At 66.5% G+C, this 55712-nt stretch carries 60 protein-coding genes and 1 tRNA gene (1 of these 61 running past the window's edge); 23 read left to right on the forward strand and 38 right to left on the reverse strand.

Annotated features, from left to right (window positions below; translation table 11 throughout):
- Together A9W96_RS24370 and A9W96_RS24375 are read right to left on the reverse strand one after the other, a co-directional pair.
- The coding region (locus A9W96_RS24370; protein ID WP_156765393.1) for a DUF222 domain-containing protein at nucleotides 1-483 on the reverse strand (483 nt) is incomplete at its 3' end.
- 58 nt (nucleotides 484-541) lie between these two features.
- Complete coding sequence (locus tag A9W96_RS24375) at nucleotides 542-829, reverse strand: hypothetical protein (RefSeq protein WP_066868849.1); 288 nt, start codon at nucleotides 827-829, stop codon at nucleotides 542-544.
- An 84-nt stretch (nucleotides 830-913) separates the two neighbouring features.
- On the opposite strand from A9W96_RS24375, the gene A9W96_RS24380 reads away from it, so the two are divergent.
- Nucleotides 914-1282, forward strand: a complete 369-nt coding sequence (locus A9W96_RS24380) for a hypothetical protein (protein WP_066868847.1) — start codon at nucleotides 914-916, stop codon at nucleotides 1280-1282.
- On the opposite strand, the gene A9W96_RS24385 is transcribed toward A9W96_RS24380, so the two are convergent.
- The 6 genes from A9W96_RS24385 to A9W96_RS24410 all read right to left on the reverse strand — a co-directional run bounded on the left by A9W96_RS24385 (nucleotide 1279) and on the right by A9W96_RS24410 (nucleotide 6678).
- A complete protein-coding gene (locus A9W96_RS24385) occupies nucleotides 1279-2538 on the reverse strand; it encodes a cytochrome P450 (RefSeq protein ID WP_067143741.1) in 1260 nt (419 codons plus the stop codon). The genes A9W96_RS24380 and A9W96_RS24385 overlap by 4 nt on opposite strands.
- Nucleotides 2539-2573: 35 nt before the next feature.
- Nucleotides 2574-3479 (reverse strand): haloalkane dehalogenase, encoded by a 906-nt coding sequence (locus tag A9W96_RS24390; RefSeq protein WP_067143743.1) that lies wholly within the window; start codon nucleotides 3477-3479, stop codon nucleotides 2574-2576.
- 1 nt (nucleotide 3480) lies between these two features.
- Nucleotides 3481-3966, reverse strand: a complete 486-nt coding sequence (locus A9W96_RS24395; RefSeq protein WP_066868836.1) for an NUDIX domain-containing protein — start codon at nucleotides 3964-3966, stop codon at nucleotides 3481-3483.
- A 6-nt stretch (nucleotides 3967-3972) separates the two neighbouring features.
- A complete protein-coding gene (locus A9W96_RS24400) occupies nucleotides 3973-5328 on the reverse strand; it encodes a wax ester/triacylglycerol synthase family O-acyltransferase (RefSeq protein ID WP_067143745.1) in 1356 nt (451 codons plus the stop codon).
- A 61-nt stretch (nucleotides 5329-5389) separates the two neighbouring features.
- Nucleotides 5390-5773 carry a DUF1330 domain-containing protein gene (locus tag A9W96_RS24405; protein ID WP_067143747.1) on the reverse strand — a complete coding sequence of 128 codons (384 nt, stop codon included), beginning with the start codon at nucleotides 5771-5773 and terminating at the stop codon, nucleotides 5390-5392.
- A gap of 47 nt (nucleotides 5774-5820) precedes the next feature.
- A complete protein-coding gene (locus A9W96_RS24410) occupies nucleotides 5821-6678 on the reverse strand; it encodes an SDR family oxidoreductase (RefSeq protein ID WP_066868827.1) in 858 nt (285 codons plus the stop codon).
- A 115-nt stretch (nucleotides 6679-6793) separates the two neighbouring features.
- Between A9W96_RS24410 and A9W96_RS24415 the strand changes: the two genes are divergently transcribed.
- The 4 genes from A9W96_RS24415 to A9W96_RS24430 are packed head-to-tail and all read left to right on the forward strand — an operon-like array spanning nucleotide 6794 to nucleotide 9745.
- Nucleotides 6794-7879: a dihydrodipicolinate reductase gene (locus A9W96_RS24415; RefSeq protein WP_066868861.1), complete on the forward strand. Its 1086-nt coding sequence runs from the start codon at nucleotides 6794-6796 to the stop codon at nucleotides 7877-7879.
- Complete coding sequence (locus A9W96_RS24420; RefSeq protein WP_082972580.1) at nucleotides 7876-8382, forward strand: VOC family protein; 507 nt, start codon at nucleotides 7876-7878, stop codon at nucleotides 8380-8382. The genes A9W96_RS24415 and A9W96_RS24420 overlap by 4 nt, the downstream gene beginning before the upstream one ends.
- The gene (locus tag A9W96_RS24425; protein ID WP_067143749.1) at nucleotides 8379-9152 is read left to right on the forward strand and encodes an SDR family NAD(P)-dependent oxidoreductase; all 774 of its coding nucleotides are present in this window, start codon (nucleotides 8379-8381) and stop codon (nucleotides 9150-9152) included. Before A9W96_RS24420 ends, A9W96_RS24425 begins: the two co-directional genes overlap by 4 nt.
- Nucleotides 9149-9745 carry a TetR/AcrR family transcriptional regulator gene (locus tag A9W96_RS24430; protein WP_067143751.1) on the forward strand — a complete coding sequence of 199 codons (597 nt, stop codon included), beginning with the start codon at nucleotides 9149-9151 and terminating at the stop codon, nucleotides 9743-9745. Before A9W96_RS24425 ends, A9W96_RS24430 begins: the two co-directional genes overlap by 4 nt.
- Nucleotides 9746-9750: 5 nt before the next feature.
- Here A9W96_RS24430 and A9W96_RS24435 read toward each other — a convergent pair whose 3' ends face one another.
- The 3 genes from A9W96_RS24435 to A9W96_RS24445 all read right to left on the reverse strand — a co-directional run bounded on the left by A9W96_RS24435 (nucleotide 9751) and on the right by A9W96_RS24445 (nucleotide 13132).
- Nucleotides 9751-10734 (reverse strand): D-2-hydroxyacid dehydrogenase family protein, encoded by a 984-nt coding sequence (locus tag A9W96_RS24435; protein ID WP_067143753.1) that lies wholly within the window; start codon nucleotides 10732-10734, stop codon nucleotides 9751-9753.
- Between the two features lie 37 nt (nucleotides 10735-10771).
- Entirely contained in the window at nucleotides 10772-11569 is a 798-nt protein-coding gene (locus A9W96_RS24440; protein WP_231999840.1) for a DUF4239 domain-containing protein, read from the reverse strand.
- A gap of 138 nt (nucleotides 11570-11707) precedes the next feature.
- The gene (locus A9W96_RS24445) at nucleotides 11708-13132 is read right to left on the reverse strand and encodes a short-chain fatty acyl-CoA regulator family protein (RefSeq protein WP_156765394.1); all 1425 of its coding nucleotides are present in this window, start codon (nucleotides 13130-13132) and stop codon (nucleotides 11708-11710) included.
- A gap of 109 nt (nucleotides 13133-13241) precedes the next feature.
- On the opposite strand from A9W96_RS24445, the gene prpD reads away from it, so the two are divergent.
- From prpD to A9W96_RS24465, 4 genes are read left to right on the forward strand one after another with little or no spacing between them, the layout of a single operon-like run.
- Nucleotides 13242-14747: a 2-methylcitrate dehydratase PrpD gene (gene prpD, locus A9W96_RS24450; RefSeq protein ID WP_067143754.1), complete on the forward strand. Its 1506-nt coding sequence runs from the start codon at nucleotides 13242-13244 to the stop codon at nucleotides 14745-14747.
- A complete protein-coding gene (gene prpB, locus A9W96_RS24455) occupies nucleotides 14747-15649 on the forward strand; it encodes a methylisocitrate lyase (protein ID WP_067143756.1) in 903 nt (300 codons plus the stop codon). Before prpD ends, prpB begins: the two co-directional genes overlap by 1 nt.
- A gap of 26 nt (nucleotides 15650-15675) precedes the next feature.
- Complete coding sequence (locus tag A9W96_RS24460) at nucleotides 15676-16803, forward strand: bifunctional 2-methylcitrate synthase/citrate synthase (protein ID WP_067143758.1); 1128 nt, start codon at nucleotides 15676-15678, stop codon at nucleotides 16801-16803.
- A gap of 5 nt (nucleotides 16804-16808) precedes the next feature.
- On the forward strand, nucleotides 16809-20192 hold the full coding sequence (locus A9W96_RS24465) for a pyruvate carboxylase (RefSeq protein WP_067143760.1): 3384 nt from the start codon (nucleotides 16809-16811) through the stop codon (nucleotides 20190-20192).
- On the opposite strand, the gene A9W96_RS24470 is transcribed toward A9W96_RS24465, so the two are convergent.
- From A9W96_RS24470 to A9W96_RS24480, 3 genes are read right to left on the reverse strand one after another with little or no spacing between them, the layout of a single operon-like run.
- Entirely contained in the window at nucleotides 20189-21106 is a 918-nt protein-coding gene (locus A9W96_RS24470) for a CoA ester lyase (protein WP_067143762.1), read from the reverse strand. The genes A9W96_RS24465 and A9W96_RS24470 overlap by 4 nt on opposite strands.
- A 16-nt stretch (nucleotides 21107-21122) precedes the next feature.
- Entirely contained in the window at nucleotides 21123-22307 is a 1185-nt protein-coding gene (locus tag A9W96_RS24475) for a CaiB/BaiF CoA-transferase family protein (RefSeq protein ID WP_067143825.1), read from the reverse strand.
- Nucleotides 22300-23664, reverse strand: coding sequence for an LLM class flavin-dependent oxidoreductase (locus A9W96_RS24480; protein WP_067143764.1), 1365 nt, complete (start codon nucleotides 23662-23664; stop codon nucleotides 22300-22302). The genes A9W96_RS24475 and A9W96_RS24480 overlap by 8 nt, the downstream gene beginning before the upstream one ends.
- 67 nt (nucleotides 23665-23731) lie before the next feature.
- Here A9W96_RS24480 and A9W96_RS24485 point away from each other — a divergent pair, with 67 nt between their 5' ends.
- On the forward strand, nucleotides 23732-24382 hold the full coding sequence (locus A9W96_RS24485) for a GntR family transcriptional regulator (protein WP_067143766.1): 651 nt from the start codon (nucleotides 23732-23734) through the stop codon (nucleotides 24380-24382).
- Nucleotides 24383-24743: 361 nt separating this feature from the next.
- Here A9W96_RS24485 and A9W96_RS24490 read toward each other — a convergent pair whose 3' ends face one another.
- The 5 genes from A9W96_RS24490 to A9W96_RS24510 all read right to left on the reverse strand — a co-directional run bounded on the left by A9W96_RS24490 (nucleotide 24744) and on the right by A9W96_RS24510 (nucleotide 29225).
- Nucleotides 24744-25715 (reverse strand): LLM class flavin-dependent oxidoreductase, encoded by a 972-nt coding sequence (locus tag A9W96_RS24490; protein ID WP_067020218.1) that lies wholly within the window; start codon nucleotides 25713-25715, stop codon nucleotides 24744-24746.
- Nucleotides 25716-25727: 12 nt separating this feature from the next.
- Entirely contained in the window at nucleotides 25728-26219 is a 492-nt protein-coding gene (locus A9W96_RS24495; RefSeq protein ID WP_067143768.1) for a VOC family protein, read from the reverse strand.
- On the reverse strand, nucleotides 26216-27454 hold the full coding sequence (locus A9W96_RS24500) for an MBL fold metallo-hydrolase (RefSeq protein ID WP_067143770.1): 1239 nt from the start codon (nucleotides 27452-27454) through the stop codon (nucleotides 26216-26218). The genes A9W96_RS24495 and A9W96_RS24500 overlap by 4 nt, the downstream gene beginning before the upstream one ends.
- 15 nt (nucleotides 27455-27469) lie before the next feature.
- Nucleotides 27470-28741 carry a sulfotransferase gene (locus A9W96_RS24505; RefSeq protein ID WP_066868784.1) on the reverse strand — a complete coding sequence of 424 codons (1272 nt, stop codon included), beginning with the start codon at nucleotides 28739-28741 and terminating at the stop codon, nucleotides 27470-27472.
- A gap of 97 nt (nucleotides 28742-28838) precedes the next feature.
- A complete protein-coding gene (locus A9W96_RS24510; protein WP_064953898.1) occupies nucleotides 28839-29225 on the reverse strand; it encodes a DUF2237 family protein in 387 nt (128 codons plus the stop codon).
- 130 nt (nucleotides 29226-29355) lie between these two features.
- On the opposite strand from A9W96_RS24510, the gene A9W96_RS24515 reads away from it, so the two are divergent.
- The 4 genes from A9W96_RS24515 to A9W96_RS24530 all read left to right on the forward strand — a co-directional run bounded on the left by A9W96_RS24515 (nucleotide 29356) and on the right by A9W96_RS24530 (nucleotide 33471).
- Complete coding sequence (locus A9W96_RS24515; protein WP_066868781.1) at nucleotides 29356-29787, forward strand: TM2 domain-containing protein; 432 nt, start codon at nucleotides 29356-29358, stop codon at nucleotides 29785-29787.
- 230 nt (nucleotides 29788-30017) lie between these two features.
- Nucleotides 30018-31151, forward strand: coding sequence for a cellulase family glycosylhydrolase (locus tag A9W96_RS24520; protein ID WP_067143772.1), 1134 nt, complete (start codon nucleotides 30018-30020; stop codon nucleotides 31149-31151).
- Nucleotides 31152-31287: 136 nt separating this feature from the next.
- Nucleotides 31288-32925 carry a DUF4185 domain-containing protein gene (locus A9W96_RS24525; RefSeq protein ID WP_067143774.1) on the forward strand — a complete coding sequence of 546 codons (1638 nt, stop codon included), beginning with the start codon at nucleotides 31288-31290 and terminating at the stop codon, nucleotides 32923-32925.
- Nucleotides 32926-32949: 24 nt separating this feature from the next.
- On the forward strand, nucleotides 32950-33471 hold the full coding sequence (locus A9W96_RS24530) for a hypothetical protein (protein WP_156749067.1): 522 nt from the start codon (nucleotides 32950-32952) through the stop codon (nucleotides 33469-33471).
- A gap of 81 nt (nucleotides 33472-33552) precedes the next feature.
- Here A9W96_RS24530 and A9W96_RS24535 read toward each other — a convergent pair whose 3' ends face one another.
- The 6 genes from A9W96_RS24535 to A9W96_RS24560 form a co-directional block, all read right to left on the reverse strand.
- Nucleotides 33553-34029 (reverse strand): CAP domain-containing protein, encoded by a 477-nt coding sequence (locus A9W96_RS24535; protein ID WP_197498215.1) that lies wholly within the window; start codon nucleotides 34027-34029, stop codon nucleotides 33553-33555.
- A 99-nt stretch (nucleotides 34030-34128) separates the two neighbouring features.
- Entirely contained in the window at nucleotides 34129-35133 is a 1005-nt protein-coding gene (locus A9W96_RS24540) for a glycoside hydrolase family 6 protein (protein WP_067143776.1), read from the reverse strand.
- A 78-nt stretch (nucleotides 35134-35211) separates the two neighbouring features.
- Nucleotides 35212-35928, reverse strand: coding sequence for a cutinase family protein (locus A9W96_RS24545; RefSeq protein ID WP_067143778.1), 717 nt, complete (start codon nucleotides 35926-35928; stop codon nucleotides 35212-35214).
- Between the two features lie 144 nt (nucleotides 35929-36072).
- Nucleotides 36073-36162: transfer RNA gene (locus tag A9W96_RS24550), tRNA-Ser, on the reverse strand.
- Between the two features lie 29 nt (nucleotides 36163-36191).
- Nucleotides 36192-36650 (reverse strand): nucleoside deaminase, encoded by a 459-nt coding sequence (locus A9W96_RS24555; protein WP_156749207.1) that lies wholly within the window; start codon nucleotides 36648-36650, stop codon nucleotides 36192-36194.
- 38 nt (nucleotides 36651-36688) lie between these two features.
- Nucleotides 36689-37210: a tRNA adenosine deaminase-associated protein gene (locus A9W96_RS24560; RefSeq protein WP_066872937.1), complete on the reverse strand. Its 522-nt coding sequence runs from the start codon at nucleotides 37208-37210 to the stop codon at nucleotides 36689-36691.
- A gap of 129 nt (nucleotides 37211-37339) precedes the next feature.
- On the opposite strand from A9W96_RS24560, the gene A9W96_RS24565 reads away from it, so the two are divergent.
- Complete coding sequence (locus A9W96_RS24565) at nucleotides 37340-38284, forward strand: prephenate dehydrogenase (protein WP_197499632.1); 945 nt, start codon at nucleotides 37340-37342, stop codon at nucleotides 38282-38284.
- On the opposite strand, the gene A9W96_RS24570 is transcribed toward A9W96_RS24565, so the two are convergent.
- From A9W96_RS24570 to A9W96_RS24590, 5 genes are read right to left on the reverse strand one after another with little or no spacing between them, the layout of a single operon-like run.
- Nucleotides 38247-38846 carry a putative glycolipid-binding domain-containing protein gene (locus A9W96_RS24570; RefSeq protein WP_067143783.1) on the reverse strand — a complete coding sequence of 200 codons (600 nt, stop codon included), beginning with the start codon at nucleotides 38844-38846 and terminating at the stop codon, nucleotides 38247-38249. The two genes, A9W96_RS24565 and A9W96_RS24570, sit on opposite strands and share 38 nt — an antisense overlap.
- Entirely contained in the window at nucleotides 38847-39563 is a 717-nt protein-coding gene (locus tag A9W96_RS24575; protein WP_066872945.1) for an ABC transporter permease, read from the reverse strand.
- Nucleotides 39560-40246, reverse strand: a complete 687-nt coding sequence (locus A9W96_RS24580; RefSeq protein ID WP_067143785.1) for an ABC transporter permease — start codon at nucleotides 40244-40246, stop codon at nucleotides 39560-39562. The genes A9W96_RS24575 and A9W96_RS24580 overlap by 4 nt, the downstream gene beginning before the upstream one ends.
- 3 nt (nucleotides 40247-40249) lie before the next feature.
- Entirely contained in the window at nucleotides 40250-41362 is a 1113-nt protein-coding gene (locus A9W96_RS24585; protein ID WP_067143787.1) for an ABC transporter ATP-binding protein, read from the reverse strand.
- Between the two features lies 1 nt (nucleotide 41363).
- Nucleotides 41364-42311, reverse strand: a complete 948-nt coding sequence (locus tag A9W96_RS24590; RefSeq protein WP_066872954.1) for an ABC transporter substrate-binding protein — start codon at nucleotides 42309-42311, stop codon at nucleotides 41364-41366.
- Nucleotides 42312-42410: 99 nt separating this feature from the next.
- Between A9W96_RS24590 and A9W96_RS24595 the strand changes: the two genes are divergently transcribed.
- Nucleotides 42411-42761 (forward strand): lipopolysaccharide assembly LapA domain-containing protein, encoded by a 351-nt coding sequence (locus A9W96_RS24595; RefSeq protein ID WP_066872956.1) that lies wholly within the window; start codon nucleotides 42411-42413, stop codon nucleotides 42759-42761.
- On the opposite strand, the gene A9W96_RS24600 is transcribed toward A9W96_RS24595, so the two are convergent.
- Both A9W96_RS24600 and A9W96_RS24605 read right to left on the reverse strand, forming a co-directional pair.
- On the reverse strand, nucleotides 42758-43804 hold the full coding sequence (locus tag A9W96_RS24600) for a phosphotransferase family protein (protein WP_066872959.1): 1047 nt from the start codon (nucleotides 43802-43804) through the stop codon (nucleotides 42758-42760). The two genes, A9W96_RS24595 and A9W96_RS24600, sit on opposite strands and share 4 nt — an antisense overlap.
- Before the next feature lie 63 nt (nucleotides 43805-43867).
- Nucleotides 43868-44506 (reverse strand): histidine phosphatase family protein, encoded by a 639-nt coding sequence (locus A9W96_RS24605; RefSeq protein WP_067143789.1) that lies wholly within the window; start codon nucleotides 44504-44506, stop codon nucleotides 43868-43870.
- A 76-nt stretch (nucleotides 44507-44582) separates the two neighbouring features.
- Here A9W96_RS24605 and A9W96_RS24610 point away from each other — a divergent pair, with 76 nt between their 5' ends.
- From A9W96_RS24610 to A9W96_RS24635, 6 genes are all read left to right on the forward strand, one after another.
- Nucleotides 44583-45266, forward strand: coding sequence for a class I SAM-dependent methyltransferase (locus A9W96_RS24610; RefSeq protein ID WP_067143791.1), 684 nt, complete (start codon nucleotides 44583-44585; stop codon nucleotides 45264-45266).
- 66 nt (nucleotides 45267-45332) lie between these two features.
- Nucleotides 45333-46397, forward strand: a complete 1065-nt coding sequence (locus A9W96_RS24615; RefSeq protein ID WP_067143793.1) for a phosphotransferase family protein — start codon at nucleotides 45333-45335, stop codon at nucleotides 46395-46397.
- Between the two features lies 1 nt (nucleotide 46398).
- Nucleotides 46399-47163, forward strand: coding sequence for an SDR family NAD(P)-dependent oxidoreductase (locus tag A9W96_RS24620; RefSeq protein ID WP_067143795.1), 765 nt, complete (start codon nucleotides 46399-46401; stop codon nucleotides 47161-47163).
- An 18-nt stretch (nucleotides 47164-47181) separates the two neighbouring features.
- On the forward strand, nucleotides 47182-48465 hold the full coding sequence (locus tag A9W96_RS24625; protein ID WP_067143797.1) for an acyl-CoA dehydrogenase family protein: 1284 nt from the start codon (nucleotides 47182-47184) through the stop codon (nucleotides 48463-48465).
- Complete coding sequence (locus tag A9W96_RS24630) at nucleotides 48446-49069, forward strand: TetR/AcrR family transcriptional regulator (protein ID WP_066872974.1); 624 nt, start codon at nucleotides 48446-48448, stop codon at nucleotides 49067-49069. Before A9W96_RS24625 ends, A9W96_RS24630 begins: the two co-directional genes overlap by 20 nt.
- Nucleotides 49069-50037 (forward strand): NADPH:quinone oxidoreductase family protein, encoded by a 969-nt coding sequence (locus A9W96_RS24635; RefSeq protein ID WP_067143800.1) that lies wholly within the window; start codon nucleotides 49069-49071, stop codon nucleotides 50035-50037. The genes A9W96_RS24630 and A9W96_RS24635 overlap by 1 nt, the downstream gene beginning before the upstream one ends.
- A 7-nt stretch (nucleotides 50038-50044) precedes the next feature.
- Here the strand turns inward: A9W96_RS24635 and A9W96_RS24640 are convergent, their stop codons facing one another.
- A complete protein-coding gene (locus A9W96_RS24640; RefSeq protein WP_067143802.1) occupies nucleotides 50045-51919 on the reverse strand; it encodes an alkyl/aryl-sulfatase in 1875 nt (624 codons plus the stop codon).
- Between the two features lie 177 nt (nucleotides 51920-52096).
- On the opposite strand from A9W96_RS24640, the gene A9W96_RS24645 reads away from it, so the two are divergent.
- Nucleotides 52097-52564 carry a lipoprotein LpqH gene (locus A9W96_RS24645; RefSeq protein ID WP_067143803.1) on the forward strand — a complete coding sequence of 156 codons (468 nt, stop codon included), beginning with the start codon at nucleotides 52097-52099 and terminating at the stop codon, nucleotides 52562-52564.
- A 1-nt stretch (nucleotide 52565) separates the two neighbouring features.
- Here the strand turns inward: A9W96_RS24645 and A9W96_RS24650 are convergent, their stop codons facing one another.
- The 5 genes from A9W96_RS24650 to A9W96_RS24665 all read right to left on the reverse strand — a co-directional run.
- The gene (locus A9W96_RS24650) at nucleotides 52566-54077 is read right to left on the reverse strand and encodes a cell wall metabolism sensor histidine kinase WalK (RefSeq protein WP_066872985.1); all 1512 of its coding nucleotides are present in this window, start codon (nucleotides 54075-54077) and stop codon (nucleotides 52566-52568) included.
- On the reverse strand, nucleotides 54055-54759 hold the full coding sequence (locus A9W96_RS24655; protein WP_067143804.1) for a response regulator transcription factor: 705 nt from the start codon (nucleotides 54757-54759) through the stop codon (nucleotides 54055-54057). Before A9W96_RS24655 ends, A9W96_RS24650 begins: the two co-directional genes overlap by 23 nt.
- A 150-nt stretch (nucleotides 54760-54909) precedes the next feature.
- On the reverse strand, nucleotides 54910-55065 hold the full coding sequence (locus A9W96_RS31750; protein WP_007771976.1) for a DUF6131 family protein: 156 nt from the start codon (nucleotides 55063-55065) through the stop codon (nucleotides 54910-54912).
- Between the two features lie 24 nt (nucleotides 55066-55089).
- Nucleotides 55090-55329, reverse strand: coding sequence for a hypothetical protein (locus tag A9W96_RS24660; protein ID WP_066873162.1), 240 nt, complete (start codon nucleotides 55327-55329; stop codon nucleotides 55090-55092).
- A gap of 104 nt (nucleotides 55330-55433) precedes the next feature.
- Nucleotides 55434-55712, reverse strand: the 3' portion of a protein-coding gene (locus tag A9W96_RS24665) for an MmcQ/YjbR family DNA-binding protein (protein WP_067143805.1). 132 nt of this gene lie beyond the right edge of the window; only the last 279 of its 411 coding nucleotides appear in the window; its start codon lies off the right edge, out of view; it ends in the stop codon at nucleotides 55434-55436.

The following is a 55712-nucleotide window of genomic DNA, read 5'->3' on the forward strand; positions in this document are numbered from 1 at the left end:
GGAGGTCTTAGTGATCGAGGCCAACGGCCCCCGCCACTCCGGCCGGGGCTCGGGGTCGGGCCGCGGTTCCAGCTTGATCGCGGTACGCAACTGGTTCACCGTGGCCACCGCGGCAAGCTCGGCGTAATGCTCATCAGACCCTGTACCGGCCCGCGCCGCGATCACCCCAACCTGGTCCAGCGACAGCCGACCTTCTCGCATGCCCGCCGCGCAGCGCGGGAACTCCTCCAGCCGGCTCGCGATGGTGGCGATCGTGCGCGCATTTGCCGGCGAACACCCCGTCTTCCAGGCCACCAACGCCGGCACCGACCGCGCCCCGGTCATCCCGCACAACTCGTCGCGATCGATCTCGGCCACGATCTCCACAACGCGCCCATCAATCGCATTGCGCTGACCGGTCAACTCCGCCAGTTCGTCGAAGAGCTCCCCGAGACGTTCCTTCGGGGACGCTTCGACGCCGGCTGCAGTCGCGGTCGCGGACATGACGCCATCATCACAGCCACCACCGACAAATCCGGGCCGCCCACACCACGTTCCCGGCTCAGTCGATGTGCGTCGGTGGATCGGCGAAGGTGAAATCCGAGGGCTGCTGGCCGGGACCCATCAGGCCGCAGTGATTGTCGGGCACGAGGTAGGAACTGGCGCCATTGGGAACCAGGCGGGTGACCGCGACGCAACGTTGCCAGGTGCCGTCGGGCTGGACGGGGCCGTCGCACTTGCTGAGAACGGGTCCCCCGTACTGGCAGCCGGCGCCGGCGGGCGGCGCCGAGGCAATCAGCCCTGCGGCCGTCAGCAGGGCAGCCGTTCCACCAACGATGCTGCGCTTCATGGTTGCCTCCCGTCACGACGCTACCGCTTGGGTAAGCGGTTTTGGTCTCGTTTAAGCCCCGACTACAGCGGGCACGCGGCCACCATGTCAGTCACAGCCTTTCAAGATCTGCCGTTGGCCGATCGTGACCGCAAGTGGGACGGTGACGCGGCCGAGAAGCGGGTGCGTAAGTGGGCCGATGCCCAGGACGGTCCGAACCAGAAGTACCGCGACGCCCACGTCTGGTACGACGGCGACAAAAAGGACAATTTCACCGCCTACAAGCTGCTGATCGCCGACGTCATCGACGGCGACCTCAAAGCCGTGCCACGCGGCGTGATGGCGGCCGGCGCCATCATGGACGGCGCGCGGGGCGGTATCGACGTGCCCACGGCCGATGTCGATCGGATCAAGAGCCACTTGGCGAAGTACTACAAGAAGATGGACGAAAGCCCGCCGTGGGAGCGGGATTAGACCGCGACCATCAGCTGCGACAGCCCGCGCAACGTGACGTTGGTCTTGTACCGCGGCTCGCCGTCCAACCGGGCGTTCGGGAAACGCGCCGTCACCGCCGACAGCGCCACACCGGCTTCCAGCCGGGCCAGCGGCGCGCCCAGGCAGTAATGTGCCCCACGACCGAACCCCAAGTGCCGCATGGCTTTTCGATCCGGGTCGAAGACGTCGGGACGGTCGTATTCGGCGGGGTCGCGCTGGGCGGCGGCGGTCAGCAGCATCATGATGTCGCCGGCGGGCACCTCGATGCCCCCAATTGCCATGTCGTCGGCCGCAGTTCGGGCGATCATCTGCACCGGCGGGTCGTAGCGCAGCGTCTCCTCGATGACCGCCGGGGCGCGGTTGGCGTCGGCGCCGAGGGCGATCCATTGCGGCGGTTGGCGCAGCATCGCCAGGACGGCGTTGCCGATCAGGTTCACGGTGGTCTCGTGACCGGCGACCAGCAATAGGACGCAGGTGGACACGATCTCCTCCTCGGTCAGCTGGTCGCCCGACTCTTCCACGGCGATCAGACCCGACATCAGGTCGTCACCGGGGCGCGAGCGTCGCCGGTCGATCAGGCCGTGCAGGTAGGCGCGCAACCACATTCCGGCGTCCATCCGCTCCTTGAGGTTGTCCGACGGCGTTCCGGTGAAGGCGACGAACGGGTCCAGCGATTGGGCCAGTAGCGCGGACACCCGGCTGAAATGCGGTTCGTCCTCGAGCGGCACGCCGAGCAATCGGCAGATGACCGCCACCGGCAGCGGGTAGGCGAGGTCCTCGACCACCTCGAACCGCCCCTTTTCGGCGATCCGGTCCAGCAAGCCGTCTATCAGCGTGCTGATGTCGGGTTGCAGCGCGCTCACCACCTTCGGCGCGAAGGCCTTGCTGACCAGTTTGCGCAGCCGCGTGTGGTCCGGCGGGTCCAGGAACAAGAACCCCGGCGGCGTCTGCGGCGGCGCCTCGGCACCCGCTTCGAGCAGCTGCTGGGTCTGCGCCTCGATCTGTGCGCGGGCGGCGGTCGACTTGAGCCGGTCGTTGCTCGATGACGGGTGGCGCAACGCGTCGTCGCAGTCGCGGTAGTTCGCGAACACCGCGAGGTTGCCCTCCGGCAAGGCGAACGCTCCCCGTTCGCGAAACTGCGCGAACAGCGGGTAGGGGTCGGCCCGGACCGCCGGGTCCAGCAGCCGCACCAACAATTCGTCGGGTCTGGTGGACTCTGTCGGCGCGGTCGTCATGCTGACATTGTGCCCGCCGCCCGGCAGCGCCCAACTCAGCGGCGCAAGAACTCCGCGATGTGGCCGGCCAGTTCCTCTCCGGCGTCCTCCTGCAAGAAATGCCCGGCGCCCCGGATCACCGGGTGATCGATTCCCTGCGCGCCGCACATCTCTCGCTGAAAGATCGCGGCCATCGGCCCGGTGATCGGGTCGCTGTCGCTGAAGGCGACCAGCATGGGTGTCGCGCTCGCCGACAGCCTGGCCCACGCGGACTTGTTCGCCGCCGCGGCGGGATCGTCCGGCGACGTTGGTACCAGGCCGGGCATGGCGCGTGGCCCCGCGCAGTAGTCGTCAGTGGGGAACGGCGCGTCATAACCGGCCCGCACCCGCTCGCTCAGCCGCGTGCGGCAACCGCCCGCGACGAACGCGCCGACATCCAGCGTCGGAGCCGAGGTGATGGCTTCGCGGAAGCGCCACCAAACATCGGCCATGGGCTGCTCGCCGTTGGGCAGCCCGGTGTTGGCGACGACCACCCGGGCAAAACGTTCCGGATGCTCTGCGGCGAGCCGCAATCCGATCAGCCCGCCCCAGTCCTGACCCACCAGGGTGACGTTGCGAAGGTCAAGCACATCGAAGGCCGTCGCCCGCATCCACTCGACATGGCGCGCGTAGCTGTGGTCTTCGCGGCGGGTCGGCTTGTCCGAGCGGCCGAACCCGACGAGGTCGGGGCAGATCACGCGATGGCCGGCGGCGGCCAGAATCGGAATCATCTTGCGGTACAGGTACGACCACGACGGTTCGCCGTGCAGCATGAGAATCGGGTCGGCGCTGTCCGGGCCGTCCTGAACCCACGCCACGCGCAGTGCGCCGCATTCGTCGTCGGGCACCTCGCAATACCTTGGCGGGTAGGGGAACTCGGGCAGCCCGTCGAACCGGTCGTCGGGTGTTCGCAACGTTTGCATGTCAGGCTCCCTCGGACAGTCCGGCCACGCCCGGGTCCGCCATCAACCGGTCGAGAAAGCCGTGCTGGCCCTTCAATAGTTTGGTCCGCGCGGTTGCCATCGCGAACCATCCCACGCGGTCGACCTCGGGGAACTCGCGCAGCTTGCCCGATCCTTTCGGCCATTCCAGTTCAAAAGTGTTGCTGCGCGCATCGGTGATGTCGAGGTCGCTGCCGACGGCGAAAGCGGTCACTACCTTGCCGCCAGACTGTTTCAGCTGACCGAGGTCGACGCGCGGTCCGGGTGGCACCGGCAGACCCAGCTCCTCGGTGAACTCGCGCTGCGCGGCCACCCAGGGCTCCTCCCCGTCGGTGTACTCCCCTTTCGGGATCGACCATGCGCCGTCGTCCTTGCGGACCCAGAACGGTCCGCCCGGATGCGCGAGCAACACCTCGACGACGCCATCGCGGATCCGAAACAGCATCACACCCGCGCTCAGCTTCGCCATCGAATCCTATGCTCCGACAGCGCGTTCCAAGTCCTTCAGGGAGGACTCCAGATGCGCGAGCAGGCGTTGCAGGTGCGGCACACTGCGCCGGCATCCCACCAGACCGAAGTCCAGATTCCCGGCGTTGTTGGCCAGGGTGATGTTCAGCGCTTGGCCGTCCAGCGCGATGGACAGCGGGTAGTTGCCGTCGAGCCGGGCGCCCCCGTAGTAGATCGGCTGCGTCGGCCCCGGCACGTTCGAAATGATGATGTTGAACGGGGGTGACGTCGATGTCACCCAGCCCGGAACCGCCGCCAACGCCAGCGCCGACGTATTGACGGCGGACAGCGCCAGTGCCTGAAGCCGCGGCAACTGCGAGAACACCTTCTTGTTGCTGCGCATCGACTCGCTGATGGTCAGCAGACGTTGCGCCGGGTCGTCGGTGTCGGTCGCGAGGTTGCACAGAATGGCCCCGACCAAATTGCCACCGGTGTCGGCCTCCTCGTCGGTGCGCAGGCTCACCGGGACCATCGCGATCAGCGGCGTGTCCGGTAGCGCGTCCTGCTCGAGCAGGTAGTAGCGCAGGGCGCCCGAGCACATGGCCAACACGACGTCGTTCACCGTGACCCCCGCGGCCTTCTTCACGGTTTTGATGCGGTCCAGCGACCAGGACTGCGCGGCGCAGCGACGAGCGCCGCCGATCTTGACGTTCAACATGGTCTTCGGCGCCCCGAAGGGCAACGTAAGCTGCTGCTCCAGCAGCGCGGCACGCGCCAGAACCAGCGTCGAGGGTGCCAGTGCCGCAACGGATCCCGCGGTCCGGGCCAGTGAGCGCAATGGAGATGACGGGGCGGATTTGCGCTTGGGTTTGCGCAGTCCCCACGGGGCGCGGATCTCGAGGTCGTCGGGGTCGGTCGACAGCGCGCGCTGCATCAGCTTCTGGGCCGAGACACCGTCGATCAGCGCGTGGTGGACCTTCGTGTAGATAGCGAACCGGCCGTCTTTCAGACCTTCGATGATGTGGGTCTCCCACAGCGGGCGGTGCCGGTCCAGCAGGCTACTATGCCACCGCGACGTGAGTTCGAGCAATTCGCGGACGCGTTTGGGCGACGGCAGCGCCGAACGCCGGACGTGGTAGTCGATGTCGACGTCGTCGTCGTACGACCAGCCCAGGCTGGCGATGCCGCCGACGAAGCTCGCGGGATGTTTGCGAAACGTGGGCTGGAAATCCCGCTGAGCGACCAGGCTCTTATAGAGGTCGCGAACGAAGCCGCGGCCGGCGCCCGGCGGGGGCTCGAACAACTGCAAGCCTCCGACGTGCATGGGATGTTCGCGAGATTCTCCCAGCAGGAAGATCGCGTCGGTGGGCTTTATCAGTTCCATCCACCCATTAGACCCATTTCGGTCTGATCCGGAAAGGCATAGCGCGATCGGACGCGTCAGGTCACTCGGAGGCCATCGTCCATGTCGAGGTCGCGATCAGGTCTCCGCGGTCCAGGCCGGCGGCGCGATGCTCGTGCACCTTCGCATACTCCGGGGTCGTCACCATGTCGATGAAGGCCTGCGGGGCCGGATATTCGACGATGAGAATCGCGTCCCACCAAGGGTGTTCGCCATCGCCGATGACCACCGACGGTGCTCCCCCGGCATAACGCAGGGTGGCGCCCACCCGCTCGAGATGGGGAACCACGTCCTGGCCGTATTGCAGGTAGCTCTGCAGCCCGCCCTCGGGTTTGAACTTGAGCAGGTTGACCATCACCACCGGTTCATCGGCCGGTCGCGCGGCGAGCGCGGCGAACTGCTCGGGCGTGGGCTCTAGACCGCTCATGTGAATCTCCTTGCGCTGGTTCTGGTCTGGCCGGATGCCGAAGGCGGTCAGAGCAGGTCGGTGATCGTCTTCAGTCCCGCCTCGTAGAGCACACCGGGAAGCATGCCACCGTCGCATTCAATGGTGGTGCCGTTGACGAAGTCGGCCTGACCGCCGGCCAGGAAAACGCAGACCCGTCCGACCTCTGCGGGTTCGCCGGCTCGGCGCAACGGGACGGCGGCGAAATACCTTGCGCCATCGGGGTCGTCCTTGGGCAGCACGAACGATCGGAAGTTCTCGGTCATCGTGGGCCCCAGGGCGATGCAGTTGACCCGCACCTTGGGTCCCCACTCTTCGGCCAGCGACCGGGTGAGGTGATTGAGGCCGCTTTTGGCCGCCCCATAGGAGACCAGCGTTGGCGATCCGGCAGGATGGCCGGCGCCGCTGGAGATGTTGATGACGCAGCCCACCCCATCCTGGTTCTGCATCTGCCGATAGGCGCGGATCGCGAACCATAGCGGGCTGATCAGGTTCATCTGCACGGCGAACGAGTGAAACAGGGCGGTGCGCGCGTAGTCGTCGTCGGCGGCGGGCGCGCCCTGAATACGTTGCACCAGTTCGGGAATGCTCTCGGCGTGGGGCGCCGGAACGGTGCCGCCCGCATTGTTGACCAGGATGTCGACCCGGCCGTGGGTGGCCACGACGTCCGCGACGAACGCGTCGATCGACCGGTAGTCGCCCTGGTCGCACACCTTTTGCGAGGCCCGGTGCGCCCAGTCCGGTTCGATGCCGGGGATCGCGTCCAGCGGTGAGCGCGAGCAGCCGATCACGGTCGCGCCGGCGCGCAGTAGTTCATGGGCGATGCCCACGCCCACGCCGCGGCTGGTGCCGGTGACGATCGCGATTTTGCCCTCGAGGACGCTCATCACAGACCCTCTCCCGAAACCGTCGATTGTTGACAGTCACTGTCAGCAAGACATAGCCTGCCATCTCATTCGTCGGTGTGTAAAGGCCGCGCACCGTCCGCCCGGGAGGTCAATGATGAATAGCCCGTCCAAGCTTCGTGTCATCCAGTGGGCCACCGGGGGCGTGGGCAAGGCGGCGATCGCGTGCGTCATCAATCATCCTCGGCTGGAGCTGGTGGGGTGCTGGGTGCACAGCGCGGACAAGGACGGCGTCGACGTCGGCGAGATCATCGGGACCGGTGAACTCGGCGTCACCGCCACCACGAGCATGGACGAGATACTGGCGCTGGACGCCGACTGCGTGATGTACAGCCCGCTGATACCCAACGACGACGAAGTGATCGCGATCCTGCGCTCGGGCAAGAACGTGGTCACACCCGTCGGGTGGGTCTATCCCGATCCGGCCAACAAGCGTCACCGGGCCGTCGCCGAGGCCGCGACGGAAAGCGGTGTGACGCTGCATGGTTCGGGCATCCACCCGGGGGGCATCACCGAGCGGTTCCCGCTCATGGTGTCCTCGCTGTCGTCTGCGGTGACGCACGTGCGGGCCGAGGAGTTCTCCGACATCCGCACCTACAACGCACCGGACGTGGTGCGCCACATCATGGGATTCGGCGGCACCCCCGAGGAAGCTACCCAAGGACCGATGGCCGGCCTTCTCGAAGCGGGCTTCAAACAATCCGTGCGAATGATCGCCGACCACATGGGATTTCGCATCGATCCCAACATCCGGACGATCCAGGACGTCGCCGTGGCGACCGCCGACATCGACTATGACCCCTTCCCGATCACGACTGGCACCGTGGCCGCGCGCCGGTTCCGCTGGCAGGCGCTCGTCGACGGCGAACCGGTCATCACCGCGGCCGTCAACTGGCTGATGGGCGAGGAGAATCTGGAACCGGCCTGGAATTTCGGCGGGCGGGGTGAACGTTTCGAGGTCGAGATCACCGGCGACCCCGACGTGAACCTCACCTTCAAGGGTCTGCAACCGGAGACGATCGCGGAAGGACTGGTGAAGAATCCGGGCGTCGTGGTCACCGCCAATCACTGCATCAACGCCATTCCCGACGTCTGCGCGGCCGGGCCGGGCATCAAGACCTACCTCGACCTGCCGCTGTTCGCCGGGCGCCCCGCCCCTGCACTCGCCGCGGAAAAGCCGTGACCGGCAAGGGCGTCCTCGACGACGTCTCGTTCTGTCATCTCGTCGTGGGCGTCACCGACATGGACCGCGCGCTGGCGTTCTACCGCGACGTGCTCGGCATGGAGGTCGTCTTCGAAACCCTCATCTCCGGCGAGCCCTTCGACGCGGTACTGCACTCCAGCCGTAAACACGAAGGCCGGGTCGTCGGCGGGCTGCTGGGCGGGCTGATGATCGAACTGCTGTCAATCGGCGCAAATCCGCCCGACCACAAGCCGGCACGCCGGGGCATCACCGGCATCCATAATGTGTCGCTGTCGGTCACCGATCTCGACGACACCCACCGCCGCGTCATCGACGCCGGCTACACCCCCGACCAGGCGCCCTTCGAGATCGGCGGCGTCCGAATGTTTTTCGTCAAGGACCCGGACGGCACACCGGTGGAGTTCATCGAACTCCCCAACGGCGCGCGCAGTACCTACGAAATGCATCGCGGTGTGCAGCTGCAGATGGGACCGGTCAGATGAGCTACAGCCACCCCGATTCCATGCGCGGACACGTCGCGATCGTCACCGGCGCCGCCCAGGGCGTCGGTAAGGGCGTCGCGACCGCGCTGCTCGAACGCGGCGCGAAGGTGCTGCTGGTCGATATCCAGGAAGAGGTTCTGGACAGGACCTGCGCCGAGCTCAAGGCGATCGGACCGGCCGAACAACTGGTCGCGAACCTGCGCGACCCGCAGAGCGCGCAGCGGATCGCGGCCGCCGCGGTCGACGCCTTCGGCACGGTGCACGGCCTGGTCAACAACGCCATCGCGACCAACGAACCCAAGGCGTTCGTCGACATCACCACCGAAGACCTGGCGCTGGGCTACGACGTGGGTCCCCGCGCGACCTTCCTGCTGATGCAGGCCGTACACCCGCTGATGGTCGAGGCCGGCGGTGGGTCGATCGTGAACCTCGGTTCGGGCACGGGCACCGGCGGTGAGCCGAAGTGGGGCGGCTATGCCGCGGCCAAGGAAGGCATCCGCGGGTTGTCGAAGGTGGCGGCCCTGGAATGGGGTCGCGACAACATCCGCGTCAACGTGATCTGTCCCTTTGCCGAATCCGACGGGGTCAAGTTCTGGAAGTCGTTCGCGCCCAAGGAATACGACAAGGCCGTGGGGCGGGTGCCGATGAAACGCATCGGCGATGTCCGCACCGACGTGGGGGCGCTGGTGGCGTTCCTGCTCGGCAGTGACGCCACGTTCATCACCGGGCAGACCATTCACGTCGACGGCGGGATCGGTTGCTTCCGATGAACGGCGAGTCGCTCCGCGACCGGCAGCGCGCACAGATCCGGGCCGATATCCGGCGCGCGGCGTTCCGCCTGTTCGTCGAGCGCGGGTACGACGCGGTCACCACCGAGGAAATCGCCACGGCCGCCGGGGTTTCCCCACGCACGTTCTTCCGGCATGTGCCGGCGAAGGAGGAGCTCCTCCTGGCACCGGTGCGATACGGCGGGGCCGCAATCGTCAATCTTCTCGAGGGCCGGCCCGCCGGCGAGTCACCCGATGTCGCGCTGATCAATGCCATCGTCACGCGGACCCGCTCGTTCGAGCAGACCGACACCGAGGAATGGCGCGAAGCCCTGCTGGTGGTCCCCGACCTGCTCGACAAGGTCACGGTGCACCGGCCCGCCGACAAGGAGCGGGCCACCAAACTCATCGGCGAACGGATGGGCGTCGATCCGGACACCGATTTGCGCCCCGGCCTGCTGGTTCAACTCGCCTTCGCGGCAGCCGATTTCGCATTCCAACAATGGGTGCGACGGTCCGGGAAGCCGCGGCCACTGGATAGTTACGTCACCGATGCCCTGGAGGCGGTCAAAAGTCCGCATTGGAAACGCAAGTAGACGGCTCAGCGCCGTCCTTCGGGATCGGCGATCCGGATCGGCGTGCCGTCCAGCCAGGCCACCACCGATTCCACGGTGTCGGAGTAGAAGGCGCCCAGCATCTCGCGAGTGACGTAGCCCAGGTGCGGAGACAGGGTCACGTTCGAAAGCCGGCGCAGCCGGTGGCCTTTCGGCAGCGGCTCGGCGTCGTAGACGTCCAAGCCGGCCCCGGCGATGCGCCCCGCTTCCAACGCGTCGATCAGCGCGGCCTCGTCCACGATCGGACCTCTGGAGGTGTTGATCAGGTAGGCATGCGGCTTCATCAGCGCCAGCTCTGCCTCGCCGACCAGACCTCGGGTGCGCTCCGAGAGCACGAGATGAACGGAAACCACGTCCGAGGATTCGAACAGCGCCGCCTTCTCGACCCTGCGCGCACCCAACCCCGCAGCGGTCTCCTGGGTGAGGTTTTGGCTCCAGGCAAGGACTTCCATGCCGAACGCCGCGGCGTAGTGCGCCATCCGAGCGCCGACCCGGCCCAGGCCAAGCAGTCCGAGGGTTTTACCGGACAAGGTGACTCCCGCGCTGCGCTGCCAGCCGCCGGCACGCATGTTGCGATGCTCTTCGGCGAGATTGCGCACCGTCGCGATCATCAGACCCCAGGCGAGTTCCGGTGTGGCGTCCCGCATCGACCTGAACCGGGGATGCGCGAAATCCGAGCGCGCCACCAATATCCCGTGTTCGGTGGCTGCGGCCATGTCCAGGTTCGGCAGGCTCCTGCCGACGATCGTGATCAGCTTCAGGTCCGGCAGCCGCTCGATCAGCGTTCGGGGAAACGCCATCCGCTCCCGCAGGGTGCACACCACGTCAAACGGTCGTAGCACCTCGGCCGCTTCGTCCTCGTCGAGGTGGCGGTCGAAAACGGTGACGTCGGCCCGCTTTTGCACCGGCGACCAGTCGGCGACCCGTAAGGCGACGCCGGCATAGTCATCGAGGATCGCTACCTTGGGCACGTGGTCTCCCCGACTCGAAGCATGGCCGCTTGGAACACTACGTCGCGGGTGTGGTCAAGGCCGCGATGACGTTGCGCAACGGCTGCGGCGACGTGGCGACCTCACCGACGTAGGGGTGCGCGAGTTCCAAGATGAGGAACAGGTCTGCCGCAACCAGCACCCCCACGGTCGCGACCATGATGTAGTCCATCCGGGGTTGCCTGACGCCGTAGACGATCGAGCACCCGACGACCATGCCGGCGGTGAGCAGGATGACCGTCCAGATCGACCAGGGCGGGCCGGTGTTGGTCTGGGTCTCGATGACGCGGGCGGTGCGCGCTTGACTTGCCCGATCGAGATTCGCCAAAGACGTGGACAGAAAAGCCTTTTGGATGTCGGTGTGCGGCTGGGCCTGTTGGTAGGCGAGATAGACGCGGTGTAACGCGTTGTCGGCCTCGGGGGACGTCGCGCCCCCGTTGGCGACGACCGGCCACTCGGCTAGCGCTGCGTGTTCGTAATCCAGCAAGGCCTGGCGTATTCGATCGGTGTCGGCCGTGTCGAACACCGTGCTGTCGCGGGCCAACTGCACGGCGGCCGCGCCTTCGGTCCGCACCTGGTCGTCTTCGCTGTTGACCTGGCTCCACAACCCGGAGGCCATGAAGCCGACGAAGAACGCGTAAACCAGGCAGATCACCCCGAATGCGAACCGGGTGGCGTCGTTGTGTACGTCCGCGGTGAGCGCGGGATAGTGGCGCCGCAGAATCATCTGGGCGACTACCGCTCCGCCCGCCACGATGACAAGAAGGCCCAGCAATACCAGCCACGCCGGCAGGTTGCTCACGATCCAGCGGCCCAAATTTCACCCTCCTACCGAGGGAGCCGGAAACTCCGGATCGACTGTAACCGGCGGCTGCGCAAATGTGCGCGGATCCGTGCACGACGCCGCGTCGCCGACCGCATACTGCTCGGGTGGGCGGGTTCGTCGCTGACGGAACTATGGCGTAATCGCCGGCGGATACGGCAGATCCGTGCTGCTGTGCGGATCGACATACACCGGACGCCCCAGATACGGGAAGGCGCGCTGCGGGCAGGCGGGCCGGTCGCAGATCTTGCAGCCGGCGCCGATCGGCACGATCGATTCGGTGTTGGTCGGATCGATGCCAACGGAGTACACGAGCTTCCCGGCGTGGGCGACGTCGCAGCCCAGCCCGATGGCGAAGCTCTTGTCCGGCCCGAGGTAGCGGCTCGGCTCCGTCGTGGTGGTCCTGGCGATCCAAAAGTACGTGCGCTCGTCGGGCATCTGCGCGACCTGCGTCAGAAACTGGCCGGGAAGGCAGAACGCGCGGTGCACCACCCACAGCGGGCAGTTGCCGCCGACGCGGGAGAAGTGAAACGCGGTGGCGGACTGGCGTTTAGAGATATTTCCCGCACTGTCGGTCCGGACGAAGATGAAGGGAACGCCGCGGGCGTTGGGGCGCTGCAAAGTGGACAGCCGGTGGCAGATCGTTTCGAACCCGACCTCGAATCGCCGCGCCAGCTGGTCGATGTCGTAGCGGACGGCCTCGGCCGCCGCCAAGAACCTCAGGTAGGGCAGCAGCAGCGCGCCGGCGAAATAGTTGGCCAGGCCGATGCGGGCGACGCCGCGCGCATCGTCGCTGAGCTGATCGTCGCCGGCGATGATCCCGGTGATCAACCTGTCCTGGGTCAGCAAGGCGATCTGGGTGGCGAGCTGGAAGGCACGCTGGCCCGGGTGAAGCCACCGCGCCACATACAGGGTCTTCGTTTCGGGCGCAAACAGCCGTTTGGAGTTGGGATCTAACGCTTGGCCGTCGTCGATCACCACCGTGACGCCTAGCTTGTCCGCGAGCAGCTGCGCCAGCTGGCCGTCGAGACCGCCGATGCGCAAGTTGTTCTCGTTGAACAGGTCTTCGGCGGCCATGTCCAGTTCGCCAATATAGTTCTTGCGGTCGTAGAAGAAGTCGCGGACCTCTTCGAACGGCATGGGCTGCTGGGACATCCCCGACGTGTCGACGTTGGCGCGGTTGTGTAGCGCTTCGAGATCGGCGGTGGTGCCGTGCAGCCGGCGGTGCAGATTGACCAGCGTCTGCCCGATCGCCGGCATGCGCGCGACCAGCTCCTCGAGTTGCGCCGGCGTGGCGGACGTGTCGGCCAGCACCTCACGCAGGTCCGAGATCAAGCGGGCGTCGGATTCCGGCGCGAAGTAATGCGCCGGTAGGTCGAACCGCTCGGTGAGGGTGAGCAGCACCGCAACGGTGATCGGACGCTGATCGTTCTCCAGCTGATTGACATAGCTGGTCGACAGTCCCAGTGCGCGCGCCAACGCCACCTGGGTCAACCCCCGCTCCTCGCGTAATCGCCGGAGCCGCGCGCCGGCGAACGTCTTCGCCACCCGATACACGGTACGCCGCCGTCTTTCACAACATTCGCAAAAATCGGCGATTATGGACACACGATTACGCTTTTACAGGGGATTTACCGCGCGACCAGCGTTGCGTACTGTGCGGCTTATGCGGATTCATGACGTTCGAACCCGACGCAGCGCCGACGATTTCCCCCGCGACGAGCACCTGGCATGGAAGATCGCCGAGGTCGCGGCCGACCCGGTCGCCGTGCCCGCGGACACCGAGGCCATGGTGATCAACCGCATCATCGACAACGCGGCGGTCTCGGCAGCCTCGGTGAACCGCCGCTCGACCGCCGCGGCCCGCGCCCAGGCACAGGCCCACCCGACCTCCGCCAGGGGAGCCAAGGTGTTCGGTGTCCAGGGTGACTACTCCCCGGAATGGGCGGCCTGGGCCAACGGGGTCGCCGTGCGCGAGTTGGACTTTCACGACACCTTCCTGGCCGCCGAGTACTCCCACCCGGGCGACAACATCCCGGCGCTGGTGGCGGTCGGGCAGCACCTCGGGATCGGCGGAACCGACCTGATCCGCGGCATCGCAACCGGTTACGAGATCCAAATCAACCTGACCAAGGGAATCTGCCTGCACGAGCACAAGATTGACCACGTAGCTCACCTCGGCCCATCGGTGGCCGCAGGACTGGGCACCATGCTGCGGCTGGACAAGGAGACCATCTATTCCGCGATCGGACAGGCGCTACACCTGACCACGTCCACCCGGCAGTCCCGCAAGGGCCTGATCTCCAGTTGGAAGGCGTACGCACCCGCCTGGGCGGGCAAGGTCGCCATCGAGGCCGTCGACCGCGCCATGCGCGGCGAGGGCGCGCCCGCACCGATCTGGGAGGGCGAGGACGGGGTGATCGCCTGGCTGCTCTCGGGTCCGGAGCACACCTATCGGGTCCCGCTGCCCGAGCCCGGCGAGCCGAAGCGCGCCATTCTGGGCAGCTACACCAAGGAGCACTCGGCCGAATATCAGAGTCAGGCGCTGATCGACCTGGCCCGCCGGATGCGCGAGGGCATCGGCGATCTCGACCAGATCGCCACGATCGAGTTGCACACCAGCCATCACACCCATTACGTCATCGGCACCGGATCCGGCGACCCGCAGAAATTCGATCCGGACGCCTCCCGAGAAACGCTGGACCACTCCGTGATGTACATCTTCGCGGTCGCCTTGCAGGACGGAACCTGGCACCACGAAAGGTCTTACACGCCAGAGCGGGCGCACCGGCCCGACACCGTCGAACTGTGGCGCAAGGTCTCGACGGTCGAAGATCCCGAATGGACCCGGCGCTACCACTCTTCCGATCCCGCGGAGCAGGCGTTCGGCGCCCGCGCCGAGGTCACCCTCAAAAGCGGTGAAGTCATCGTCGATGAGATCGCCGTCGCCGACGCGCATCCGTTGGGGACCAGACCGTTCGAGCGTGAGCAGTACATCGGAAAGTTCAGCGAGCTGGCCGACGGGGTGGTCAGCGAAACCGAGCAGCGGCGCTTCCTGTCGGCGGCACAGTCCCTTTCGGACCTGCAGCCGGGTGCGCTGGGCGCGCTCAATATCGACGTCGCCCCGGCGGTGCTCGCCCAGGGGCCCGCGATTCCCTCGGGGATCTTCTGATGGGCGGCCTGATCGGCGCGGCGGTGCCCGCGGCGACCAAGCGGGCTGCGTTCCGCGCGGGGCTGGAAAGTGGCGAGCTGCAACGCTTCCCAGGCGCCTTCTCCCCGCTGGTGGCCAAGCTCGTCGCCGAGCTCGGTTTCGACGGGGTGTATGTCTCCGGGGCGGTGCTGTCGGCCGACCTCGGCCTGCCCGACATCGGCCTGACCACCCTGACCGAAGTCAGCGGGCGCGGAGCGCAGATCGCCTCGGTCACCGACTTGCCCACCCTGATCGACGCCGACACCGGGTTCGGTGAACCGATGAGCGCCGCGCGCACCGTAACGGTCCTGGAGGACGCCGGGCTGGCGGGCTGTCACCTGGAGGACCAGCAAAACCCCAAGCGTTGCGGGCATCTCGACGGTAAGGCCGTGGTGCCGGCCGGCGAGATGGTCCAACGCCTGCGGGCCGCCGTGGCAGCCCGCAGGGATCCGAACTTCATCATCTGCGCCCGCACCGATGCCGCCGGGGTCGAAGGGGTGGCCTCGGCGATCGAGCGCGCCAAGGCCTACGCCGACGCGGGCGCCGACCTGATATTCGCCGAATCCCTGCAAACGCCGGCGCAGTTCGAACGATTCCGCGCCGCCGTGCACACGCCGTTGCTGGCCAACATGACCGAATTCGGCAAGTCGGAGCTCTTGACCGCCCAGCAGCTGTCCGACATCGGCTACAACGTGGTGATCTACCCGGTCACCACCTTGCGGCTGGCCATGTACGCCGTCGAGCTCGGTCTGCGGGAAATCGCCGACAGCGGAACGCAATCGGGCCTTCTGGACCGCATGCAACATCGCGGCCGACTCTATGAGCTGCTGCGCTACGCCGAATACACCCGATTCGATTCCGACATCTACAACTTCGCGATTTGAAACTTCACCCCTCGAGGAGCCGTGCAATGAGCACCGTCGAAGACAACGAACCCCGCATCTACAAGGGCCTGGCCGGTGTCGTCGTCGACACCACCGCCATCTCCAAGGTGGTGCCGGAGACCAACTCCCTGACCTACCGCGGGTACGCGGTCCAGGACCTGGCGGCGAACTGCAGCTTCGAGCAAGTTGCCTACCTGCTGTGGCACGGCGAACTTCCCGACGAGCAACAGCTTGCACTGTTCAGTCAGCGCGAACGAGCGGCCCGGCGGCTGAACCGATCCCAGCTGTCGCTGTTGACCAAATTGCCCGAGACCTGCCATCCGATGGACGTGGTGCGCACCTTCATCAGCTCGTTGGGTGCCGAGGATCCGGACGAGGACGACAGCAGCCCGTCGGCCAACTACGGCAAGGCGTTGCGGATGTTCGCGCTGCTGCCCACGATCGTCGCCGCCGACATGCGCCGCCGGCGCGGCCTGGACCCCATCGCCCCGCACAGCCACATGAACTATGCGCAGAATTTCCTGCACATGTGCTTCGGTGACGTTCCCGAGCAGGTCGTGGTGGACGCCTTCGAGCAGTCGATGGTCCTGTATGCCGAGCACAGCTTCAACGCATCGACCTTCGCCGCCCGGGTGGTCACCTCCACCCAATCCGACATCTACAGCGCGGTCACGGCGGCCATCGGCGCACTGAAGGGCCCGCTGCATGGCGGCGCCAACGAGGCCGTCATGCACGACATGCTCGACATCGGCACGCCCGAGCGGGCCGCGGAATGGCTGCGGGGCAAGCTGGCTGGCAAAGACAAGATCATGGGATTCGGTCACCGGGTGTACAAGAACGGTGACTCGCGGGTGCCGACCATGAAGGAGGCACTCAAGCGCGTCGCCGCGGCGCGCGACGGCCAGAAGTGGCTCGACATCTACGAAGCCCTGGAGAAGGGCATGGCCGAGGCCAACGGCATCAAACCCAACCTGGATTTCCCGACCGGACCTGCCTATTACCTGATGGGCTTCGACATCGGCATGTTCACGCCGATCTTCGTGATGAGCCGGATCACCGGCTGGACGGCACACATCATCGAGCAGACCGCGTCCAACGCGTTGATCCGTCCGCTCAGCGAGTATGTCGGACCACCGCAACGGGCTCTATCGTAAAGACCGTGTTTGCGAAGGTACTGGTCGCCAATCGCGGAGAGATCGCGATCCGCGCGTTCCGCGCGGCCTATGAGCTGGAAATCGGCACGGTCGCGGTGTACCCGTATGAGGACCGCAATTCCGTGCACCGGCTCAAGGCCGACGAGTCCTATCAGATCGGCGAGGAGGGCCACCCGGTCCGCGCCTACCTGTCCGTCGACGACATCGTCGCGACGGCACAGGCGTGCGGGGCGGACGCGATATACCCCGGCTACGGCTTCCTGTCGGAGAACCCCGATCTGGCGGCGGCATGCGCGGCGGCCGGCATCACCTTCGTCGGCCCGAGCGCGGAGGTGCTCGAGCTCACGGGTAACAAGTCCCGGGCGATCGCGGCGGCGCGGGCGGCGGGTCTTCCGGTGCTCGCTTCCTCGCCACCGTCGACATCGGTGGACGAGCTGGTGGCCGCCGCCGAGTCGATGACGTTCCCGCTGTTCGTCAAGGCCGTCGCCGGTGGCGGCGGGCGCGGGATGCGCCGGGTCACCGACGCGGCGTCGCTGCCCGAGGCGATCGAGGCCGCCAGCCGCGAGGCGGAATCCGCGTTCGGGGACGCGTCGGTGTTTCTCGAGCAGGCGGTGATCAATCCGCGCCATATCGAGGTGCAGATCCTGGCCGATAGCCAGGGCAACGTCATTCACCTCTACGAGCGGGACTGCAGTGTGCAGCGCCGCCACCAGAAGGTTGTCGAGATCGCACCGGCACCCAACCTGGATCCGGCACTGCGCCAACGGATCTGCGCGGACGCGGTGGCTTTCGCGCAGAGCATCGGCTATACGTGCGCCGGCACCGTGGAGTTCCTGCTCGACGAACGCGGCAATCATGTGTTCATCGAGATGAACCCGCGCATCCAGGTGGAGCACACGGTCACCGAGGAGATCACCGACGTCGACCTGGTGTCGGCGCAGCTGCGGATCGCCGGCGGGCAGAGCCTGGAACACATTGGCTTGAGCCAGAATTCGATCGTTCCGCACGGTGCGGCCTTGCAGTGCCGGATCACCACGGAGGATCCGGCGAACGGGTTCCGGCCGGACACCGGCCGGATCACCGCCTATCGCACCCCGGGTGGCGCGGGAATCCGGCTGGACGGCGGCACCACGCTCGGTGCCGACATCAGCGCGCACTTCGACTCGATGCTGATCAAGCTGACCTGCCGGGGCCGCGACTTCGCCACGGCGGTGCGTCGGGCGCGCCGTGCGGTCGCCGAGTTCCGCATCCGTGGTGTCTCGACGAATATCCCCTTCCTGCAAGCGGTTCTGGACGATCCGGACTTTCAGTCCGGTCGCATCACCACGTCCTTCATCGAGGAGCGCCCGCAGCTGCTCACCGCCCGCAGCTCCGCCGATCGCGGCACCAAGATTCTGAGTTACCTGGCCGACGTCACCGTCAACAAGCCCCACGGCGAGCGTCCGTCCGCGGTGTACCCGCACGACAAGCTGCCAGACGTCGACCTGTCGGTGGATCCGCCGGCGGGTTCCAAGCAGCGGTTGACCGAACTCGGGCCGGAGCGATTCGCGGCGTGGCTGCGGGAGTCACCCGGTGTCGGCGTCACGGATACCACCTTCCGCGACGCCCACCAGTCCCTGCTGGCGACGCGGGTGCGCACCAGCGGACTGATCAAGGTGGCGCCCTACATCGCCCGGACCACACCGCAGTTGTTGTCGATCGAGTGCTGGGGCGGTGCCACGTACGATGTCGCGCTGCGGTTCCTGAAGGAAGACCCCTGGGAGCGGCTGGCAACGCTGCGCGAGGCGTTGCCGAACATCTGCCTGCAGATGCTGCTGCGCGGACGCAACACCGTCGGGTACACCCCTTATCCGGAGACGGTCACGACGGCGTTCGTCGAGGAAGCGACGGCAACGGGCATCGACATCTTCCGGATCTTCGACGCGTTGAACAACGTCGACTCGATGCGGCCGGCCATCGACGCCGTGCGCGAAACCGGGGCATCGGTGGCCGAGGTGGCGATGTCCTATACCGGCGATCTCAGCGATCCCGCCGAAAAGCTTTACACGCTGGACTATTACCTCAAGCTCGCCGAGCAGATCGTCGAAGCGGGCGCGCACGTGCTGGCGATCAAGGACATGGCCGGGTTGTTGCGCGCGCCCGCGGCGACCACCCTGGTCTCGGCGCTCAAGTCCCGATTCGACCTGCCGGTGCACGTTCACACCCACGACACCCCGGGTGGGCAGCTGGCGACCTATGTGGCGGCCTGGCACGCCGGGGCCGACGCCGTCGACGGCGCCGCGGCCCCGCTTGCGGGTACCACCAGCCAGCCCGCGCTGTCGTCGATCGTGGCCGCCGCAGCCAACACGGCCTACGACACCGGGCTGTCACTGGGCGCGGTGTGTGACCTGGAGCCGTATTGGGAAGCGCTCCGAAAGGTGTACGCCCCCTTCGAATCCGGTCTCCCCGCGCCGACGGGACGCGTCTATCACCACGAGATCCCCGGTGGTCAATTGTCGAATCTGCGCCAGCAGGCCATCGCCCTGGGGCTCGGTGACCGGTTCGAGGACATCGAAAACGCCTACGCCGGAGCCGATGCCATCCTGGGGCACCTCGTCAAGGTCACTCCGTCCAGCAAGGTGGTCGGTGATCTGGCGCTGGCGCTGGTGGGCGCCGGCGTCAGCGCGCAGGACTTCGCCGAGGACCCCGCCCGCTATGACATCCCCGACTCCGTCATCGGCTTCCTGCGCGGAGAACTCGGTGACCCGCCCGGCGGCTGGCCCGAACCGTTGCGCACCAAGGCATTAGAAGGACGCGGCCCGGCGAAGCCGGAACAGGAGCTGTCGGCCGACGACGAAAAGGCGTTGGCCACCCCGGGCGCCGACCGCCAGGCGGCGCTGAACCGGCTGCTGTTCCCCGGGCCCACCAAAGAACTCGAGGACCATCGCGAACAGTACGGGGACACCTCTCGGCTGAGCGCCAACCAGTTCTTCTACGGATTACGCCACGGCGACGAGCATCGCGTCGAGCTGGAGCGCGGTGTGGAGCTGTTGATCGGCCTAGAGGCCGTCTCGGATGCCGACGAACGTGGCATGCGCACGGTGATGTGCATCCTCAACGGTCAGCTACGCCCGGTCGTGGTGCGCGATCGCAGCATCGCCTCCGACGTGCCGGCGGCCGAAAAGGCCGACCGCGCCAACCCGGACCACATCGCGGCTCCCTTTGCCGGGGTCGTGACGGTGACCACCGACGTCGGCGAGGAAGTCGAAGCCGGCCAGACGATCGCGACGATCGAAGCGATGAAGATGGAAGCCGCCGTCACCACGCCGAAGGCCGGCAAGGTCGCGCGAATCGCGGTCTCGCAAACGGCACAGGTCGAGGGCGGCGACCTTCTGGTGGTGATCGACTAGCGCCGGAGGCTGCTCTTGATCAGGGCAGCGCGCGCCAGGGTCTGTTCCGCCTGCTTCACGTGGGCGGCGTCGACCAGCACGCCGTTCACCCCGACGGCACCGCGGCCCTTGGCCTCGGCCGCCCGGTAGGCGGCGACATTGGCTTCGGCCCGGGCGATTTCGTCGGCGGTCGGGGCGTAGACCTCGTTGGCGACGGGAACCTGGTCGGGATGGATGGCCCACTTGCCGGTGTAGCCGAGCAGCGACGCGCGCCGCGCGTCGCGTTCGTAGCCCGACAGGTCCCGGTAGTCGGGATACGGCGCGTCGATCGCGTCGATGCCGGCGATGCGGGCGGCCACGATCACCTTGTTGCGCGCGTAAGCCCAGAATTCGCCGGGATATTCGCCGAGTGGGACGAAGTTGGTGTCCACCCGGGCGCCCTGCGACAGCGAGAAGTCACCCACGCCGAAGATCAAGGCATCCAGCCGAGGGCTGGCCGCCGCGATCTCTTCGGCGTTGGCCAGGCCTTCGACCTCTTCGATGAGGACCTCGAGCCGAATGCGGTTGCTCAGGCCGAATTTGGCCTCCAGCTGAGTGAGCAGCACGTCCACCCACCACACATCGCGGGCCCTGCGGGCTTTCGGAATGATGATCGTGTCCAGGTTCTGGCCGGCCTTGGTCACCACCTCGACGACGTCGTCGTGGCACCACGGGGTGTCCAGCCCGTTGATCCGGATGGCACGGGCGGTGTGGCCCCAGTCGATGTCGTTGAGGGCGGCGATCGCCTTGGCGCGCGACTCCTCCTTGAACGCCACGGGCACCGCGTCTTCGAGATCGAGGAACACCAGGTCGGCGCCGCAACGGGCGCCCTTCTCGAACATGTTGTCGTTGCTCGCGGGTACCGCGAGTTCGGAACGACGGAGCAGATCGGTCACCAGTGAGGTCCTTCTGTCACAGCACGCCGCGGGCGTGCAGGTCGTCAATGTCGTTGGCGGTCAGCCCGAGTAGTTCGCCATAGACCTCGGCGTTGTGTTCGCCGAGGCGAGGTCCGAGATGCTCGACCGTGCCGGACGCCGAGGAGAACCGCGGAACGGGTGCCTGCACCTTCATGGCTCCCAGCTGGGCGTCCTCGACGGTGATGAACACCTCCCGATGCGCCAGTTGCTCGTCGGCGATTAGATCGCCGATGTCATAGACGGGGGCCGCGGCCACCTCGTGGGCGTCGAAAATGGCCATCGCTTCCGAAAGAGTCTTTGTGGCAACCCAATCGGCCACCACCGCGTCGACCTCCCGGGCCCGGGCCAGCCGTCGCTGCGGGTCGGAGAAGTCCGCGTCGGCCAGCAGGTCGTTGCGGCCGATCGCCCGGAACACCCGCAGGGCCAACGCCGGTGAACTGCCCGACATTGCCAGCCACTTGTCGTCGGCGGTGCGATAGGTGTTGCGCGGCGCGGAGATATCCCATCTGTTGCCCGATCGCTCGGGCACCAGACCCAACTGGTCGTAGCCCAGCAGCGTCTGCTCCAGCAGCCGGGCCAGCGGATCGATGAGGTTGACGTCGATCAACTGCCCGGGCCCGCCGTGCACGTCACGGTGATAGAGCGCCATCAGCACCGCGTAGGCCGCGTTCAACGAGGCGACACCGTCGGCCAGCATGAACGGCGGCAGGGTGGGAGGCCCGCCGGCCTGGCCGGTGATATGCGCGAATCCGCTCATCGCCTCACCGAGCGTGCCGAACCCCGGGCGCTCACTCTTCGGCCCGCTCAATCCGTAACCGGTGATGTGCAGCATCACGATCCGGTCGTTGACCGCACGCAGGCTCTCATAGTCCAGCCCCCACTTGCGCAATGTCTGGGGGCGGGTGTTGAAGATGGCGACGTCGGCGCGCGCCACCAGACGGCGCACCAACGCCTGGCCCTCGGCGCAGCGCAAGTCCAGTGTGATCGAACGCTTGTTGCGCGAAATCGACTTCCACATCAACCCGACTCCGTCGCGCTGATTGCCCCAGCCGCGGATCGGGTCGCCGTGCCCGGGTTGTTCCACCTTGATCACGTCGGCGCCGAACTCGCCCAGGTAGGTCGCCACCAGGGGGGCGGCAGCCAGGGTGGCGAGGTCGAGTACCCGCAGCCCGTCAAGCATTGGCACCGGCAGCCACCCGCGCGCACGAAGGGCGCTGCAGCCCAAGGTGTTCCCGCAACGTCGACGCCTCGTACTCGGTGCGGAACAGCCCCCGGCGCTGCAGCTCCGGAACCACCATGCGCACAACGTCTTCGAACGCCCCGGGCAGATGCGTTGCGGCCAGCACGAATCCGTCGCAGGCTCCGGTTTGAAACCAGTCCGCCATCTGATCGGCGACCTGGGGGCCGGTGCCCACGAAACGGGGGCCCTGCAGCAGGGTGGCGCGATGGTTGGCGAGGTCGCGCAGCGTGACCGCTTCCCCGCCGATATGGGTGCGCAGGTTCTGCACCAGACCGCGGATTCCGGAGACGGAGGCCAGCAGTTCGTCGGTGACCGGATCGTCGAGATCGTGTTGGGCGAAGTCGTAATTCATCAATTCCGACAAGAGCGTCAGCGATGCCATCGGATGAACCAGATCATCCAGGAACATGGCTTCGCGCTCCTTGGCGTGGGCTTCCGACTCGCCGACCACAGCGTATGCCATGGGGCAGATGCGAACCGCGGCGGGATCGCGGCCGGCGTCGGCGATGCGGTCCTTCTGATCGGTGTAGTGGCTGCGCGCCACGTCGATCCCGGGATCACCGGTGAAGATCAATTCCGCCCACCGCGAGGCGAATTCGCGTCCCCGTCCCGACGAACCGGCCTGGATGATGACCGGGCGGCCCTGCGGGGTTCGCGGCACCGTCAACGGCCCGCGCGTGGAGAAGAATCGGCCGACGTGGCCCAACTCGTGCACCTTGGTGGGATCCGCGTACTGCCCCGACACCCGGTCGTGCAGAACGGCGCCGTCCTCCCAGGTGTCCCACAGCCCGGTTACCACGTCCATGAATTCGTCGGCCCGGTCGTAACGTTCGTCGTGGCCGAGGTGGGCCTCGACGCCGAAGTTCTGCGCCTCGCTGTCGTTGACCGAGGTGACCACGTTCCACGCGGCGCGGCCACCCGACAGGTGATCCAGCGAGGCGAACGTTCTCGCGACGTGGAACGGCTGGTAGTAGGTCGTCGAGTAGGTGGCGCCCAGCCCGATCCTGGAGGTGGCCTGTGCGAGTACGCCGAGGATCACGCTGAGGTCCAGCTTGACCGGGCGGGCGCCGTACTGGACGGCCTCGCCCACCGAGCCGCCGTAGACGCCGGGCATCGCCAGACGGTCGTCGAAGAACATCAGGTCGAAGCAGCCCTCTTCGAGCTGGCGGCCGATCTTGGCGTAGTAGGAGGCGTCCAGGTATCGGTGCTCGGTTGCGGGATGCCGCCAGGAGCCCGCGTAGACGGAAGTGCTGCCGGCCTGCATGAAGGCGACGAGGGCCATCTTGTCGGTGCGCATTTTTGAAACGTAACATCTGATATTTCAGATATCAAACGCTAGATCTGCCGTTTGGTATTGTGCGCAGGTGGCGAGGATCGATATTTCCGGAACCGTCCGTGAGCGCGCCGCGCGCGAGCTACGCGACCGGATTCTCACCGGCGCACTGCCCGCCGGGGCGCGGGTCGACCTCGATGCGATCACGGCGGAATTCGCGACCAGCCGCACCCCCGTGCGAGAGGCGCTGCTGGAGCTGTCCTTCGAGGGCCTGGTCCAGGTCGCCCCACGCAGCGGCGTGACCGTGCTCGGCATCAGCCCGGACGACGTCCTGGACAGCTTCACCATCCTCGGTGTGCTGACCGGGCAGGCCGCGGCGTGGGCGGCCGCACGGATCGAGCGACCGGAGCTTGAGACACTGCGCGAACTCGCGGCCGACGTCGTCGCTCGATCCGGTGACGACAGCATCGGCGAGGCGAACTGGCATTTCCATCAGATGATCCACCGCGCCGCGCACTCGCCCCGGCTGATGAACCAGATCAAACAGGCCGCCCGGGTGGTGCCGAGCAATTTCCTCACCCTGTTCCCCGAGCACGAGAAGCACTCACTCGACGAGCACCAGGAGCTATTGGACGCGCTCGGCGACAAAGACGCCGAGCGGGCGCGCGCCATTGCCGAACGACATGTCCTGGACGCGGGTCGCTCGCTGGCCGACTGGCTGGAGCAGCGCCGCGACGGTTAACCGCGGGCGCCGGTCAACTGTCAGCCGCCGCCGGCTCCTCCGCCTGCGCCACCCGCGGCACCACCCCCGCCCGCCGGGGGGCTTTCGCCGCTGCCGCCGTAGGGCACTTGCTGCGGAGCGGGCGCAGGTGGAGCCGGACTGGACGATGTCGGCGTCGGCGGCGCCTCGGGAAGAGTTGCCGCTGCACTCGCGCCCGCACCACAACCGACCGCCAGCGCCACCAGGGCGGTACCACCTAGCAGGGTCATCGTCATCATCGCCTCAGATCTCAACGGATCTCCCCTTTTCGTCTGTGAGCATGGCTTCGAGCTCACATACCCGCATTCCGGTTTTGCAATCGCGCGTTGACGATTCGAGGCGGTCAGCTGAGTGCGGGCAAGACCTGGTCCGTGAGCAACTGGACCGACTTCCACGCTTCGTCGACCGGCATGCCGCCGACCAGTGGGTGCATCACGAGGGGCCCATAGTTGTCGGCATCGCGCACCTCCGTGATCAGCTGCTCCGGGGTGAGGAAGCGGTATCGTCCCGACGCCCTGACCTGGTCCAGCGTTTGAACACCGGGCAGGTGCATGAGCGAACGCTGGTCGGTGGACCACCGGCCGTAAGTCACTGCCTCCCAAAGGATATGCTGTCCCAGCTCCGCCCACGCCTGGTCGGGGTCCTCGTGCAGGTAGATCATTCCGCGGTTGACCGGCCCCGGCATGAGGATGAACGGCGACATGCCCGCCTCCGCACACAGCTCGCGGTAATAGTCGGCGATATCGGGCAGGTGGTCCGCCAAACTGAGCGGCAGCCGGAACCGGGCCGCGCGCCGCGCCGTGGCACGTGCGCCACCCCCGACGTACAGCGGGGGATGCGGCCGCGACCAAGTGCCGGTGCAGATTCCGTGTTCCGGATCAGTACCCGACCACACGGCGAGCATTCGTTCCAGCAGGGCATCCATCAGTGCACCGCGCCGGCTGAAATCGGCTCCGAGAGCGTCATATTCGACCGTCCGGTAGCCCAGGCCCACCGTTGTGTGCAGACGTCCGCGGCTCATGTTGTCCACGAGGGCGATGTCCTCGGCAAGTCGCACCGGATTCCACAATGGTCCCAACGCGCAATCGACGCTCGCGATCAGCTTCGAGGTCCGGGCCAAAAACATCGCCGCGGCCATGATCGGATTGCAGCTCCACCCGTGTCCGGTCGCGTGATGCTCGTCGACGCTGACGGACGTGATGCCGTGGGACTCTCCCCACTGTCCCAGCTCGAGCGCCGCGGATAGGAGCTTGCCCTGCGTGCGTGGATCGCCTTGCGGGGAGGCGAAATTGAAGCGCAGCACCGTCAACAGCATCTGCCCGCCTCGCTACGCTTTCGGGCCGGCCGCCGCCTGCAGGAAACCCGGAAAGTCCGGGAACAGCGCGCGGTCGACGATCTCGATTCGGGTTCCCGCGTCGTCGACGTAGTAGGCGAAAAGCGCCAGATCGCCGTTCGAAGACGGGTCCGCGGTGTCGGCGGTGGCTTCGAAGCTGAAGCCGTTGTCTTCCAGCATCTTTGCACTCTCGGCCAGGTTGTCGGTCCAGTAGCCGAGGTGGTGGATCGCGTTGCCGGGTGCCGCCGTCCAGGCCGTCCCGGGTACCTCCTTGATCAGTTCGACGTGCGGCGCCTGCAGCGAATAGACGAAAGTCGAAGTGATCTCTTGGGTTCCGCCGGCCGTGCGAAAGGGCAAGGTGTAGCTCACCGGGGTGATCCACCGGTAACCGGCCAGCGCGCTCAGCCTTGCCATCGCCGCGTCGAGGTCGGGCACGATGATGCCGGTGTGGTAGAAGTCCTCGGGCCGTAACGCGAATGCCGTCATGTGTTCCTCGCTATCTGGTTGCGCAGCCAGGCACTCTCCCAGAAGTTCGTGCTGCTGGCGAGAAGTTTTTCATGGGCGTCGCGCAACACGGCGCGAGCCCCCGGATGGTCCCCCGGAACAATCTCGGCCAGGTGGATGGCCTGCAGCGCGCGATCGGCTGCCAAATGAGCCCGGGCACGCTCCAGCAGCGCATCGGCGCCGGCCAGTTCGACCACGTCGGCGGCGACGGAATCGAACCCGACGGGGTAAAGCTCGGTGGTCGATTCGTGGTGGAACCAGCCGGAGTAGTTCTCCCAGACTGCCCGCACGTCCCAGGCGACTTTGCCGTAGCCCTGTCCCACTTCGTATTCCGCGGGAAGCGTGATTTCGCGCATCAACGTGCGAACATCCTTGCCGGCGTTCATCCCGTCAACGGTTTGGTCGTGGATGTACTGGATGGCGTTTCGCAGCCTCGTGAGCTCTCGGTCGATGCGCTCGGCGCCCTTGACGGGCTCGAAGTGCCCGGTCACCAGCAGGTCGGCCTGCAGGTCCCGCACCCTGTCCACCGACGCGATCGCCGTCAACGCGTCCCGATACCGATCGCCGCGCATGGTGACCAGGTTGGGAATGTGCCCGATCAGCGGACCAAAGGTGTTTCCACACAGGCAGATCCGCTCGTTGGGCAGCCATACCACGAGGGAGTCGGTGGTCTCTCCACCGGGCACCGAAATCAGTTCCATTCGCCGGCCGCCGATTTCCAGGCGCAGGGTGTCTTCGAAATCGATGTCGACCACCGGCACGCTCTGGCCCGCCAGCCGCGACGTCCCCAGGCGCCGTTGGATGGCCTGAATGCCGGTGGCCAACGTGTCTTTGAATGCGAAAGCGCTGCGGCTGGCCCGATAGGGGATCAGCCGGTCGTTGTCGTCGCGCCAGCTCTTCCAGTTCGCCTGCGCGACAACGATCGTGTCGGGATCACGCACGCTGTCCAGGCCGCCGACGTGATCGACGTGGCCCTGCGTGAAGATGATGTAGCGCACCGGCGACGGGTCGACGGCGTCGAAGTTGGCGCGATGCACCGGCCCCTCGAAGCCCATCCCGGTGTTGATGACCACCCGACCCTCGGTCGTGGTGAGCAGATACGAGTTGGACAGGCCCGGCGAACACCACAGGCCCGGGGCGATCTCCTCGGCCCTCTCGGCGGACGCCGGGCGCATCGCGTCGGCGCCCGGCCGGCTCCGATAGACCGGTTCGGACATCGCTGGTGACTCCTTTTATTCGGGACGGACGTCGAACTTATCGAGGTAGAAGCCGAAACGGCTGCGCAGTTCGTCGGCGGAGGTGCCGAAGTGCCGCTGCAGTTCATAGTGGATGCGGCCGTGTTTTCCCCGTGGATTACCGTCCAGGTAGCGCTGGAACCGTTCGCGTACCTTGGGCGGCAGCTCCACGCCGGCGCGCTGATACAGCTTTTCGAGCACCGGCGTCTCGTTGCCGCCCAGCTGGTGGAAGTTGATGTCGATGCTGCGTTCGGGCGCCACCAGATGGCGGTCGCGCACGCATGCGCTGAGGAGTCGATACACGCGGTCAGTCCAATAGTCCAGCAGCCACTGCGGGTCAATGCTGCTGCGGCGCAACCGATCCGAGTACGCCATCATGGTGATCGCCGACTGGATCACCGCGGCGGGGTCGCGGTGCGTGAAGGCTACCGTCGCGTCGGGAAACGTCGCCATCAACGGGCCGAGCTGCTCGCAGTGCTGCGGACTCTTGAGCACCCATGTCCGTGGACCGCGCAGGAAGGTCAGCGTCTGCAGCACCTTCTTCATGTACGCGTAGTGCCGAGTTTGGTCGAGGCGCAAGTAATAGTCGCGCCAATCGGGCACGCGCGCATGCCATTCCAGCACGTACGAGGCCATGTCGAGGTCGAGAAGCTCCACTTCCTCCTCGATCGCCTCGGGAAAGCGGTCATGCATCGCGGCTACCACGGGTGCACTCGCCATCAGCGCATCATGTTCCGCTTTCGCGCGGGCATAGCGGGGATCGACGCCGAAGATGTCGGGGCCCTGCCCCAGCGCGGGAATGGGATCCTGGCTCTCCCAATACGGCAGCGCGCGCCGGCGCGGGTCGGAGGCAATGAGATTCACCAGATGTGTGGTGCCCGAACGCGGCATCCCGACGACGATGAACGGTTTTTCGATCGGGATAGATTCTATTTCGGGATAGCGCCGGATGAGTTCGGTGAGCGATAGCCGGTTGCGGAGCAGGCGCACGACACGTTGGCGCAGCGATCCGCGGGTGAGCTGGCGCAGCGCGTCGTCGGCTTCGATGGCCCCGACGTGCGCCCGCAGCCGGTCGGCGAACCCGTCGGTGTCGTCGAGGTCGGCGGTTCCGGCCGGCAGGCCGGTCTGCTCGATGGCCTCGGCGAGCATCCGATCGATGTCCAGATCGACGGGCTTGGCTTCGGTGAATTCCAGGATCTGGCGCTGCACGTCGGTCAGTCGGGGCGCCGTCAGGTCGTCGAAGTCGATGTCGTCAACCGCGGAACCCACCGCAACCCCTCTCCGACGCATCAGGTGAGAAAGACGACACAGACGCTAGCCGCGGCGCAGATCCGCCGTGCATCCACCTCGCCGCGCCCGGCCGGCGCTAGAGGTTGGCCAGATCGTCGGGGACGTCGACCTTGTGTTCTTGCAGCGCCTCCAGGGGCACCACCTCGAGGGTGCTCTCGTGCGTCGCGGCCAACACCACCGGGGCGGCACAACCGTCGTGGTGGGCGCGCAGCCAGTTCAGCGCGGTCACGCACCAACGGTCGCCGGGCAGCAGACCGGGGAACCTGTACTCGGGCACCGGCGTCAACAGGTCATTGCCGATCGAGCGCTGGTGCTCGAGGAATTCGGCGGTCATCACCGCACAGATCGTGTGCCGCCCGAGATCCTGTGGACCGGTCGAGCAACAGCCGTCGCGATAGAAACCGGTCAGCGGGTCCGTGCCGCACGGTTCCAGCGGGCCGCCAAGCACGTTTCGATCTGGCACCCGTTAAGTATTGCGCTCTCGAGGGTGAAGTTTGAAGAAAATCTGCCGACTGCTTCGTCGGGTTTTCGCGTGACGGACCCATCGGGTGCCCGTGTGGACGCCCGGGCATCGGGCGTGTTAACTCGAATCGATGTCGACGCCGCCCAACCAACCCGGAAATCCGCCCGGTGAGCCACCCTGGGGATGGCAGCCTCCGCAGGGATATCCGCCCCCGCAGCCCTACCCCGGCTTCCCGGGGTATCCCGGCTATCCCGGATACGGCGACCCCCAGGCGCCGTACGGCCGCGATCCGGTGACCGGGCTGGCGCTGTCCGACAAGTCTGCGACCACCGCCGGCTTACTTCAGCTGTTCTTCGGCGTGTTCGGTATCGGCCGCTTCTATATCGACTCGACGCAGATCGCGGTCGCGCAGCTGTGCCTGGGGCTGTTCGGGGTTCTCTTCAGCCTCTTTTGTTTTCTCGGATTTCCGGTCCTGCTCGGCGTCACCGTCTGGGCCATCGTCGACGCGATCATGATCTTCACGGGCAGCGTCAAAGACAAGTACGGTCGCAAGCTGCGTTAGGCGCCTGAGTTGGACAACGTTTTCAACTGTCCGCCAACACTTTTGGCTTGCGTTGGGCCCAGATTTTAACCTGGACGGCTTCGCCACGATCCAGGGCGCGCCGGTGGTAGTGGTCACGGATTGGTCACGATCGCGGGCGAATCTGGCCGTGCGACGGTGCCGACAACGAACCTGTCGCGACGCGCTGAGCAAATCCCGGGGAAATCGTCCCGAAAACTTATCGTCACATCGTGGAACGACGTACGGCCCTGAAACTCCCTCTGTTACTGGCGGCGGGCGCCGCCGTTGCTCGGGCACCTCGGGCCTCCGCGGAGGAAGCCGGCCGGTGGTCACCCGAGCGCGCGAGCCGTTGGTATCAAGCGCAGGGCTGGCTCGTCGGAGCGAACTACATTCCGGCGAACGCCATCAACCAGCTCGAGATGTTCCAGCCCGACACCTTCGATCCGCGGCGCATCGACACCGAACTCGGCTGGGCCCAGTTCTACGGCCACAACACCGCGCGGGTGTTCCTTCATGATCAGCTGTGGGCCGCCGACCAGCGTGGCTTCCAAACGCGCCTAGGGCAATTCGTCGACATCGCCGCGCGCCACCGCATCAAACCGCTGTTCGTGTTCTTCGATTCCTGTTGGGATCCGCATCCACGCGCGGGGCGCCAGCGCGCGCCCAGGCCCGGCGTGCACAACTCGGGGTGGGCGCAGAGCCCGGGCGCCGAACGACTCGGCGACCCTCGCTACGTCCCGGTCATGCGCGACTACGTCACCGCGGTGATGACCCAATTCCGCAATGACAACCGGGTTTTGGGCTGGGACCTGTGGAACGAGCCCGACAATCCCGCGCGCCAGTACCGCAGCGTCGAAAGAAGCGACAAGGAACAACTGGTCACCAATCTGCTGCCCCAGGTGTTTCGGTGGGCCCGGGCGGTGGATCCCAGTCAGCCGCTGACAAGCGGTGTGTGGCAGGGTGATTGGGGGCAAGCTCAGGGGCGTAGCGCGATCAGCGACATCCAGCTTGCCAACGCCGACGTGATCACCTTCCACTCCTACGCCGGGCCTTCGGGATTCGAAAATCGCATCAACGAACTCACCCCGCTGGGCCGGCCGATCCTGTGCACGGAATACATGGCGCGCCCCCAGGGCAGCACCGTCGAATCGATCCTTCCGGTTGCCAAGCGCCACAACGTCGGCGCCATCAACTGGGGCCTGGTAGCCGGCAAAACGCAGACCTACTTCCCCTGGGACTCATGGGATCACCCGTACACCTCGGTCCCCAAGGTGTGGTTCCACGACCTGATCCGGCCCGAGGGACGCCCGTTTCAAGACATCGAAGCGCTGACGGTGCGAAAGCTGGCCGGTAGCCAGACCTGATCAGGGTTGCGGCCGGGGTAACCCTTCGCTGAAGTCGATCAACGCTCGCCCGCCACAGACCTTCCGGTAGTAGGGTTATACCTGCTCAGAAGGGGGCGGCGATGGTCGTCGGTGTTGGTGGGCTACTGGCGGCGTCATGACGTGGGAAAATTTCACCGAAGCAGAACTGATCGCGGCGGGCGGCGGCGATCCATGGGCGATCAATCAGAGCCTGCAGGCCGGCAGCCCGTTTCAGATCGACCGTTTGGCGGAGGCCTTTCACGGTGCCGGTCGGCACACCGCCGAAGCCGACCACGCCTTCGAAGACGCGCGGAAACGCTTTGCCGCCGCTTGGAACCACCAGGACGGTGGTCACCCGATCAATGACTCCGACGAAGTCCAACGAGTCACCAAATCCCTTGGTGCACAGTCTGAGCGACTACCGAAGATCGGCGCCGATCTGGAATCCATCGCCGCCGCGTTGGCCGATGCGCAAAAGCAAGGGGCTCAAGAGATCGCCCTGCTGGACAGCGAGCTGCGGGGACTCGACAGACTCATCCACGCGATAAATCATGACCTGACATTCGAACTCTCCGCGTCGGAACGCGACAAATTAGAGAAGCTGAGGGACGCTGCGCACGCCCAGGCCGCGGACGACGTCGGCGAAGCCGTCAAGCAGATGAATTCAATTCGCAACGCCTACTCGGACACCTTACGGAAATCGATGAGCGCTCTGCATGCCGACGGTTACGACATCCCGAAAGCCGTAGACGGTTGGATCGAAAGCCCACTGAAACCCGGTGAGGTAAGAGATCTCGGTCCGATCGCCGGCACCGGCGGCATTCCCGGCATCCCAGGAATTGGGGCGGCCGACTTGGGGGAAGTCGTCGAGGTACCCGGGCAGCCCGGGAAGTACCTGGCTATCTTTGGTGATTCGTTCTCCGGCAATAAGGTCGGTGAGGGCGAGCACTATCGATCTGTCGCCGTTCCAGTGACCTTCGATGCCGATGGACGCCCGCATTTCGCGGCGCCATTGACGGGAGCAGAAGGTAGCGGTCGCGAGCTATTTCCCATCCCAACGGAAGCGAAGGGGGTTACCGACACCCTGCCAGCTGGGACGATCACGCTCGGCGACAAAACCTACATGATGGTGACGGGCACTCAGGGTGACTTAAAACCCGTGGCTTCGTGGCTGGTCGAGGTTAATGGTGACCCCGGTAAGGGGTGGGCCATGGTGCCGGGGTCGTTTCGGGGCGCGGGCGAAGCGCCCACACAGGTCAGCGGCTATAAGGGTACTGACGGCAAGGTCTACATCGCCGCCGATTCCTTCGACCGCAGCCGAGGCATCACCATGTACCGCGCGGATCCCGGCAACGTGTTCGATCGTTCAACCTGGCAGCCGTGGAATGGGAACGACTGGGGAAAGCCCGGACAGCAGGCCGTACAGGTAACCCCGAACCGTTACGGGGAGCTGAGCTTTCGAGAAATCGGCGGGAAGCCCGTCTTGTCTGGCTTTAACGTAGACGCGCATAAGGGAAGTATTGAAGTGCGGGTAGGAGCCAACCCGACCGAAATGTTTAGTGCGAACGTGCCCACAACCCTCGTTGCGCAGAATGGCGACCCAGGAGGCCCGAAGTTCATCCCACAACCGTACGGTGGATATATCCTGCCCGGATCAACGCTCGACGATTTGAAATTATTTGGAAGTCAATGGAATACGCTTAAGGATGCGAGCGGCGTGCCGTTCGGTACTCCGTATAACACCCGAGAGTTTCAACTTAGCCCCTATCACTGACCCGCCTGAACCGATTGGATGCATATGGCCATCAACAAACTGGTCGGCGTCACGACACTCGCCGGAGCTACGTTGTTAGTTGCCTGCACGGCGCACGCCGACCCACCTCGATTTCCCGATCTGAGCGCAGACGCACCAGTGAACGTCCGCGACTACACGATCGACGTTTCCAACCCTGGCCGGCCGCCCCTGCCCACGGTGTATTTCCTCACTCCCGATGGGGTCGTCTGCAACTACATGCCCGACCAAGCACAGTGCACTGGCAACAACCTGCCCGGGATCCCTCCCGCGCCTTCAAATCCCGACGCGGGAATCACCGGAGTCAATTGGATCGGAACCACCACTGGGCTGAAGCAGACGAATGAGGGTGAACCATCACGCGTGATCGACGGACAGCCAGTCAAAACGCTGCCTCCGGGCCATTCCATCACGGTGAACGGCATCATCTGCGGGGTCGACAACTCAGGCACGACCGCGTGCAAGGACCCGCAAGGCCGTGGCTTCGTGCTGTCGCCGAAGGGATCTGGGTGGCTGCCCCACGTGTGAGTACCGCTCGAGCGTGGCGGCAACACAGTCGCCGGGCATAGCGACAGAAGTTACGACTTGAAAAAAGCTTGGTACAAGGTTTTACGACGCCGCGAAATCCCCGACGGCGGTCATCTTGTTGCCGTCCCAGGCGGTGGCGAAGCCGCCCGCGTTATACGCGCAGTTCAAAATGATGTCTCGGTGCGGTGGACTCTGCATCCACATGTCGAGCGCTTCCTTCGGGGTCGCGGCGGATCCGGTTCCCCAGAAGACGATTTCACCCGAGTACCTGCTCCGATAGCCCGCAGCGGTGATTCGCGCCTGCGGTGATGAGCCGTCCGACCCGATGTGGCCGCTGACGCCGTTGCGCAACATGTCATCGGCATGGCGCTGGGCGGCTTCGGTCAAGCGCGGGTCGTCGCTGATCGGCGGGCATCCCGGGCGAAGCTGGTTGATACCGCTGTACAGCGCGGTCCCCGAATCGTCGGCGTGCGCGACGAATCCGGACAGGGCGCCGGGAGCCGTGATGAAGGCAGTACAGATCGCGAAGACGGCGATGATCTCGACTTTGCTGGCCATGATGCCTCTTGTCGCGCGCTCGCTTTGCTGTTTTTGGTATCTAAATGTTACCCATTTTCAACCAAGAACGATCACGAATCGCAAATCGATTCGCGGCGCTCAGTGACCGGCGTTGCGGGCCAGATCGATTGCGTATTGATTCACGAAGTTGCCGGCCGGCGGATCACCCTTGCCGCATGTTCCGTCCGATTCGCCGGGGCGCTTGATCCACAGGTAGGCGTCTGCGTGTGCGCCCGCGGTGCTGGCGGTCGGCGGAGTGCCCAGTGCTCGGCCGCTGGGGTTGCACCAGTTGAGGTCGGAGTCCGGGGCCGGTCCCGCACCGTTGCGCGACGTGTCGATCACGTAGTGCGAGCCATTCGTGAGGCCCGAAATGGCCTCGCCATAACCGATTTCGTCCTCGGTGGTGAAGAAGTTCGCGGTGTTGATGCTGAAACCCCGCGCGTGGCCGACGCCGGCCTGATTGAGCCGGGCGGCCATGTCGTCGGCGCTGTGCCAACGCAAGTGACCCGCGTCGACGTACACGGCCGCGTTCGGATCGCGGGTGAAAGTGTCGACGGCGTAGCGGATCAGGTCGAAGCGTTCCTGGCGCGCATCACCGGACAGGCAGTCGGCCATGGCCAGCGCATCGGGTTCGACGACGATCGCCACTCGCGAAGCCCCCACACCGGATGCGATGCCGTCGATCCACGAGCGGTAGGCGTCGGCCGAGCCCATGCCGCCGGCGGCGAAACTGCCACAGTCGCGGTGCGGGATGCCATAAATCGCCAGCACCGGAATTGCGCCGGCGGCATTGGCGTCACCGACATACTTCCCGACCGTGCCTGCCGACCCGCCCGGGACGATCCAGTACGCCTGCGGCGTGTTGGCGATGGCGGTCAGCTCGGGACTCGGCGGATCGGCGCTCTGCGAGGCGCGCATGGCCGCCGATGTCGGGTTGACGTAGAACGGCGCCCCGGCCAGCGGGTCACCGTCGGCGACCAGCCGCACCGGCGGGGCGGGACGGACCTGCACGGGAAGCTCAACCAGGCCCATGCCGGCGACGGCCGCAACCGTGAGTAAGGGGACGATCCACCGCACGACTGCACCTGCAGCTGAGAAGTTCACCTGAGGAAAATTAGTGGCTCGCAAGCATCGAGCGCCAATCGACGGTTCGGTCTACTGAGGACGGCTACGGCGACCCGCTTACATCGAGCTGCGCCCGCCGGGACCGCCGGCAAGCAGGCCGGCCGCGAAGGTCGCGCCCTTGTCGATCACCGCGGCGTTGGTCGAATACGTGTCATGCGCGGCGAAATTCATCCCGTCGGAGCAGATCGGGTCCTCGGCGGCGCATACCTGGATGGTTTTGGCCTGATAGAGCGGGCCGATGGCAACCGGCGGCTCACCGAAGAAGTTCATCGCCTTCGCGTTGGGCAAGGCGAAGAGCACGACCGAGGAGACGTGGTTGGCGATTTCCGGATCCAGCGGTTTGGGGACGCTCGCGGGATCGATCCCATCAGGTACGACGGGCGAGGTGACGAAGCCCATCACGGCCGCCCCTTGGGAGTAACCGCCGAGCACCATCTTGGTGGTGGGGCAGTCGTGCGCCATCGACACGACGTGTGCGGCAGCGTCTCTGACGCCGGCCTCACCCGCGTTTGTCCAGTCATGCGTGGCGGGGTAATCGACCGCGTAGACGTCGAACGATTTTGCGCCGACGCGCGGCTGCAGCGAGTCGACGAATGCCTGCCCGGTCGGACCGAGGCCGGGCGGATCGTCGGTGCCGCGGGCGAACACGACCTGCACATCCGGGCACGGACGGGCGGTTGCGGCGGGGATGGCGGTCACGAGGGCCGAAGCGGCGGCGCCCGACGCCGCGGCTACCGCTGAAGCAACAAGACAAGGGCCGTGACGTGCGCTCATGCCGCTGTTTGCCCAAAATTGTGATTTTTAAACCGCGGCCATCTGCCGCCGACCGGCGTGAGCCGGGGACGGCGCGCAGAATTCGCTCATGGCACGATCAGCCGGTTCCAGCAAATCTGGCAACCGCTTACGTCCGTGCAGTCTTGGCGGTGGCGGAGGGATTTGAACCCTCGGACGGTTTTAGCCGTCACACGCTTTCGAGGCGTGCTCCTTAGGCCGCTCGGACACGCCACCGCCGAGCAGCTTACCCAACGGCGGGCCCGTCACCCCAATCGCTGGCGGGCGAAGAAGGCCTCCAGTGGCGCGGCACACTCCTGCGCCAGCACACCACCGCGCACTTCGGGGCGGTGATTGAGCCGCCGGTCGCGGACGACATCCCACAACGATCCGACCGCCCCCGTCTTGGGCTCCCAGGCCCCGAACACCAGGCGGGCGATGCGCGACAGCACCAGCGCACCCGCGCACATGGTGCACGGTTCGACGGTGACCGCCAGCGTGGCGCCCTCCAGCCGCCACCCGTCGCCGAGCACCTCGGCGGCCGCGCGCAGCGCCAGGATCTCGGCGTGCGCCGTCGGGTCGCCCAGGGCCTCGCGGGCGTTCACCGCGCGGGCCAACTCGGTTCCGTCGGCGCCGACCACCACCGCACCGATGGGCACGTCACGAGGACCCGCCGTCGCGGCAACCGACAGCGCGGACCGGATCAGGTCTTCGTCAGGTCTCACCGACCGGTCCTGATGGCGGCGGCCCGCCGCGCTTGCGATCACCGACCGAGGCGGTCGATCACCGCCGACAGCTGGTCGGCGAAGCCCATCTCGCGGGCGATGCGGCCCAGCTGCTCGTCGGCGTACAGATCGGTCTCGTCGACGATGACGCCCAGGACCGCCTCGGGCAGCCCGATGTCGGACAACAACCCTAAGTCGCCCTCTTCGAATGGATCCGAGTCCTCCAGGTCCTCCGGATCGAGGTCGGCGTCCAGCTTGTCGAGCACTTCCGCGGCGATGTCGTAATCGAGCGCGGCGGTGGCATCCGAGAGCAACAACCGCGTCCCCGACGGCGCCGGCCGCACGATGACGAAGAATTCGTCGTCGACGTCCAGCAGGCCGAAGACCGCCCCGGAACTGCGCAATTCACGCAACTCCGTCTCGGCGGCCGACAGGCTCGTGAGCGACTTACGGGCCATCGGGGCGCAGCGCCACTGGCCCTCTTCACGCACCACCGCGACGCCGAAACCGTCCGGCGTGTCCGCGGACAGGCCCTGGGCAGAGGCCCGTTGTGCTCCCATGGCCGCTTACGGTAGTCCCTGACCAGGCCCCTGACCAGATGGCGGCGGGTCGCCTCGACATCTGGCGGCACCGCCCCCGACCGGATGTGCCAACCTTGGAATGTGGCACGCCCTCCTTCAAAGACACCGGTGTGTGTGCTCGGGCTGGGGCTGATCGGCGGCTCGATAATGCGGGCCGCCACCGCGGCCGGCCGTGACGTGTTCGGCTATAACCGCTCGGTCGAGGGCGCACAGGCCGCGACCGCCGACGGCTTCGATGCCACCACCGACCTGACCGCGACGCTGTCTCGCGCCGCCGACACCGGGGCGCTGATCGTGCTGGCCGTGCCGATGCCGGCGATGGCGGGCATGCTCGCCCACGTCAAGGAGACGGCCCCGCACTGCCCGCTGACCGATGTCACCAGCGTCAAGCAGGCGGTGCTCGATCAGGTCGTCGCGGCGGGGCTGCAGGAACGCTTCGTGGGGGGCCATCCGATGGCGGGCACCGCGCATTCGGGGTGGACGGCCGGGTATGCCGGGTTGTTCACCGGGGCTCCGTGGGTCGTCAGCGTCGACGACCACGTCGACCCGGCGGTCTGGTCGACGGTGATGACGTTGGCGCTCGACTGCGGCGCCGTCGTGGTGCCGGCCCGATCCGACGAGCACGATGCCGCCGCGGCGGCCATCTCGCATCTGCCCCACCTGCTCGCCGAGGCGCTGGCGGTGGTGGCCGGAGACGTGCCGTTGGCCTTCGCGTTGGCCGCCGGCTCGTTCCGCGACGGGACCCGGGTCGCGGCGACCGCCCCGGACCTGGTCCGGGCGATGTGCGAGGGCAACTCCGACCAGCTGGTGCCCACGGTCGACCGCCTCCTCGAGCTGCTGAGCCGCGCCCGCGAATCGCTGGCCGCGCACAATTCGGTCGCCGACCTCACCGAATCCGGCCATGCCGCGCGCATCCGCTACGACAGCTTCCCGCGCAGCGACATCTTTCACGTCGTCGTCGGCGCGGAGAACTGGCGTCAGGAATTGGCCGCCGCGGGCCGGGCCGGTGGGGTGATCAGATCCGCTCTGCCAAGCCTGGATAGTCGACGATGAATCCCTCGTCATCGACGCTGACCGTGGTGTCGGAGATCGGCGAGCGCAGTTTGATCTCGGCCGGGCCGCCGGTGTTGCTATAGCTCACGGTGTCCGCCGTGATGGACATCTCCGGCAGGTTCACGTAGACCACCGGCAGCGTCACCGAGGCCAGCCGCTCGTATAACCCGAGCCGCCGGATGGGCAGCGCGTTGAAGAACGGGCTGAACTCCACGTCGACATCGAGCGCACCGTTGTAGGCCGCCCGACGCTCGCCCTGGTGGTCGGTGACCAGCCACATGTTCTCCTCGTCGCGGGCAAGCGAGAAGACCCGCTCCCGCTCGGCCAGGGTGACGGTCATGCCGAGCCGCTTGGTGGCGCCGGTCTCATCGGTCAGCAGGTCGTAATAGGCGCCGAACGCCGGGGTGGTTTCGGTGGCGGCGGCAATGATGCGGCCATTGGCCTTGATTCTGTTGCCGGACACCTGGACTCGTACCGATTCCATGCGGGGAGCATCCTGTGCGCGCCAGGTGAGCATCGCCTGCCACACGCGGCGAGACGGATCAGAGGGGGCTGCGTTCACTCATCTACCGTAAGACGTGCCCGCCAAGCGATGCGGAAGTGCCCGGTATGTTCGCCGCAGCCGCCCGGTGCCCGGCACCGAAATCCACACCGCCAACGCCAGCAGACCGTCGAGCACCAGCGCCAGCGCGGCCACCATCAGCGCCCCAACCAGGGCGAGATGAAACTCACGTTCCTTGATTCCGTCGATCAGGTATCTGCCCAGTCCACCGAGGCTGGCGTAGGCCGCCACGGTCGCGGTCGCCACCACCTGCAGCGTGGCGTTGCGCAGGCCACCCAGGATCAACGGCAACGCATTCGGCACCTCGACGCGCAGCAGCACCTGGGCCTCGGTCATGCCCATCGCCCGGGCGGCATCGACGACCGTGGGCTCGACATTGGCGATCCCGGCATAGGTACCGGCCAGCAGCGCCGGCACACCCAGCAGCATCAGCGCCACCAGCGACGGTCCCAGACCCAGCCCGAAGACCAGCGTGCCGAACAGCAGCACGCCCAGCGTCGGCAGGGAGCGCAAGCCGTTGACGGCGCCGACCACCAGCAGGGTGCCCCGCCCGGTGTGCCCGATGATCATGCCGACGGGAATCGCGATCAACGCAGAGGCGGCCACCGCCAGCGCGGTGTACTCGAGGTGTTCGAGGATGCGGGCGGCGAGCCCGACGGGACCGGTCCAGTTGTCGGCGGTCAACACGTAGGAGATCGCCCGCGCGACGAAGTTCACCGCGCACCACCGACCACGGGCGCGACGACCGCGCGGCGACCGGTACGCCGCGTGGCGTGCGCCCACGGTGTTGCCAGCCGGCCGGCCACGACGATGAGCACGTCGATGACCACCGCCAGCACGAACAGCGCGATGATGCCGGCCAGGATCTGATCGCTCTTGTCGGTTTGGTAGCCCTGGGTGAACCAGCTGCCCAGCCCACCGATGCCGATGACCGAACCCACGGAGACCATCGCGATGTTGGTGACCACCACCACCCGCAGTCCGGCGACGAGCACCGGAACCGAAAGCGGCAGTTCAACTTTGAGCATCCGTGTGACCGGCGAATACCCGACGGCAGTGGCGGCGTCGCGCACCTGGGCGGGCACCGCGTCCAGCGCCTCGAGCACGGCGCGCACCAGCAGCGCCGCGGTGTAGGCCGTCAACGCCACCAGCACGTTGGCCTCGTCGAGGATGCGGGTCCCGATCAGCATCGGAAGCACCACGAACAGCGCCAGCGACGGGATGGTGAACACGACGCTGGCGACCGCGGTCGTCAGCCGGCGGGCGATTCGGGTGCGCTGCACCAACATTCCCAGCGGCAGGGCGATCGCCAGCCCGATCAGCACCGGCACCAACGACAGCCGCAAATGCACGACGGTCAGCCCCCAGGCGTCGTCGAGATGGCTGAGCAGATAGTGCATCGGCTAGGTCCCTGGAGGTTCCGCCGAGCCCAGGCGCTGGGCCTGGACCGCGGCCAGCACGTCGTCGGCCAGCACCCCGCCGATGACCTTGCCGTCGTCATCGACGGCGACCCCGATGCCCGACGGCGACGACAGCGCCGCATCCAGCGCGTGGCTCAGGTTGCCCCGCGGCCGAAACAGCGATCCGAGCCCGCTCATGCTGTCCGTCAACGGCACGCCGTCGCGGTGCCGACGCACTCCGGCGCCGTCGATCCAGCCGATGGGCACGCCGCCCGAATCGACCACCACGGCCCACCCGCCGGAAGGTTCTGTCTGCATGGCCTTTTCGGCCGCAACCCGCTCGACATCGTGCAGCGGCAGTCCCGCCGCGTCGAGGAGTTGTAACCATCGGTAGCCGCGGCCCAGGCCGATGAACCTCGACACGAAATCGTTGGCCGGCCGCGACAGCAGCTCGGCGGGCTGGTCGAACTGTTGCAACGAACCGCCCTTGAACACCGCCACGCGATCGCCGAGCCGCAGCGCCTCATCGATGTCGTGCGTGACGAAGACGATCGTCTTGTGCAATTCGGCTTGCAGGCGCAGTATTTCGTTTTGCAGGTCGTGGCGAACCACCGGGTCGACGGCGGAGAACGGCTCATCCATCAACAGGATGGGCGGGTCGGCGGCCAGTGCGCGCGCCACGCCGACCCGTTGTTGCTCGCCGCCGGAGAGTTGCGCGGGGTAGCGGGTCGCGAGTTTGGCGTCCAGCCCGACCCGCTCGAGCACCTCGTAGGCGGCTTTGCGGGCGGCCCGGCGGGCCTGGCCCCGTAAGACGGGAACCGTTGCCACATTGTCGATCACCCGCTGGTGCGGCATCAGCCCGGCGTGCTGGATCACATACCCGATCCCGAGGCGCAGTTTCACCGGGTCGCGGGTGGACACGTCGACCCCGTCGATCGTGACGACGCCCGAAGTGGGCTCGATCATCCGATTGATCATGCGCAGCGCCGTGGTCTTGCCGCTGCCCGACGACCCGACAAACACGGTCAGCTCACCGTTCGGGACGCTCAGGCTGAGCTGGTGCACGGCGGTGGTTCCGTCGGCGAAGGCCTTGGTGACTTTGTCGAAGATGATCAAGTCATCCTCCGATCGGATGGTTGAAGCCGTTGTCCCGTATCCAGTTTCGCGCGGCCTGGTCCGGATCGATGCCCGAGTTCCCCGACACCGCAGCGTTGAGTCCGGCAACACCGGCGGTGGTCAGCTTCGCCGACACAGCGTCCAGCACGTCCCTGAGATGATCTGATTTCTTCTGCGAATTGACCAGCGGCACAATGTTTCCGGCCATGAAGTTGTGTTCGGGGTCATCGAGGGCCACCAGGTGGTTCTGCGGGATGGCCGGGGACGTGGTGAAGACGTTGGCGGCGTTCACCCTTCCCCCGACCAATGCGCGCACCGTGACCGCGCCCCCGCCGTCGTCGATGGCGACGAAGTTGCCAGGTTTGATGTCGAGCCCATACTTCTGCCGCAGTCCCGGCAGCCCGGCGGGGCGGGTCGCGAATGCCGAGGGGGCACCGAATCGCACGTCCGGTGAGTGAGGGGCCAAATCGGCGATGGTCTTCAGACTCCAGGAGTTCGCCGTCTGCGCGGTGACGCTGACGGTATCGGTGTCGGTGGCCGGCGCGGGCGCCAGGATCGACAGGTCACCGGGCAAGCGCTGGTGCAGCTCCACCTCGACGGCACCCAGCATGGTGGCCTTGGACTGCGGGGCGAAATACAGCAGCAGATTGCCGATGTACTCCGGTACCAGGTCGATGGAATGGTCTTTGAGCGCAGGGATATACGTCTCCCGGCTGCCGATACCCATCCGCGTGCCCACCTCAAACCCGTTAGCCTGCAAGGCCTGCGCGTAAATCTCAGCGATGATCTGCGATTCCGGAAAGTCTCCGGAGCCGATGACTATGGAGTTGGGGCTTCGAACCTGCGCTCCCAACGGATCGGAATTGCTGCACGCCGCAACAACGCACATCGCCATCAGCAGGGCTGCCGCGCGCATGATCGTGCCTTGCGGGCGCGGCAGCGTCGTCATACCGCCGACCCTAATGCCCGAACCGCGCGGACGCTGGCCTGCGGAATTGGTGGCGGTGAATCGGTTTCATTCTGCGTCGGATAGGGCAAAGATGGCAGTATGAGCAGCCACATCCCTGCCTCGCCCGGGCAGCCGCCCCCCAAGCCCGATCCTGCGGCCAAGACCGGCGCACCCGCCAGAGAACCGGCTATCGGGTTCACCCGCGCCGGGGCACTGTGGTCCTCGCTGATCGCCGGCTTTGTGATCCTGATCCTGCTGCTGATCTTCATCACCCAGAACACGACACCGACAGACTTCCAGTTCTTGGGCTGGCACTGGAGCCAGCCCAAGGGCGTGGCGATCTTGCTGGCGGCCGTGGTCGGCGGGCTGATCACCGTTGCGGTCGGCACCGCACGGATCCTGCAGTTGCGCCGCGCGGCCAAACGGCAGCACGCGGCCGCCGCACGCTAGCCCGGCAGCTTCGCCAGTTCGGCCAGACCGCGCGAAATCAGCGGCGACACGACCTCCGGTGCGTGATCGGAGTCGGCGCCGCGGGCCTGATCCGACATGCGTCGCCGGAAGTCGATGCCGGCGGCGATGATCGCGAGCTTGAAGTAGGCCAGCGCCATGTAGAACTCCCAATGGGCCAGCGATGTACCGGCCACCAGCGAATAGCGGTCGGCCAGTTCGTCGGCCGTCGGCAACAGCGGTGACGTCCACGCGGCCTGGGCATTGACGATCAAATCCAGGGCGGGGTCGCGGTACACGCACATCAGGGCGGCGTCGGACAGCGGATCCCCCAGCGTGGAGAGCTCCCAGTCGACGACGGCACGCACCTTCGTCGGGTCGTCGGCGTCCAGGATCGTGTTATCGATCCGGTAGTCGCCATGCACGATCGAGGTCCGGCTCTGCTGCGGAATGGCTTCGCCCAGACCGGAATGCAGCCGCTCCACGTCGGCGTCGCGTCGATCCTCGGGCAACCGGACCAGCGACCACTGCGAGCCCCACCGCCGCACCTGACGCTCCAGATAGCCGCTCGGCTTGCCGAAATCGGCCAGCCCGACGGCGTCGGGATCGACGTTGTGCAGATCGACAAGCACCCGGATCAACGAGTCGACGCAACCCCCAATCACGGTGTGACTGAATGATTCGAGTTGAGCGCGGCGCCGAACCACCTGCCCGGCGACGAACTCGACGATCTGGAAGGGAGCGCCCAGCACCGAATCGTCCTGGCACAGCCCGATCGTGCGCGCCACCGGCACGGGGGTGTCCTGCAGCGCCGCCACGACGCGGTACTCGCGGGCCATGTCGTGCGCCGACGGGGTCAGGCCGTGCAGGGGCGGCCGGCGCACCAGCCAACTGGTGCTGTCGTCGTAGACGCGGAACGTCAGATTCGAGCGACCCCCGGAGATGAAGTCCGCGCGCAACTCACCGTCGCGCCCGACTCCCAGCGAACGCAGGTAGGAGTCCAGCGAGGCCAGGTCGAGCCCCTCGAGTTGGTCAGCTGAAGTCACCGAACTTGTCTACCACCGCCGACCTCGACGCGGTGCACCACCTGCGAGTTGCGGGCGTGGGGTTCAGGCGCTGCCACGGCCCGCATCGTCGTCGAGCAACCTCTGGTTTCGCGGCAACAGGTCCCAGACGTGTTCGGTGGTGTTGACCGCGGCCACCGTCGCTTGACCGGACCGGGAGAACAACAGCCGAGTCACCGACGCGTAGTCGACGGGGAAGGACAGCAGGCGGGCGGTACCCAGAATTTCATGCAGCAGGACGTTGATGACCCCGCCATGGCTGAACACCGCGACCGTGTCTTCGGAATCGGCGGCCGCGACGAGGTCGTCGATCGCGGCGCGCACCCGCGCCCGAAAAGCTTCCTCGTCGACCGCGCTCGGCAGATGCCCCTGCGCCAGGCGCGCCCACTCCTCCGGCATCTCCGCGCGGATCTGCTCGACCGGGATGTACACCGGAAGGTCGCGGTCGTACTCGGCGAAGCGATCGTCGATCTCGACGCTGAGCCCGCGATCCGCCGCGACCGGCTCGGCGGTCTGGATGGCCCGGCGCTGCGGGCTGCTCACCACCCGCGAAATGGGGAACCTGGCGAGCGCCTTGGGTAGTCGTTCGATCTGGGCCAGCCCCTCCTCGGACAGGTCCGGATCGGAACCTTGGCCGTGTTCGCTGCGCAACGGCAGCGCATGCCGGACCAGAAGCACTTGCATATTTCGTCCCGTCGTTCGATGGTGGGCAGCGCCAGTTTCTCACCGCGCCCGGCGACGCCGATCTCGAGGAGGACGGATGACCGAACCGGACAGGGATTGGGACGCCACCTACCGGCAGGCCGTGCCGCCGCCGTGGAGCATCGGCCGGCCCCAACCGGAGCTGGCCCGTCTCATCGATCAGGGCAAGGTGCGCAGCGAGGTGCTGGACTCCGGCTGCGGGCATGCCGCGCTCTCGCTGACCCTGGCCGCGCTCGGCTACACCGTCGTTGGCCTGGACGCCAGCGCGACCGCAATTCGGGCGGCCACCGCCGCGGCCGCCGAGCGGGGACTGAGCACGGCGACCTTCGCGCAGGCTGACGTCACCGACTTCGGTGGCTATCCGCCTGGTTCCGACGGCCGCTTCGCCACGATTCTCGACAGCGGCCTGTTCCACGCGCTGCCGCCCGACCGGCGCCACGACTACATCCAGTCCATCTTTCGGGCCGCCGCGCCGGGAGCCGCGCTCTACATCCTGGCCTTCGCGGCCGGCGCGCTGGATGACGCCCATTCGGACCGGCCGGGCCCGCGCGGCTTCACCGAATCCGAATTGCACGACGCGGTCGCGACGCTGTGGCGCGTCGACGACCTGCGCGCGGCGAAGGTTTACGGCAACGACGACACCGGCGGGTCGTCGGATGGTCCACTGGCCCACCTGGAGCACGACGACGAGGGCCACTTCATGGCCCCAGGGTTCCTGCTGAGCGCGCACAAACCGGACTGACCGGGCTGCGGCCATGGAGAATGCTATTCTCCATACGGAGATTGGGGTGTGCGGCGTGGTTGGACGGTGACTCGCGTGGGCGAACCGGGACTCGACGCGGGCGTCCTCGCCCGCTGGCTGGATGCAAACAACGCCCCGGGTGGCGGCGAGGAACCGCGGCTGACCCAGCTCAAGGGCGGCTCGCAGAACACCCTTTACCTGATCGAGCGCGGCCCGTCGGAGGCGCGGACGAGGATGGTGTTGCGGATGCCCGGCGCGCGCGCCGACGCCGCCCGCATCGACGGGCTGCTGCGGGAGATCCGCCTGGTGCGGGCGCTGTCCGGCACCGATGTCCCGCACGCGGCGCTGATCGCCGCCGACGACACCGGCGACGTGCTCGGCATGCCGTTCTACGTCATGCAGGCGATCGACGGGTGGAGCCCGATGGACGGCGGGTGGCAATCGCCGTTCGACACCGACCTCGAGGCCCGGCGCGGCCTGGCCTTCCAATTGGTCGACGGCGCGGCCAAGCTGGGCCGAGTGGATTGGCGCAAACAAGGACTCGAAGGCTTCGGCCGCCCGGATGGATTCCACGAGCGGCAGGTCGATCGCTGGCTGGCGTTCCTCGACGCGTACAAGGTCCGCGAGCTGCCCGGCCTGGATGTGGCCTCCGACTGGCTGCGCCGCAACCGTCCGGCGCATTACCGGGCGGGCATCATGCACGGCGACTATCAGTTCGCCAACGTGATGTTCGCCCATGGCGAGCCGGCGCGGTTGGCCGCGATCGTGGACTGGGAGATGACCACGGTCGGTGATCCGCTGCTCGACCTGGCGTGGTGCCTGCTGGGCTACGACGGCGAGAAACCGCGCGAGGACGGGTTTTATCTCGACATGCGCGGGATGCCCACGCGCAGCGAGCTACTGGGGCACTACGAATCCGTCAGCGGGTTGTCTACCGAAAACATCGACTACTACCTGGTGCTGGCCAACTGGAAGCTGGGCATCGTGCTGGAGAAGACCTACGCGGCCGGGGTAAGGACCGGCTCGCAAAAAGGAGGAGTCGACCCGAAGATCACCGACGCGTTCGGCCCGATGATCCTGCAGCTCATCGCCACCGCGGCCGAGCTGGCCCGATCTCACAAGGTGTCCTGAAATGGGTTATGCCGAAGAGCTTTTCGACCTCACCGACCGGGTAGTCCTGATCACCGGCGGCAGCCGCGGACTGGGACGTGAGATGGCGTTCGGTGCGGCCCGCTGCGGCGCGGACGTGGTGATCGCCAGCCGCAACCTCGACAACTGTGTGTCCACCGCCAAGGAGATCGAGGCCGAGACCGGCCGTGCGGCCATGCCGTATCAGGTGCACGTGGGGCGCTGGGATCAGTTGGACGGCTTGGTGGAGGCGACCTACGAGCGGTTCGGCAAAGTCGACACGCTGATCAACAACGCGGGCATGTCGCCGCTGTACGACAAGCTCACCGACGTGACCGAGAAGTTGTTCGACGCCGTGGTCAATCTCAACCTCAAGGGGCCGTTCCGGTTGTCGGCGTTGGTCGGTGAGCGCATGGTGGCGGCCGGTCGGGGTTCGATCATCAACGTGAGCACGGCCGGATCGTTGCGGCCGACACCAGACATCATCCCCTACGCCGCGGCCAAGGCCGGGCTCAACGCCATGACCGAGGCGTTGGCGAAGGCGTTCGGACCGGCGGTGCGGGTCAACACCCTGATGGCCGGGCCGTTCCTCACCGATGTCAGCAAGGCCTGGCATCTGGATGCGGCACATCAGAATCCGTTCCAGCACCTTTCCTTGGAGCGCGCGGGCGACCCCCGCGAAATCGTCGGCGCCGCATTGTTTTTGGCATCCGATGCGTCCAGCTTCACCACCGGCTCGATTCTGCGGGCCGACGGCGGGATCCCTTAGCGAGCAGGAGGTGGGGCCATGCCCTGGGACTTTTCTACCGAGCCCGAGTTCGAGGAGAAGCTCGAATGGATCCGCGGGTTCGTTCGCGACGAGGTGGAACCGCTCGAGGTGCTGTTTCCCGGGTGTGAATTTCTGCCGCTGAACGACGAGCGGCGCCGCATCGTCGACCCGCTCAAACAGCAGGTGCGCGACAAGGGTTTGTGGGCACCGCATCTGGGGCCGGAACTGGGTGGGCAGGGCTTCGGCGCGGTCAAGCTGACGCTGATCAACGAGATCCTGGGCCGCAGCCCCTGGGCGCCGATCGTGTTCGGGACGCAGGCGCCCGACACCGGCAACGCCGAGATCATCGCCCGCTTCGGCACCCAGGAGCAAAAGGACCGTTACCTGGCGGGCCTGCTGTCCGGTGAGATCTTCTCGTGTTTCTCGATGACCGAGCCGCAGGGCGGCGCCGATCCGCGGGTCTTCACCACCCGGGCGGTGCGCGACGGCGACGACTGGGTGATCACCGGGCGAAAGTACTTCTCCTCCAACGCCTCCGTCGCCTCCTTTTTCATCGTCGTCGCGATCACCGACCCCGACGTGCCGGTGCATACCGGCGCGTCGACGTTCCTGATCCCCGCCGGCACCGAGGGACTGGTGTTGGAGGCCAACCACCATCTGGTCGGGGCCGACCCGCACGAGCCGGGCCATTCCCTGGTGCACTACAACGACGTGCGAGTGCCGTCCGACGCGTTGCTCGGAGAGCCCGGACAGGGCTTCCTGATATTGCAGACCCGGCTGGCCGGCGGGCGGCTGCACCACGCGATGCGCTCCATCGGGATGGCGCAACGCGCCGTCGAGATCATGTCGCGCCGGGCGAAAAGCCGCTTCACCCAAGGCAGCCTGCTGGCCGACAAACAACTGGTCCAGGAATTCGTCGCCGACTCCTACACCGAGTTGATACCGTTCCGGCTGACCGTGCTGCACGCGGCGTGGTTGATCGACCAGGGTGACGAGCGCGCCGCCCGGGCGGAGATCGCCGCATGCAAGATCCTGGCCTCGCAGGTGCTCAAATCGATTGCCCTGCGCGCGATCCAGGTGCACGGGGCGCTGGGGCTCACCGATCAACTGCCCTTGGTCAACGTCCTGCTCGGCGGCATCGCGCTGGGCCTGGCCGACGGGCCAACCGAGGCGCACAAGGTGAACCTGGCCCGAATGCTGCTCAAGGGTTACGAGGCCGAGGAAGGCGACTGGCCCAGCGAGATGCTGGATGTGCGGCGCGCTGCGGCGCGCGCCAAATACGGTGAGCTCGTTGACCTCTGACCGCGTGACCGCGGCGGTCGAGCGGGCGCTCGACGACCGCCAGCGCGGGGCCACCGAGGAGGTGGAACGCATCCTGGCCGCCGCGGTGCGCGTCATGGAACGCGTCGCGCCCGAACCGCCCCGCGTCAGCGACATCGTCGCCGAGGCGGGCTCGTCGAACAAGGCGTTCTACCGTTATTTCGCCGGCAAGGACGACCTGATCTTGGCGGTGATGGAACGCGGGGTGGCGATCGTGGTGTCCTATCTCGTGCACCAGATGGCCAAGGAATCGCATCCGCGCGACAAGGTCATGCGGTGGATCGAGGGCACGCTGGCGCAGGTGGCCGACCCGCACCTGATCAGCATGACCCGTGCGGCGGCCGGCCAGATGTCGGCCGGCACCAGTTGGCGCGCGGCCGATCAGGAGATGATGCGGCCGCTTCGCGAGCTGCTCGTCGAACCCATTGCGGCGCTGGGCAGTACCGACATCGAGCGGGATGTCGAGGCGGTGTTCAGCTGCACCGCGGCAACGATGCGTCGCTACGTGGGTTCGGTCGAGCAGCCCGGCGCCGACGACATCGCCCACGTGGTGCGGTTCTGTTTACGGGGATTGGGGGTCAGTTGATGCGCGCGGTGATCTGTCGTTCCTATGGCACGCCCGAGGACCTGGTGATCGACGACGTGCCCGATCCCGTTGCGGCTCCCGGCCAACTGCTGGTGCGGGTGCGCGCCGCGGCGGTCAACTTTCCCGACGTGTTGTTCATCGCCGGCAAGTACCAGGTCAAAATCCCGCCCCCATTCATACCCGGCAACGAGATAGCCGGGGAGGTCATCGCCGTCGGCGAGGGTGCGCCGTTCCGTCCGGGGCAGCGTGTTTCCGGGACCACCTTCGGGGCGTTCGCCGAACAGGCGCTGCTCGACGCGAGCCAGGCCGAGCTCATGCCCGACGACGCCGACTTCGCCTCGGCCGCCGCCTTCGGCGTCACCTACCGCACGGCCTACCACGCGCTGCGCTCGACGGCCGCTGTCACGCAGGGCGATTGGGTGGTCGTGCTCGGGGCCGCCGGCGGCGTGGGGCTGGCCGCGGTGGACCTGGGGGTCGCGATGGGGGCTCGGGTGCTGGCGGCGGCGTCGAGCCCGGAGAAGCTCGAGCTGTGCCGGCGCCGCGGGGCGGAGGTGACCGTGGATTATGACCGCGAGGACCTGAAGACCCGCATCCGTGAACTCACCGGGGACAGCGCCCGCGTGGTGCTGGACCCGGTGGGCGGACCGTATTCGGAGCCGGCGCTGCGCGGTCTCGCGCGTGGCGGCACCTTCGTCACGCTGGGCTACGCCGCGGGCTCCATCCCGGCGATTCCGCTCAATCTCATTCTGCTGAAAGACATCTGCGTGCGTGGCATGGAGATCCGGACCTTCATGGCCGACAGGCCCGACGACGCCGTGCGCGACCTGGCGGAGTTGGCGCAGATGTTCGCCGCCGGCACGGTGCGGCCGTACATCGGCGCGCGATTCCCGCTCTCGGAGACCGCGGCGGCGTTACGGCATGTGGCCGACCGCAAGGTGCTCGGCAAGGTGGTGATCGACGTCGCGTGACGCGGTGTCATGGCGTGACAATGTTGAAATTCGGATCCGGGTCGTCGAGCACACTCAGCAGGGCCTGCAGCGCGCCCTGATTCCCGGATAGCTCCAGGCCCGGTGAGCTGAAATCCCCCGTCGCCACGGCGAGCAGCCGAATCTTGTTTGCCAGCTTGACGGTAACGGTGGCGGTGGCGGGATCGGGCGCCGCCTTGCGCCGAACCAGCACCCCGTTGCGTAGGGTGAGCCGATAGTTGACCGCGGTGTCGGCGAAGGCGATGTCGATGGCGATGTCCAGATCCCAGCTGCGCGGTCCGTTGACGCGGATCGCCAGGCTGTCGAAGATCTGCTCCGGCGTCAGTTGGGACAGCAGGGTGGGCGATGTGACCTGACCCGCGGTGCCGAAGGTTCCGTCGCGCAATTCCGTTGCCCCGCTCAGGAAGAAGTTGCGCCAGGTCGCGTTCTCGGCCCCGTAGGCCAGCTGCTCGAGGGTGTCGGCATAGAGATCCCGCGCGCCGGCGTGCTCGGCGTCGGTGAAGACCGCGTGGTCCAGCAGCGTCGCGGCCCAACGGAAGTCGCCGGCCGCGAACGCATCCCGCGCGAGGTCGACCACTCGGTCGATTCCGCCCATCGCCTCGACGTACCGCGGCGCCAACGCTTCGGGCGGATGAGGCCACAACCGGCCGGGGTTGCCGTCGAACCAACCCATGTAGCGCTGGTAGATCGCCTTCACGTTGTGGCTCACCGATCCGTAATACCCGTGTGTGTGCCAGGTCCGCTCGAGAGTCGGTGGCATCTGGAACATTTCGGCGATCTCGACGCCGGTGTGGCCCTGGTTCAGCAAGCGCAGTGTCTGGTCGTGCAAATACGCGTACATGTCGCGCTGCAGTGACAGGAATTCGACGATGCTGTCCCGTCCCCAGGTCGGCCAATGATGCGAAGCGAAGACCACGTCGGCACGCTCGGCGAAGGTGTCGATCGCTTCGGTGAGGTAACCGGACCACGCGTGCGGATCGCGCACCAGCGCGCCCCGCAGGGTCAGCAGGTTGTGCAGGTTGTGCGTCGCATTCTCGGCCATGCACAACGCGCGGAAACGCGGGAAATAGAAATGCATTTCGGCGGGCGCCTCGGTTCCGGGCGCCATCTGGAACTCGATCTCCACGCCGTCGATGGTGTGCTTCTCACCGGTCTCGCGGATGTCGACGGTCGGCACGATGAGGGACACCTCGCCCGTGGACGTGGCCTGCCCGAGCCCGCAACCCACGTGGCCCTGCGGTCCGCGCTCCAGCGTCACGCCGTACATGTACGTCGCGCGTCGCAGCATCGCCGGACCGGCATAGACGTTTTCGGACACCGCGTGCTCGACGAAGCCGTCCGGCGCCAACACCGTCACCGCACCGGAATCCACCTCCGCCTGCGAGGTGACGCCCAGTACGCCGCCGAAATGGTCGACGTGGCTGTGGGTGTAGATCACCGCCACCACGGGACGGTCACCGCCTCGCTGGCTGCGGTACAACGCGAGCGCGGCCGCAGCCACCTCGGTGGACACCAGGGGGTCGATGACGATGATGCCGCCGTCGGACTCCACGAAGGTGATGTTGGAGATGTCCAGTCCGCGAACCTGATAGATGCCGGGCACCACTTCGTAGAGGCCTTGCTTGGCGGCCAGCGTCGACTGCCGCCAGAGGCTGGGATGAACCGATGTCGGGGCGGCATCACTCAAAAACGAGTAGGCGTCGTTGTCCCACACCACCCGCCCGTCGGCCGCTGTGATTACGCACGGAGACAGGGCGGCGATGAATCCGCGGTCGGCGTCGGCGAAGTCCGTTTGGTCATGCAATGGCAGATCGTGGTCGCGATGGGCCGACTCGATGACTGCGCTGGGAGGCTTGTGGTCCACGGTCGTACCTTGCCATCAAAGCGGCCTCGATCAAGGTGATTCGGGCGGCTTTTCGCCCTCCGATTAATGAACACAGCAACAATTTCTGCGGGTTCTGGATCCCGACTCAGTTAACCCGCATACTGCCCAGACGGCCCTCAATGCCGAGGACCGCAACTATCGGGCAAAGGAGAACAGGTGAAGCGTCAACTGACGGTCGCGCTTGCTGGAGCGGCCATTCTTGCCGCGGGTATTTCGGGCTGTTCGAGTAGCAAATCAAATGGCGTTTCGACCTCGGTGCCGGGAGGCTCCGTGTCGGCCGGCGGTAACAACTCGTCGAAGGTCATCATCGACGGCAAGGACCAGGACGTCCAAGGCACCACTGTCTGCACCAAGGCTGGCGGCAACATCTCAATCGCGGTCGGTGGGAACCAGACCGGGATCAGTGTCGTGCTCGCCGACGCCAATCCGCTCGCGGTGAAGGCGGTCCAGCTCGGCAATGTCAACGGCGTGACGCTTCAGTACGCGCAAGGTAGCCAGGGCAACGCCTCGGCGACCAAGGACGGCAACACCTACAAGGTCACCGGCACCGCCAGCGGCGTCGACATGGCTAACCCGATGCAACAGGTGAACAAGCCGTTCGAAATCGACGCGACTTGCTCCTGAGCTAAGAATCGTGGGCGGGCGGTTGCCATCCATTGGGTGGCAACCGCACCGTGAACTCGGTCCGGCCCGGCGCGCTGTCCACCTCGATCGTCCCGTTGTGCGCCTTGACAACCGCGGAGACGATCGCCAAACCCAGCCCGGTGCTACCGCCCTTGCGCGAGCGCGAAGAGTCGCCGCGGGCGAACCGCTCGAAGACCTCGGATTGCAGCGCCGCCGGGATGCCGGGCCCGTTGTCGATGACCTGCAGCACGGTGTGCGACGGCTCGGTGCTCAACCGGGTGGTGACAACGGTGCCCGCCCCGGTGTGGACGCGGGCGTTGGCAAGCAGATTGGTCAGCACTTGGTGTAGCCGCGCCGCATCCCCGGTGACGACCACCGGTTCTTCGGGCAGGTCGAGTTCCCACTGATGATCGGGTCCGGCGACGTGTGCGTCGTTGACCGCGTCCACGGCCAACCGCGACAGATCCACCGGTTCGCGTTCCAACGGCCGGCCCGAATCCAGCCGGGCCAGCAGCAGCAGGTCCTCGACGAGGCGCGTCATCCGCTCGGTCTCGGACGCCACCCGGCTCATCGCCTGCGCCACCGCCTCGCGATCGTCACCCATCCGCTGCGTCAGTTCGGTGTAGCCGCGGATCGCCGCAAGCGGCGTGCGCAGTTCGTGACTGGCATCGGCGACGAACTGGCGGACCCGCGTCTCGCTGGCCTGCCGCGCCGACAGGGCGGCGGCGATGTGGTCGAGCATCTGGTTGAGGGCGGCGCCGAGTTGCCCCACCTCGGTGGAGGGATTGGCGTCGGACTCACGCACGCGCACCGGCAGTTCGACCTCACCGCGTGCCAGCGGCAAGCCGGCTACCTTGCTCGCGGTCTGCGCGACGCGGCGTAACGGCGCCAGCGCCCGCCGGATGATGATCACGCCGGCCGTGGTGGCGGCGACCAGCGCGATGACCGTCACGATGGCGAAGATGACCAGCATCCGCATCAGGGTGGTGTCGATGTTGGCCATCGACAGGCCGGTGACGATGACGTCGCCGCCGTTTCGGCTCGGGGCGGCGACGACCCGGTAGCGGCCCAGCCCGTCCAGGTTCAGCGTCACCGGCTTGCGACGGTCGGCGATCGCGGACAGCTGCTGCTGGGCGGTGGGGCTCAGCTCGGCCCGGTCGCCGCTGCTCGTGGTGTAACCGGCGTCCACCGTATTGCCGTGGCTGACCACCGCCGCCACCATGCCCGCCGGCTGGCCCGGGGCATCGAGGAACCGCGGACCGGGGCCCGGCCGTGGATAGACGTGCTGATGCCGCCAGCCCGAATGCGGCGGCTCGGGATACATCAGCGCCGAGCGATAGGAGGTGCCGGCCAGCTGTCCGTCGAGCTGTGCCACCAGGTGGTGGAGCAACGCCAGCTCGGTCGCCGCGGTGATGCCCACGCAGACGATGGCCAGCACGACGATCTGTCCGACCAGCAGCCGCAGCCGCAGCGACCAGACCCGCCGCGTGTCAGCGGGCCGGCTTGAGGACATAACCCGCGCCGCGCAGCGTGTGGATCATCGGTTCTCGGCCGTTGTCGATCTTCTTGCGCAGGTAGGAAATGTAGAGCTCGACGATGTTGGATCGGCCGCCGAAGTCGTAACTCCATACCCGGTCCAGGATTTGGGCCTTGCTCAGCACCCGCTTGGAGTTGCGCATCATGAAGCGCAGGAGCTCAAACTCGGTGGAGGTCAACGAAATTGGTTCGCCGGCGCGGGTGACCTCGTGACTGTCCTCGTCGAGCACCAGGTCCCCGACCACCAGCTGTGCGCCGCTGTCCACCGTGGTGACCCCGGTGCGGCGCAACAGCGCCCGCAGCCGCAGCACGACCTCTTCGATGCTGAACGGTTTGGTGACGTAGTCGTCGCCACCGGCGGTCAGGCCGGCGATGCGGTCTTCGACCGCGTCCTTGGCGGTGAGCAGCAGCACCGGCAGCTGCGGGTTCTCCTCGCGCAGTTTGTGCAAGACGTCGAGCCCGCTCATGTCGGGCAGCATCACGTCGAGAACCACCACGTCGGGCCGCTGCGAGCGGGCCGAACCGATGGCCGACGCGCCATCACCGGCGGTGGAGATGTTCCAGCCCTCGTACCGCAGTGCCATTGACACCATGTCGGCCAGGACGGATTCGTCGTCGACGACCAAAACGTTGATGGGGTTGCCGTCCGCACGGCACATGACAACCCGCTCTACCGAGGCTCGGGGCTGCGTCACAAGTTCCAGTATCCGCCGACGGCTGAGCCGCGGCTATGCCAAACCTATGCGTAGCCTGTGAAACGAATCGCGCGACTGCTCAGCAGTCGCGCGATTCGTTCTTCAGTCAAGCCGTTAATACCAATAGCGCCGGCCGGCGACCGGGCGGCCGACCGAGCCCAGGATCCACAGGATCGCTCCGATGACCAGCAGCACGATGCCCAGCGTGGTCAGGATCGGTACGTGGAAAAAGTATCCGAGAATAAGCAGGACAATCCCTAAGATAACCATGTCAACTTCCTTTTGAGTGAGCGGTTAGAGGTTGATCGATTGCATTGAACTTGGTTGCGGCAGATGGCAATCCGTGACTTTCGGATTGACACCGAAGTAATTCAAGGGTCCGGCGATCACGGTCACCGCAACCGTGCCCGCCGAGGCGCATGATGTGTTGTCGTTTTTGAAGTAGTCGCGCTGCCACGCCGCGAAGACTCCGATCAGCAACCACACCAACGCAACCGTTCCGATGATCCCGCTGCCACGCATCGCGACCTCCAATGTGGACGAGAAGAAGTTTCTCGTGGACGTGAAGTTACCCATTCGACTTATGTCTAAACATGCAATGGGTTATGCGGCAGTGCTTGTCGGCACAACTCGCCGCGTCAGAGGTGATCAGCGAGCCAGGTCGCGGCCCGCTTCTTCGACGCACGGGACAGCCAGGCGTCCTGGATCAGCTCAGCTAATTCGGTTCTGCTGATTTCGCCCAACCGACTGGCCCGCACCAGGACCGAGGGGTGCCCATCGAAGTGGTTCGTGGTGAAAAACGGCGATTCGGGATCGGAAACCAGCGCCAACTTGTCGCTCTCCGATTCCACCCAGAGCATGATCACGTCGGCATAGCGTTCGCCGGTGTCCGGATCGGTCGCGTCGGGCCGGGGCGT

This window comes from Mycobacterium sp. 1245852.3, assembly GCF_001669335.1.
GTDB classification, from domain to species: domain Bacteria; phylum Actinomycetota; class Actinomycetes; order Mycobacteriales; family Mycobacteriaceae; genus Mycobacterium; species Mycobacterium europaeum_A.

What these genes read in the sequence shown, in the direction of transcription:
- A9W96_RS24375 (WP_066868849.1), bottom strand. Translation starts at nt 829, where the DNA reads ATGAAGCGCAGCATCGTTGGTGGAACGGCTGCCCTGCTGACGGCCGCA.
- A9W96_RS24380 (WP_066868847.1), top strand. Translation starts at nt 914, where the DNA reads ATGTCAGTCACAGCCTTTCAAGATCTGCCGTTGGCCGATCGTGACCGC.
- A9W96_RS24385 (WP_067143741.1), bottom strand. Translation starts at nt 2,538, where the DNA reads ATGACGACCGCGCCGACAGAGTCCACCAGACCCGACGAATTGTTGGTG.
- A9W96_RS24390 (WP_067143743.1), bottom strand. Translation starts at nt 3,479, where the DNA reads ATGCAAACGTTGCGAACACCCGACGACCGGTTCGACGGGCTGCCCGAG.
- A9W96_RS24395 (WP_066868836.1), bottom strand. Translation starts at nt 3,966, where the DNA reads ATGGCGAAGCTGAGCGCGGGTGTGATGCTGTTTCGGATCCGCGATGGC.
- A9W96_RS24400 (WP_067143745.1), bottom strand. Translation starts at nt 5,328, where the DNA reads ATGGAACTGATAAAGCCCACCGACGCGATCTTCCTGCTGGGAGAATCT.
- A9W96_RS24405 (WP_067143747.1), bottom strand. Translation starts at nt 5,773, where the DNA reads ATGAGCGGTCTAGAGCCCACGCCCGAGCAGTTCGCCGCGCTCGCCGCG.
- A9W96_RS24410 (WP_066868827.1), bottom strand. Translation starts at nt 6,678, where the DNA reads ATGAGCGTCCTCGAGGGCAAAATCGCGATCGTCACCGGCACCAGCCGC.
- A9W96_RS24415 (WP_066868861.1), top strand. Translation starts at nt 6,794, where the DNA reads ATGAATAGCCCGTCCAAGCTTCGTGTCATCCAGTGGGCCACCGGGGGC.
- A9W96_RS24425 (WP_067143749.1), top strand. Translation starts at nt 8,379, where the DNA reads ATGAGCTACAGCCACCCCGATTCCATGCGCGGACACGTCGCGATCGTC.
- A9W96_RS24430 (WP_067143751.1), top strand. Translation starts at nt 9,149, where the DNA reads ATGAACGGCGAGTCGCTCCGCGACCGGCAGCGCGCACAGATCCGGGCC.
- prpD (WP_067143754.1), top strand. Translation starts at nt 13,242, where the DNA reads ATGCGGATTCATGACGTTCGAACCCGACGCAGCGCCGACGATTTCCCC.
- prpB (WP_067143756.1), top strand. Translation starts at nt 14,747, where the DNA reads ATGGGCGGCCTGATCGGCGCGGCGGTGCCCGCGGCGACCAAGCGGGCT.
- A9W96_RS24460 (WP_067143758.1), top strand. Translation starts at nt 15,676, where the DNA reads ATGAGCACCGTCGAAGACAACGAACCCCGCATCTACAAGGGCCTGGCC.
- A9W96_RS24475 (WP_067143825.1), bottom strand. Translation starts at nt 22,307, where the DNA reads ATGCTTGACGGGCTGCGGGTACTCGACCTCGCCACCCTGGCTGCCGCC.
- A9W96_RS24480 (WP_067143764.1), bottom strand. Translation starts at nt 23,664, where the DNA reads ATGCGCACCGACAAGATGGCCCTCGTCGCCTTCATGCAGGCCGGCAGC.
- A9W96_RS24490 (WP_067020218.1), bottom strand. Translation starts at nt 25,715, where the DNA reads ATGCTGTTGACGGTGCTGCGCTTCAATTTCGCCTCCCCGCAAGGCGAT.
- A9W96_RS24495 (WP_067143768.1), bottom strand. Translation starts at nt 26,219, where the DNA reads ATGACGGCATTCGCGTTACGGCCCGAGGACTTCTACCACACCGGCATC.
- A9W96_RS24500 (WP_067143770.1), bottom strand. Translation starts at nt 27,454, where the DNA reads ATGTCCGAACCGGTCTATCGGAGCCGGCCGGGCGCCGACGCGATGCGC.
- A9W96_RS24515 (WP_066868781.1), top strand. Translation starts at nt 29,356, where the DNA reads ATGTCGACGCCGCCCAACCAACCCGGAAATCCGCCCGGTGAGCCACCC.
- A9W96_RS24525 (WP_067143774.1), top strand. Translation starts at nt 31,288, where the DNA reads ATGACGTGGGAAAATTTCACCGAAGCAGAACTGATCGCGGCGGGCGGC.
- A9W96_RS24530 (WP_156749067.1), top strand. Translation starts at nt 32,950, where the DNA reads ATGGCCATCAACAAACTGGTCGGCGTCACGACACTCGCCGGAGCTACG.
- A9W96_RS24535 (WP_197498215.1), bottom strand. Translation starts at nt 34,029, where the DNA reads ATGGCCAGCAAAGTCGAGATCATCGCCGTCTTCGCGATCTGTACTGCC.
- A9W96_RS24545 (WP_067143778.1), bottom strand. Translation starts at nt 35,928, where the DNA reads ATGAGCGCACGTCACGGCCCTTGTCTTGTTGCTTCAGCGGTAGCCGCG.
- A9W96_RS24560 (WP_066872937.1), bottom strand. Translation starts at nt 37,210, where the DNA reads ATGGGAGCACAACGGGCCTCTGCCCAGGGCCTGTCCGCGGACACGCCG.
- A9W96_RS24580 (WP_067143785.1), bottom strand. Translation starts at nt 40,246, where the DNA reads ATGCACTATCTGCTCAGCCATCTCGACGACGCCTGGGGGCTGACCGTC.
- A9W96_RS24590 (WP_066872954.1), bottom strand. Translation starts at nt 42,311, where the DNA reads ATGACGACGCTGCCGCGCCCGCAAGGCACGATCATGCGCGCGGCAGCC.
- A9W96_RS24595 (WP_066872956.1), top strand. Translation starts at nt 42,411, where the DNA reads ATGAGCAGCCACATCCCTGCCTCGCCCGGGCAGCCGCCCCCCAAGCCC.
- A9W96_RS24605 (WP_067143789.1), bottom strand. Translation starts at nt 44,506, where the DNA reads ATGCAAGTGCTTCTGGTCCGGCATGCGCTGCCGTTGCGCAGCGAACAC.
- A9W96_RS24610 (WP_067143791.1), top strand. Translation starts at nt 44,583, where the DNA reads ATGACCGAACCGGACAGGGATTGGGACGCCACCTACCGGCAGGCCGTG.
- A9W96_RS24620 (WP_067143795.1), top strand. Translation starts at nt 46,399, where the DNA reads ATGGGTTATGCCGAAGAGCTTTTCGACCTCACCGACCGGGTAGTCCTG.
- A9W96_RS24625 (WP_067143797.1), top strand. Translation starts at nt 47,182, where the DNA reads ATGCCCTGGGACTTTTCTACCGAGCCCGAGTTCGAGGAGAAGCTCGAA.
- A9W96_RS24635 (WP_067143800.1), top strand. Translation starts at nt 49,069, where the DNA reads ATGCGCGCGGTGATCTGTCGTTCCTATGGCACGCCCGAGGACCTGGTG.
- A9W96_RS24650 (WP_066872985.1), bottom strand. Translation starts at nt 54,077, where the DNA reads ATGTCCTCAAGCCGGCCCGCTGACACGCGGCGGGTCTGGTCGCTGCGG.
- A9W96_RS24655 (WP_067143804.1), bottom strand. Translation starts at nt 54,759, where the DNA reads ATGTGCCGTGCGGACGGCAACCCCATCAACGTTTTGGTCGTCGACGAC.
- A9W96_RS31750 (WP_007771976.1), bottom strand. Translation starts at nt 55,065, where the DNA reads ATGGTTATCTTAGGGATTGTCCTGCTTATTCTCGGATACTTTTTCCAC.